This is a genomic window from Nonomuraea aurantiaca, assembly GCF_020215705.1.
In the GTDB taxonomy this organism is placed as follows: Bacteria; Actinomycetota; Actinomycetes; order Streptosporangiales; family Streptosporangiaceae; genus Nonomuraea; species Nonomuraea aurantiaca.
Genome location: NZ_JAIWNB010000001.1, coordinates 55,840 through 110,564, shown reverse-complemented (window position 1 = coordinate 110,564; position 54,725 = coordinate 55,840). Strand labels below are relative to the sequence as shown.

The 54,725-nt window shown below is 69.7% G+C and carries 58 protein-coding genes and 1 tRNA gene (2 of these 59 only partly in view); 15 read left to right on the top strand and 44 right to left on the bottom strand.

The annotated features are described in order from the left end of the window. From LDL49_RS00580 to LDL49_RS00565, 4 genes are all read left to right on the top strand, one after another. A protein-coding gene (locus LDL49_RS00580; protein ID WP_225288855.1) for an ATP-dependent DNA ligase crosses the window boundary here: on the top strand, nt 1-472 show its end. The gene continues 1,055 nt to the left of window position 1, outside the view; the window shows 472 of its 1,527 coding nt (coding positions 1,056-1,527); the start codon falls outside the window, past its left edge; the stop codon is at nt 470-472. 303 nt (nt 473-775) lie between these two features. Beyond that, complete coding sequence (locus tag LDL49_RS58125) at nt 776-1,477, top strand: septal ring lytic transglycosylase RlpA family protein (protein WP_225288854.1); 702 nt, start codon at nt 776-778, stop codon at nt 1,475-1,477. 157 nt (nt 1,478-1,634) lie between these two features. Continuing rightward, nucleotides 1,635-2,930, top strand: a complete 1,296-nt coding sequence (locus LDL49_RS00570; protein WP_225288853.1) for an MFS transporter — start codon at nt 1,635-1,637, stop codon at nt 2,928-2,930. Between the two features lie 335 nt (nt 2,931-3,265). Continuing rightward, a complete protein-coding gene (locus LDL49_RS00565) occupies nt 3,266-3,703 on the top strand; it encodes a cupin domain-containing protein (RefSeq protein ID WP_225288852.1) in 438 nt (145 codons plus the stop codon). Nucleotides 3,704-3,842: 139 nt separating this feature from the next. Here the strand turns inward: LDL49_RS00565 and LDL49_RS00560 are convergent, their stop codons facing one another. The 6 genes from LDL49_RS00560 to LDL49_RS00535 all read right to left on the bottom strand — a co-directional run bounded on the left by LDL49_RS00560 (nt 3,843) and on the right by LDL49_RS00535 (nt 8,604). Then, entirely contained in the window at nt 3,843-4,328 is a 486-nt protein-coding gene (locus LDL49_RS00560) for an Ohr family peroxiredoxin (protein ID WP_225288851.1), read from the bottom strand. A gap of 49 nt (nt 4,329-4,377) precedes the next feature. Next, nucleotides 4,378-5,067, bottom strand: a complete 690-nt coding sequence (locus tag LDL49_RS00555; RefSeq protein WP_225288850.1) for a sigma-70 family RNA polymerase sigma factor family protein — start codon at nt 5,065-5,067, stop codon at nt 4,378-4,380. Between the two features lie 124 nt (nt 5,068-5,191). After that, on the bottom strand, nt 5,192-5,617 hold the full coding sequence (locus LDL49_RS00550; RefSeq protein ID WP_225288849.1) for a sigma factor: 426 nt from the start codon (nt 5,615-5,617) through the stop codon (nt 5,192-5,194). A 30-nt stretch (nt 5,618-5,647) separates the two neighbouring features. Beyond that, entirely contained in the window at nt 5,648-5,878 is a 231-nt protein-coding gene (locus LDL49_RS00545; RefSeq protein ID WP_225288848.1) for a hypothetical protein, read from the bottom strand. 103 nt (nt 5,879-5,981) lie between these two features. Further along, on the bottom strand, nt 5,982-6,737 hold the full coding sequence (locus LDL49_RS00540; RefSeq protein WP_225288847.1) for an SDR family oxidoreductase: 756 nt from the start codon (nt 6,735-6,737) through the stop codon (nt 5,982-5,984). A gap of 136 nt (nt 6,738-6,873) precedes the next feature. Then, entirely contained in the window at nt 6,874-8,604 is a 1,731-nt protein-coding gene (locus tag LDL49_RS00535) for an L-aspartate oxidase (protein ID WP_225288846.1), read from the bottom strand. A 237-nt stretch (nt 8,605-8,841) separates the two neighbouring features. Between LDL49_RS00535 and LDL49_RS00530 the strand changes: the two genes are divergently transcribed. Then, entirely contained in the window at nt 8,842-9,708 is an 867-nt protein-coding gene (locus LDL49_RS00530; RefSeq protein WP_225288845.1) for a sigma-70 family RNA polymerase sigma factor, read from the top strand. Here LDL49_RS00530 and LDL49_RS00525 read toward each other — a convergent pair. The 7 genes from LDL49_RS00525 to LDL49_RS00495 form a co-directional block, all read right to left on the bottom strand. Continuing rightward, nucleotides 9,613-10,827, bottom strand: coding sequence for a low temperature requirement protein A (locus LDL49_RS00525; RefSeq protein WP_225288844.1), 1,215 nt, complete (start codon nt 10,825-10,827; stop codon nt 9,613-9,615). The two genes, LDL49_RS00530 and LDL49_RS00525, sit on opposite strands and share 96 nt — an antisense overlap. A 117-nt stretch (nt 10,828-10,944) precedes the next feature. After that, entirely contained in the window at nt 10,945-11,610 is a 666-nt protein-coding gene (locus tag LDL49_RS00520; protein ID WP_225288843.1) for a nitroreductase, read from the bottom strand. A gap of 157 nt (nt 11,611-11,767) precedes the next feature. After that, complete coding sequence (locus LDL49_RS00515) at nt 11,768-12,334, bottom strand: NADPH-dependent FMN reductase (RefSeq protein WP_225288842.1); 567 nt, start codon at nt 12,332-12,334, stop codon at nt 11,768-11,770. Between the two features lie 195 nt (nt 12,335-12,529). Then, nucleotides 12,530-13,195 carry a nitroreductase gene (locus tag LDL49_RS00510; RefSeq protein WP_225288841.1) on the bottom strand — a complete coding sequence of 222 codons (666 nt, stop codon included), beginning with the start codon at nt 13,193-13,195 and terminating at the stop codon, nt 12,530-12,532. Between the two features lie 274 nt (nt 13,196-13,469). Beyond that, nucleotides 13,470-13,955 (bottom strand): MarR family winged helix-turn-helix transcriptional regulator, encoded by a 486-nt coding sequence (locus LDL49_RS00505; protein ID WP_225288840.1) that lies wholly within the window; start codon nt 13,953-13,955, stop codon nt 13,470-13,472. 106 nt (nt 13,956-14,061) lie between these two features. Continuing rightward, nucleotides 14,062-14,394, bottom strand: coding sequence for a putative quinol monooxygenase (locus LDL49_RS00500; RefSeq protein WP_225288839.1), 333 nt, complete (start codon nt 14,392-14,394; stop codon nt 14,062-14,064). Nucleotides 14,395-14,518: 124 nt separating this feature from the next. Beyond that, the gene (locus tag LDL49_RS00495; protein ID WP_225288838.1) at nt 14,519-15,022 is read right to left on the bottom strand and encodes a MarR family winged helix-turn-helix transcriptional regulator; all 504 of its coding nucleotides are present in this window, start codon (nt 15,020-15,022) and stop codon (nt 14,519-14,521) included. A 78-nt stretch (nt 15,023-15,100) separates the two neighbouring features. Here LDL49_RS00495 and wrbA point away from each other — a divergent pair, with 78 nt between their 5' ends. Continuing rightward, nucleotides 15,101-15,772 carry an NAD(P)H:quinone oxidoreductase gene (gene wrbA, locus LDL49_RS00490; protein ID WP_225288837.1) on the top strand — a complete coding sequence of 224 codons (672 nt, stop codon included), beginning with the start codon at nt 15,101-15,103 and terminating at the stop codon, nt 15,770-15,772. Nucleotides 15,773-15,798: 26 nt separating this feature from the next. Continuing rightward, the gene (locus LDL49_RS00485) at nt 15,799-17,226 is read left to right on the top strand and encodes an MFS transporter (RefSeq protein WP_225288836.1); all 1,428 of its coding nucleotides are present in this window, start codon (nt 15,799-15,801) and stop codon (nt 17,224-17,226) included. Nucleotides 17,227-17,270: 44 nt separating this feature from the next. Here the strand turns inward: LDL49_RS00485 and LDL49_RS00480 are convergent, their stop codons facing one another. Next, nucleotides 17,271-17,864, bottom strand: coding sequence for a DUF1707 and DUF4870 domain-containing protein (locus tag LDL49_RS00480; protein ID WP_225288835.1), 594 nt, complete (start codon nt 17,862-17,864; stop codon nt 17,271-17,273). Nucleotides 17,865-17,997: 133 nt separating this feature from the next. Between LDL49_RS00480 and LDL49_RS00475 the strand changes: the two genes are divergently transcribed. After that, nucleotides 17,998-18,339, top strand: coding sequence for a hypothetical protein (locus tag LDL49_RS00475; protein ID WP_214642774.1), 342 nt, complete (start codon nt 17,998-18,000; stop codon nt 18,337-18,339). A 3-nt stretch (nt 18,340-18,342) separates the two neighbouring features. Here LDL49_RS00475 and LDL49_RS00470 read toward each other — a convergent pair whose 3' ends face one another. From LDL49_RS00470 to LDL49_RS00415, 12 genes are all read right to left on the bottom strand, one after another. Further along, on the bottom strand, nt 18,343-19,464 hold the full coding sequence (locus LDL49_RS00470) for a Gfo/Idh/MocA family protein (RefSeq protein ID WP_225288834.1): 1,122 nt from the start codon (nt 19,462-19,464) through the stop codon (nt 18,343-18,345). Between the two features lie 8 nt (nt 19,465-19,472). Further along, nucleotides 19,473-20,252: a ThuA domain-containing protein gene (locus tag LDL49_RS00465; protein ID WP_225288833.1), complete on the bottom strand. Its 780-nt coding sequence runs from the start codon at nt 20,250-20,252 to the stop codon at nt 19,473-19,475. A 28-nt stretch (nt 20,253-20,280) separates the two neighbouring features. Next, entirely contained in the window at nt 20,281-21,126 is an 846-nt protein-coding gene (locus LDL49_RS00460; RefSeq protein WP_225288832.1) for a carbohydrate ABC transporter permease, read from the bottom strand. A gap of 7 nt (nt 21,127-21,133) precedes the next feature. Then, complete coding sequence (locus LDL49_RS00455; protein WP_225288831.1) at nt 21,134-22,099, bottom strand: carbohydrate ABC transporter permease; 966 nt, start codon at nt 22,097-22,099, stop codon at nt 21,134-21,136. Between the two features lie 19 nt (nt 22,100-22,118). Further along, nucleotides 22,119-23,375 carry a sugar ABC transporter substrate-binding protein gene (locus tag LDL49_RS00450; RefSeq protein WP_225288830.1) on the bottom strand — a complete coding sequence of 419 codons (1,257 nt, stop codon included), beginning with the start codon at nt 23,373-23,375 and terminating at the stop codon, nt 22,119-22,121. A gap of 132 nt (nt 23,376-23,507) precedes the next feature. After that, nucleotides 23,508-24,653 (bottom strand): LacI family DNA-binding transcriptional regulator, encoded by a 1,146-nt coding sequence (locus LDL49_RS00445; RefSeq protein ID WP_225288829.1) that lies wholly within the window; start codon nt 24,651-24,653, stop codon nt 23,508-23,510. A 278-nt stretch (nt 24,654-24,931) separates the two neighbouring features. Next, nucleotides 24,932-26,002, bottom strand: coding sequence for a DUF4192 domain-containing protein (locus tag LDL49_RS00440; protein ID WP_225288828.1), 1,071 nt, complete (start codon nt 26,000-26,002; stop codon nt 24,932-24,934). 116 nt (nt 26,003-26,118) lie between these two features. Beyond that, nucleotides 26,119-26,874, bottom strand: a complete 756-nt coding sequence (locus tag LDL49_RS00435; protein ID WP_225288827.1) for an EI24 domain-containing protein — start codon at nt 26,872-26,874, stop codon at nt 26,119-26,121. A 10-nt stretch (nt 26,875-26,884) separates the two neighbouring features. Then, nucleotides 26,885-27,466: a Maf family protein gene (locus tag LDL49_RS00430; protein WP_225288826.1), complete on the bottom strand. Its 582-nt coding sequence runs from the start codon at nt 27,464-27,466 to the stop codon at nt 26,885-26,887. 16 nt (nt 27,467-27,482) lie between these two features. Further along, the gene (locus tag LDL49_RS00425; RefSeq protein WP_225288825.1) at nt 27,483-28,025 is read right to left on the bottom strand and encodes a DUF937 domain-containing protein; all 543 of its coding nucleotides are present in this window, start codon (nt 28,023-28,025) and stop codon (nt 27,483-27,485) included. A gap of 29 nt (nt 28,026-28,054) precedes the next feature. Next, nucleotides 28,055-30,016 carry an ATP-dependent zinc metalloprotease FtsH gene (ftsH, locus tag LDL49_RS00420; RefSeq protein ID WP_308016044.1) on the bottom strand — a complete coding sequence of 654 codons (1,962 nt, stop codon included), beginning with the start codon at nt 30,014-30,016 and terminating at the stop codon, nt 28,055-28,057. A gap of 34 nt (nt 30,017-30,050) precedes the next feature. Then, entirely contained in the window at nt 30,051-30,848 is a 798-nt protein-coding gene (locus tag LDL49_RS00415; protein ID WP_225288824.1) for a hypothetical protein, read from the bottom strand. Nucleotides 30,849-31,019: 171 nt separating this feature from the next. Here LDL49_RS00415 and LDL49_RS00410 point away from each other — a divergent pair, with 171 nt between their 5' ends. Continuing rightward, nucleotides 31,020-31,988, top strand: coding sequence for a DUF3616 domain-containing protein (locus tag LDL49_RS00410; protein ID WP_225288823.1), 969 nt, complete (start codon nt 31,020-31,022; stop codon nt 31,986-31,988). On the opposite strand, the gene LDL49_RS00405 is transcribed toward LDL49_RS00410, so the two are convergent. Beyond that, nucleotides 31,985-32,665: a peptidyl-tRNA hydrolase gene (locus tag LDL49_RS00405; protein ID WP_225288822.1), complete on the bottom strand. Its 681-nt coding sequence runs from the start codon at nt 32,663-32,665 to the stop codon at nt 31,985-31,987. The two genes, LDL49_RS00410 and LDL49_RS00405, sit on opposite strands and share 4 nt — an antisense overlap. Next, nucleotides 32,662-33,924 (bottom strand): MFS transporter, encoded by a 1,263-nt coding sequence (locus tag LDL49_RS00400; RefSeq protein WP_225288821.1) that lies wholly within the window; start codon nt 33,922-33,924, stop codon nt 32,662-32,664. Before LDL49_RS00400 ends, LDL49_RS00405 begins: the two co-directional genes overlap by 4 nt. A gap of 71 nt (nt 33,925-33,995) precedes the next feature. Here LDL49_RS00400 and LDL49_RS00395 point away from each other — a divergent pair, with 71 nt between their 5' ends. Then, entirely contained in the window at nt 33,996-34,943 is a 948-nt protein-coding gene (locus tag LDL49_RS00395; protein WP_225288820.1) for a GlxA family transcriptional regulator, read from the top strand. Nucleotides 34,944-35,166: 223 nt separating this feature from the next. On the opposite strand, the gene LDL49_RS00390 is transcribed toward LDL49_RS00395, so the two are convergent. From LDL49_RS00390 to LDL49_RS00380, 3 genes are read right to left on the bottom strand one after another with little or no spacing between them, the layout of a single operon-like run. Beyond that, the gene (locus tag LDL49_RS00390; protein ID WP_225288819.1) at nt 35,167-35,931 is read right to left on the bottom strand and encodes a class II aldolase/adducin family protein; all 765 of its coding nucleotides are present in this window, start codon (nt 35,929-35,931) and stop codon (nt 35,167-35,169) included. Between the two features lie 27 nt (nt 35,932-35,958). Continuing rightward, a complete protein-coding gene (locus LDL49_RS00385; RefSeq protein WP_225288818.1) occupies nt 35,959-37,443 on the bottom strand; it encodes an FAD-dependent monooxygenase in 1,485 nt (494 codons plus the stop codon). Beyond that, nucleotides 37,440-38,087, bottom strand: a complete 648-nt coding sequence (locus LDL49_RS00380) for an acyl-CoA-like ligand-binding transcription factor (RefSeq protein WP_225288817.1) — start codon at nt 38,085-38,087, stop codon at nt 37,440-37,442. The genes LDL49_RS00385 and LDL49_RS00380 overlap by 4 nt, the downstream gene beginning before the upstream one ends. A 589-nt stretch (nt 38,088-38,676) precedes the next feature. Between LDL49_RS00380 and LDL49_RS00375 the strand changes: the two genes are divergently transcribed. Then, entirely contained in the window at nt 38,677-39,309 is a 633-nt protein-coding gene (locus LDL49_RS00375; protein ID WP_225288816.1) for a hypothetical protein, read from the top strand. Nucleotides 39,310-39,370: 61 nt separating this feature from the next. Here the strand turns inward: LDL49_RS00375 and LDL49_RS00370 are convergent, their stop codons facing one another. Beyond that, nucleotides 39,371-39,817, bottom strand: coding sequence for a group II truncated hemoglobin (locus tag LDL49_RS00370; RefSeq protein WP_225288815.1), 447 nt, complete (start codon nt 39,815-39,817; stop codon nt 39,371-39,373). Nucleotides 39,818-40,692: 875 nt separating this feature from the next. Here LDL49_RS00370 and LDL49_RS00365 point away from each other — a divergent pair. Next, nucleotides 40,693-42,645 (top strand): RCC1 domain-containing protein, encoded by a 1,953-nt coding sequence (locus LDL49_RS00365; RefSeq protein ID WP_225288814.1) that lies wholly within the window; start codon nt 40,693-40,695, stop codon nt 42,643-42,645. A 471-nt stretch (nt 42,646-43,116) separates the two neighbouring features. Here the strand turns inward: LDL49_RS00365 and LDL49_RS00360 are convergent. The 6 genes from LDL49_RS00360 to LDL49_RS00335 all read right to left on the bottom strand — a co-directional run bounded on the left by LDL49_RS00360 (nt 43,117) and on the right by LDL49_RS00335 (nt 48,319). Beyond that, a tRNA-Ala gene (locus tag LDL49_RS00360) sits at nt 43,117-43,189 on the bottom strand. Nucleotides 43,190-43,297: 108 nt separating this feature from the next. Next, the gene (locus LDL49_RS00355) at nt 43,298-44,815 is read right to left on the bottom strand and encodes a vWA domain-containing protein (RefSeq protein ID WP_263654444.1); all 1,518 of its coding nucleotides are present in this window, start codon (nt 44,813-44,815) and stop codon (nt 43,298-43,300) included. A gap of 94 nt (nt 44,816-44,909) precedes the next feature. Then, nucleotides 44,910-45,413 carry an isoprenylcysteine carboxyl methyltransferase family protein gene (locus tag LDL49_RS00350; protein WP_225288813.1) on the bottom strand — a complete coding sequence of 168 codons (504 nt, stop codon included), beginning with the start codon at nt 45,411-45,413 and terminating at the stop codon, nt 44,910-44,912. Nucleotides 45,414-45,417: 4 nt separating this feature from the next. Beyond that, nucleotides 45,418-46,437: a type III polyketide synthase gene (locus LDL49_RS00345; protein ID WP_225288812.1), complete on the bottom strand. Its 1,020-nt coding sequence runs from the start codon at nt 46,435-46,437 to the stop codon at nt 45,418-45,420. A gap of 114 nt (nt 46,438-46,551) precedes the next feature. Continuing rightward, the gene (locus tag LDL49_RS00340) at nt 46,552-47,637 is read right to left on the bottom strand and encodes a methyltransferase (RefSeq protein WP_225288811.1); all 1,086 of its coding nucleotides are present in this window, start codon (nt 47,635-47,637) and stop codon (nt 46,552-46,554) included. Next, on the bottom strand, nt 47,621-48,319 hold the full coding sequence (locus tag LDL49_RS00335) for a TetR/AcrR family transcriptional regulator (protein WP_225288810.1): 699 nt from the start codon (nt 48,317-48,319) through the stop codon (nt 47,621-47,623). Before LDL49_RS00335 ends, LDL49_RS00340 begins: the two co-directional genes overlap by 17 nt. A gap of 50 nt (nt 48,320-48,369) precedes the next feature. On the opposite strand from LDL49_RS00335, the gene LDL49_RS00330 reads away from it, so the two are divergent. Then, nucleotides 48,370-48,780, top strand: a complete 411-nt coding sequence (locus LDL49_RS00330; protein WP_225288809.1) for a hemerythrin domain-containing protein — start codon at nt 48,370-48,372, stop codon at nt 48,778-48,780. Here the strand turns inward: LDL49_RS00330 and LDL49_RS00325 are convergent. Next, nucleotides 48,777-48,980 carry a hypothetical protein gene (locus LDL49_RS00325; protein ID WP_225288808.1) on the bottom strand — a complete coding sequence of 68 codons (204 nt, stop codon included), beginning with the start codon at nt 48,978-48,980 and terminating at the stop codon, nt 48,777-48,779. The two genes, LDL49_RS00330 and LDL49_RS00325, sit on opposite strands and share 4 nt — an antisense overlap. A gap of 107 nt (nt 48,981-49,087) precedes the next feature. On the opposite strand from LDL49_RS00325, the gene LDL49_RS00320 reads away from it, so the two are divergent. Continuing rightward, entirely contained in the window at nt 49,088-50,062 is a 975-nt protein-coding gene (locus LDL49_RS00320; protein ID WP_225288807.1) for an AF_0692 family protein, read from the top strand. On the opposite strand, the gene LDL49_RS00315 is transcribed toward LDL49_RS00320, so the two are convergent. Together LDL49_RS00315 and LDL49_RS00310 are read right to left on the bottom strand one after the other, a co-directional pair. Continuing rightward, the gene (locus LDL49_RS00315; protein WP_225288806.1) at nt 50,050-50,442 is read right to left on the bottom strand and encodes a DUF3224 domain-containing protein; all 393 of its coding nucleotides are present in this window, start codon (nt 50,440-50,442) and stop codon (nt 50,050-50,052) included. The two genes, LDL49_RS00320 and LDL49_RS00315, sit on opposite strands and share 13 nt — an antisense overlap. 36 nt (nt 50,443-50,478) lie before the next feature. Then, nucleotides 50,479-51,642 carry an FAD-binding protein gene (locus LDL49_RS00310; RefSeq protein ID WP_225288805.1) on the bottom strand — a complete coding sequence of 388 codons (1,164 nt, stop codon included), beginning with the start codon at nt 51,640-51,642 and terminating at the stop codon, nt 50,479-50,481. A 151-nt stretch (nt 51,643-51,793) separates the two neighbouring features. Here LDL49_RS00310 and LDL49_RS00305 point away from each other — a divergent pair, with 151 nt between their 5' ends. Next, nucleotides 51,794-52,147, top strand: coding sequence for a PLDc N-terminal domain-containing protein (locus tag LDL49_RS00305; RefSeq protein ID WP_225288804.1), 354 nt, complete (start codon nt 51,794-51,796; stop codon nt 52,145-52,147). Here LDL49_RS00305 and araA read toward each other — a convergent pair. The 3 genes in view from araA to araB are tightly spaced (each overlapping or abutting the next) and all read right to left on the bottom strand, a layout consistent with a single transcriptional unit that may run on beyond the window. Beyond that, nucleotides 52,144-53,598, bottom strand: coding sequence for an L-arabinose isomerase (araA, locus tag LDL49_RS00300; protein ID WP_225288803.1), 1,455 nt, complete (start codon nt 53,596-53,598; stop codon nt 52,144-52,146). The two genes, LDL49_RS00305 and araA, sit on opposite strands and share 4 nt — an antisense overlap. Then, complete coding sequence (locus LDL49_RS00295; RefSeq protein ID WP_225288802.1) at nt 53,595-54,257, bottom strand: L-ribulose-5-phosphate 4-epimerase; 663 nt, start codon at nt 54,255-54,257, stop codon at nt 53,595-53,597. The genes araA and LDL49_RS00295 overlap by 4 nt, the downstream gene beginning before the upstream one ends. Further along, on the bottom strand, nt 54,254-54,725 hold the final stretch of the coding sequence (araB, locus tag LDL49_RS00290) for a ribulokinase (protein ID WP_225288801.1). It continues 1,154 nt past the right edge of the window; the window shows 472 of its 1,626 coding nt (coding positions 1,155-1,626); the start codon falls outside the window, past its right edge; it ends in the stop codon at nt 54,254-54,256. Before araB ends, LDL49_RS00295 begins: the two co-directional genes overlap by 4 nt.

Genomic DNA, 54,725 nt, shown 5'->3' with positions numbered 1-54,725 from the left:
GGCAGGCCACGAGGGCCTGGTCGTCAAGTCGCTGACCTCCCCCTACGCGGCCGGCCGCCGGGGCGCCGGGTGGATCAAGGTCAAGCCGCGGCACACGCTCGACCTGGTCGTCCTCGCGGCCGAATGGGGTCACGGCCGCCGCGAAGGCAAGCTGTCCAACCTCCACCTCGGCGCCCGCGACCCGGAGAGCGGCGGGTTCGTGATGCTGGGCAAGACGTTCAAGGGACTGACCGACGAGCTGCTCGCCTGGCAGACCGAACGCTTCCTGGAGCTGGCCGAGGGGTCCACCGACGAGTGGACTGTCAGCCTGCGGCCCGAGCTGGTCGTGGAGATCGCCTTCGACGGGGTGCAGCGGTCGCCGCGCTATCCCGGGGGGATGGCGCTGCGGTTCGCGCGGGTGCTGAGATACCGGCCCGACAAGCGGGCCGCGGACGCCGACACGGTGGAGACTGTCCGCTCGCTCATGCTCTGACCCTTTGGTACCGCTCTTGCTCCTGTTGGGATGCCCTCATCTATCCCCAAGGTGACAGAGTCGGCGTTTTCGTGCTGCCCCAAGATCCCCGGCGTACGCTCAGCGTTCTGGTCGACTCGTGACCAAAGTGAGATATATCACTGAATGTCCCATTAAGTTGTCTTTACTCGCTGTTTGTCGCATATGTTCGTCCACGTTCGCGGGGCACCCGCCCCGAGCGAGGGATCGGCCGACGCGCGCCCCCATATCCGCCCCGACCTGGCCTTTCCCTGTCCTGTCCCCTAGCTAGGACTGTGGTTTACCTTGGGCCAGCACTCCTACAACCCGAGCCGTCCGAACTCGGAGAGCCAGAAGAAGGCTCCGGCCAAGCGCCGTTGGGTCACCGTCGCAGCCGGGGCGGCCGTCGTAGCCGCCGCCTCGACCACCGCCTGGGCGGCCGTCGCCAATGACGACACCCCCAAGCCCACCGCGGCGCTGGACGTGTCCCCGTCCCCCACGTACACGAGGGCCGACACCCCTCCGCCGGCGACCAAGGCGCCCCAGCCGAACAAGCCCAGCGCCAAGCCGGCCGCCCCCAAGCCCTCATCCAGCCCCAAGGCCACCTCCCTCCCGAAGGCCGAAGCCGCCCAGCCGGCGGCCAAGCCGGTCGACAAGCCGAAGACCGAGCCGGTCCGCAAGGCGAAGACCGAGGCCCGCAAGCTGAAGACCCGCGTCCTCAGTTCGGGCACCTGCGGCGCGTCCTACTACGACGAAGGGCAGATGACCGCCAGCGGCGAACGCTTCGACCCCTCGGCCATGACCGCCGCCCACAAGACGCTCCCGCTCGGCAGCAGGGTCCGTGTCACCAACCCGGCGAACGGCGACTCGGTCACCGTCCGCATCAACGACCGCGGTCCGTACGTGGGCGGCCGCTGCCTCGACCTCTCGGCAGCCGCCTTCTCCGCCATCGGCGACACGGGGTCCGGGGTCATGAGGGTCAAGTACGAGGTCCTCGCCCGCTCCTGACGCCGCGACCCGCGGTGCGTTAACCTCCACCCATGCCACACCTCTGTGACTGATCAGCAGCCGCCCGGCCCATGACCGGCCGGGCACCCCGCGAAGCGATCCCCCTTCGCCCGTCCGGTCCCTCCGGCCGGACGGCTCGGCTGCTTGGAGTCACCAGGTGTCATCCGTTCCTCCCCGCCTGCCCGGAAACTCGCTGCTCGCGCTGCTGCGCGACCATCCCGACTTCCGCCGGCTCTTCCTCGCCTCGGCCCTCAGCCTGACCGGCGACTGGTTCACCTTCGTCGCCCTGAACGCCTTCGTCTACCACCGCACCGGCTCAGCCGGGCTGACGGCCCTGCTGTTCGCCGTCGAGTCGCTGCCCGGCATCCTGCTGATGCCGCTCATCGGCTCGCTGACCGACCGTCTGGACCGCCGCCGCCTGCGCATCGCCTGCGACCTGGCCGCCATCGTCCCCCTCGCGGGCCTGCTCGCCGCCTTCCACCTGGGGTCGGTCCCCATGGCGCTGGTCTCGCTGGCCGTGCAGTCGGTGTCGGCCGCGGTGTCGAGCCCGATCCCCGAGGTCGTACTCCCCAACCTCGTCGCCCCCGACCGGTTGCCCACCGCGCAGGCCGCGCTCGGCAGCCTCTACTCCTCCGGTCTGCTGCTCGGCGCCGGACTCGGCGGCCTGGCCACGGCCGCCTGGGGCAGCACGGCCACGCTGCTGATCGACGCCGCCTCCTTCGCCGCGTCCGCCGTCCTCATCGCCCGCGTCCGCCGCCCGTTCTCCACGGGCGCGCAGACCCGCCGGGTGCGCGTACGTACCGACACCGCCGAACTGTGGCGCTTCATCCGCGCCACCCCCACCGTGACGGCCCTGCTCCTGCTGACGGCGGGCCTGCGCCTGTGCTACGGCATGGTCGGCCTCCTGCCCGTCTACGCGCTCGAACGGTTCGGCACCACCGACGCCGGAGTCGGTGTCCTCTACATGGCGCAGGGGGTGGGGTCCGTGCTCGGGCCGTTCCTGGGCCGGCGGCTGATCGGGACGTCAGCGCGGCGGCGACCGATCGGGACGCCGAGGTGGCGGCCGCTGATCGGGACGCCGGCGCGGCGGCGGCTCATCGTGCCGGGTGGCGCTCTGGCGGTGTTCGGGCTCGGCTACCTCGCCCTGGCCCAGGCCGGTGTGCTGTGGTCGGGCGTGCTCGCCGCCATGGCCGGCCACCTCGGGGTGGGCGCGTGCGCCATCCTGGCCGTCAACGGGCTGCAACTGGCCAGCCCCGACCACATCCGCGGCCGTGTGATGGTCACCGCCTTCGGGCTGTCGTCGGGGCTGCAGGGGGTGTCGTCGCTGGCGGTGGCCCCGCTGACCGTCGCGCTGGGCATGGCCGGGGCCACGCGCGCGCTCGGCGTACTCGCCTTCGGCTTCGCCCTGGTCTGGCTCTTGTACGCGCTCCGGCTGCCTGAACCCGAGGAGTGAGACTCACTGGGTCGGGCGGATGGTGGGCGTAGAGACATGCCTCCGCAAAGCCTCGGTCCTGTGCCCTCGACCCTGGGCTGACCTGCGCGTATGTGGGTAAACCGGTGATGGCCGCAAGGCCATGCTCCGCAGCGGACGCGCCAGAGGCGCCGTCGCGAGGCACAAGTCGCCCGGCCTGTCACAAATGCGGGCCGCACTTTGTCTCTACTACCAGGCAAGTTGTCCGATCCCAGAACTGGCGAACCCGGAATCACCGAAAGGTCGGTCCACCGGCCCAGAAGCGTGGCCGACGCGAGATCGCCCGTTCCGGGCAGACATACGGAGGTGTAGTACCCGTGGCCAACGACTCAATGGACAGGACCGCCGAGCAGGGGAGCTCTGCGGGGCCCGGACCCAAGATGCTGGCTGACATCAAGCCGCCCTTCATTCCCGACGGTGCTTCGGGGATGACCGTCTTCGTCGACTGGCCTCCCGGCCACCCCGGCGCCGCTCCGCACCGCCACTCGGGGCCGGCTTTCGGCTACGTGATCGAGGGCGCGGTCCTGTTCGAGCTGGAGGGCGAGCCGGAGCGCGTGGTCAAGGCCGGTGAGACGTTCTGGGAGCCGGGCGGCGACGTGATCCACTACCAGGACGGCAACGCCTTGCCGGACGCGCCGACCAAGTTCGTCGTGTTCATGCTGTGTGAGCCGGGTCAGCCGATGCTCACGTACGTCGACCAGGAGGAGCTGGCGCAGCGGGCCCACCTGCGCGCCCCGCGTCCCACCGCAGGCTGATCCGCCTGTTCGATACGGCGGAGCGCGGACCCCATCCGCGGGTCCGGCTTTACCTGGCGGCCGGAGAGCCGGACATCGGCTCTCCGGCCGATCGTTGTCGGACGTCCTGTGGATCGATGATCAGGTGCGCACGAGGGGCTCAGGGGGCGAGGTCGATGGTGCCCGGGATGCCCTGGCGGGTCATCTTGGCGTACGGGGACAGCGCGGTCGCCTGGGCGAGCAGCGGGGTGGCCGTGTCACGTTCGACTCCGGGCCAGGTCACGACGAGGTCGGCGCGTAGCTCGTAGCCGCCGTCGGCGGGGTCGCGACCGAAGGCGACGGTCACCTCCACGGTGATCGGTCCGGGGTCGAGGAGGTGCCGGCGGGCCAGCAGGCTGAGGGCGCCGTGGAAGCAGGCGGCGTACCCGGCGGCGAAGAGCTGCTCAGGGTTCGGGCAGGTGGCGTCGCCGCCCAGCTCCTCGGGCATCCGCAGCTCCAGGTCGAGGGCGCCGTCGGCGGAGCGCGCCCGGCCGGTGGCCCGGCCGTGGGCGGAGCCGCCGCCGCTCACGGCGACGCGGGTGACATAGAGCGGTTTGAACGCGGAGCCGCGGTAGTCGTGTTCCGTGGACAATGTCGGGTCGTTCACCGGTACGCCTTTCAGCGGCACGCGGGGCGCCTGCGGTAAGAGGGGCTGGTCATGGGCGGTGCCAGCGCTGCAACTTGTCGGGGTTCAGCACGATCCACACCGCGGTGACCTCGGCTCCGGCGACGCTCACACCGGCCACCGCCACGGCTCGGCCCGCCCGGCGCAGCACCAGGCCCGTCCGGCCGTTCACGGGCTCGACGGCCACCTCGGTGCCGGGCTGGCCGGTCAGCAGAGCCGTGACGAACCGGGCTACCGCGGCCGCGCCGTAGGTGGGGCGTACGGCGGCGCGCAGTTTGCCGCCACCGTCGCTCACGACCATCGCGTCGGCGGCCAGGACCGCCTGCAGCGCCGCCGCGTCCCCCACATCGCAGGCCGCGGCGAACCGGCGCGCGACACGGTCGTGTCTGGCGAGCATCGCGCGGTCCGACCTGGCCTGCTGGGGCACCCGACCGGTGGCCGGCTCGGGCCGGCGTGCGGGACCGGCGGCAGGCTCGGGCCGGCGGGCCGAGCCGGTGGCGAGCAACTCCAGGCAGATGCCGCCGGCGACCCGCGTCAGCCAGGCGCGCGGCACCGCGATGGCGGCGCGTTCTTCGTCGTCGAGGGCGTACCAGCGGCGATAGGTCTCTTGGACGATCTGGTCGGCCGTCATCTCCGAGCCGAACATCCACAAGGCGATCTCGAGGAGGTGCTGCCGTTCGTCCAGCATCTCCGCCAGCGTCCCGGCGCTCACTTCGCTCATGTCCTGCCGCCCTGTTCTCTCGGTGTCGGCAGTTAAGACCGGACAGCCGGTCTTGTTGTGACATCTCGGGGAGATCCTGAGAGGCGAACGTACTGGGCGCCCTGATACGGCGGCGGATGGTCTGTCAGTTGGGGTGGTGTACCCGGGCGCGTGACCGTTCGAAGGCGTCGAACGCGGCGAGCCGTTCGAGCAGCAGCAGGAAGGCGAGTTCGAGCGCTTCGCCCCGTTCGGCGCCCAGTGTGGGGTCGAGGCTGGTGTCGACGGGTTCGGGGAGCCAGGGCCCTATATAGGCTTCGCGTCGCGAACGGGCGGACCGGGCGACGTTGATGGCCAGGCGGGTGGTGATCAACGCCAGGAAGGCCGAGGGGTTCTCGATGGTCGAGCGGTCGGTGTTCTGCCAGCGCAACCAGACTTCCTGAAGGATGTCCTCGGCTTCCATCGCGCTGCCGAGCATCCGATAGGCGATGCCGAACAGGCGCGGGCGCAGCTCGCAGAAGGCGGAAGCAGCCTGTTCGAGCGCGCTCTCCTGTTCCAGGGATTCCGCACGCATGTTCACCCCCGCTTTCGCCGGGTCAGCGGCTCACGCACCGTGATCGTCGCGCCGGGAGTCGTCCTCCAGCGTCTCGACCGCGTCGAGCAGACCCCGCAGGCCGATCTCCTCGCGCTCGGCGTCCGTCGGATCGAAGAGCCATTCGGTGACCGGCAGTTCGGCGGCCTCCTCCGGACGGCTCGTCTCGACCAGGGCCACTTCTTCCTCGACCTCGACCTGGAGTTCGTACAGGAAGCTGTCGTCACCGCTCGGAGTGTTCATCGTTCCTCCATACGTGGCTTGGGTGTGCGGTGCTTGGGGGTGCGGTACTTGGGGGGCGGTACTTGGGGGGGCGGTCAATGCGACCTGAGGTGAAGACGTGGGGCTACTGGGCGGCAGCGGTCTGCTCGAGCCAGTCGCGGTAGCGGATCTTGCCGAGGATCGCGCCCTCCCCCGGCACCAGCGTCCGCTCGCCCGGCACGCTGCCGTAGTAGCGCGCCTGCGGGTCGGCGACCACCGTGCGCGGGTCGCCCCAGGCGGCCAGGGCGTCGCGGAAGAACTCATCCATCCGGGACTGCTCGGGGCCGGCGACCTCGATCCGGCCGTTCAGCGGCTGCCCCATCGCGACCCGGCCGACCGCCTGCGCGACCTCTTCGCCCGCGATGGGCTGGAACAGCACGGGCGCGATCCGTACCTTGTCGCCGTCCGTGGCCTCGTCCGCGATGCTCCGGGCGAACTGGAAGAACTGCGTCGCGTGTACGAGCGAGAACGGGATCCCCGACTTCTCGATCAGCTGCTCCTGAGCGATCTTCGCCGCGAAGTAGCCGTTCTCCGGCATCCGCTCCGTCCCCACGACCGACAGCGCGACGTGATGCCCGACCCCGGCCGCCGCCTCCGCGGCGAGCAGGTTGCTGGTGGAGGTCTCGAAGAACTCCATCACCGCGGCGGGCTCGAACGACGGCGAGTTCGACACGTCGACCACCACCTGCGCGCCCGCCAGCACCTCCGCCAGCCCTTCCCCGGTGAGGGTGTTGACGCCGGTGCTCGGCGCCGCCGCCACCGCCTCGTGGCCGTGCTCACCCAGCTTCGCCACCACCTTCGACCCGATCAGGCCGGTACCGCCCACCACGACGACCTTCATGGCACAACCCTTTCCGTCCGCCGGGGCACCCCTGTGCCAACCGGTCCGCCAGCTAAGACAGGGCAGCCTCCGGCCTTGTGACAGCTGCCGCGAATTTTCTTCTCCGAAGCCGTCCGTGCGCCGGTGATCCGGGTTGCTACTCCACGAGTTTTCCGGCGGTGGAGACGTCGCGCATGAGCGCCGCGATCTCGCCGGGAATCGGGGGAATGGCCTCCCGCTCCACCGATCCGGGACCGGACCACACCAGGTTGACCTGCAGCGAGGGGTCGAGGTCGGGGTAGTCGGAGCGGTTGTGGCAGCCGCGGGTCTCGCGGCGCTCAAGCGCGGTCTCGACCGTCGCGCGGGCGGCGAGCGCGGCGGACTTCAGGTCGAAGGCGTGGGCCAGGTCCTGGAAGCCGGCGATGTCCGGATGTACGCCGATGTCGGCGATGCGCGCCTCTGCCGCGGCGAGTTCGGCGAGGCCTTTCCGCAGGCCGCCCTCGTCGCGTACCACGCCGGCATGCTCCGTCATGATGTCGCGGAGGGCTCGCTGCAGTGAACGGACGTTCTCGGGGCCGTCCGCGGCGAGGAGTTCGTCCACCTCCGCCCGTGCCGCGTCGAGCGCCTCGGCCGAGCGGCGCTGGGCGTCGAGGCCCGCGGAGTACTCGGCCGCCGCCTGCCCGACGATGCGGCCGAAGACGAGGAGCTCGATGAGGGAGTTGCCGCCGAGGCGGTTGGCGCCGTGCAGGCCACTGGCCGCCTCCCCGATCGCGTACAGACCGTCGACACCCGTACCGTGGTCTTCGGGCCGCACCCAGACCCCGCCCATCGAGTAGTGCGCGGTCGGCGCGATCTCGATCGGCTCCTTGGTGATGTCGAGCATCTGCAGCTCCAGGAGCGTCTGGTAGACGCGCGGCAAGCGCGTCATGATCGTCTCGCGTGGCAGCTGCGACACGTCCAGCCAAACGCCGCCGTTCGGGGTCCCGCGGCCTTCTTTGATCTCTGTGTACGCGGCCAGTGCGACGCGGTCGCGCGTGGACAACTCCATCCGCTCCGGGTCGTACCTGGACATGAACCGCTCGCCGAGCTGGTTGCGCAGGATTCCGCCCTCGCCCCGTGCCGCTTCGGAGACGAGGGTGCCGGCCGCGTTCTCGGGGGCGATGAGGCCGGACGGGTGGAACTGCACCAGCTCGGGGTCGCGGATGCGGCAGCCGGCCAGGACGGCGAGCCGGAAGGAGTCGCCGGTGTTCTCGTCTCTCCGGGAGGAGGTGCGCCGCCAGATCCGGGTGTGGCCGCCGGCGGCCAGGATCACCGCGTCGGCATGGATGACGTAGCGGCTGCCATCCGCCAGGTCGAACCCGTACGCGCCGAAGACCGCGTTGTCGCGGACGAGAAGGCGGGTGATGTACACGGTGTCGAGCATGGGGACATCGAGCTGCGCCGCGCGGTTGATCAGGGTGCGCTGGATCTCCAGGCCGGTGTAGTCGCCGGCGTAGGCGGTGCGCCGGTAGGTGTGGGCGCCGAAGAAACGCTGCGAGATTCGCCCGTCCTGCTCGCGGGCGAACGGCATGCCGTAGCGCTGGAGGTCTTCGATGCCGCGTGCGGCCCCCTCGGTGACGATTCTCACCGTCGTCGGGTTGGCCAGGAGATAGCTCTCTTTGAGGGTGTCGGCCGCGTGCTGCTGCCAGGTGTCCTCGGGGTCCATCGTGGCGAGCGCCGCGTTGATGCCGCCCGCCGCGAGCGAGGTGTGCGCGTCCGCCTTCGGCCGCTTGCCCACCGCGAGGACGCCGACCCCGCGCTCGGCGAGTTCGATGGCGGCTCGCAGACCGGCCCCTCCCGTCCCGATGACCAGGACGGACGTGGCGATCCGGTGCTCTGGCGCGTGCATGGTGCTCCTTTGGCCGCATGGGTGAAAGCCATTACGGGAGCAAGACCGGGTAGCGGCGTGATTTGTGACATCCATCCCGGCGCGCGACCTTCCGCGGACCTTTGGGGCCGCCGTCGGCCGGGGCCGTACCTCACCACTTGCCTGGCCCTACTGCCCAACGAGATAGGCGACAGGTAATATGCCAGAAATATCCCAAAGCTCGCACAAGTCGACAAAAGGGATGCCGGAGCGGGGGCGATGGCAGTGGCTGATCCTGGAGCAGGCGGTCCGGAAGAGCTCGAACAGGCGGCGGCGGTGTTCGCCGGTGTGCGGCCGCGCCTGTTCGGGATCGCGTACCGGATGCTGGGCGCCACCGAAGCCGAGGACCTGGTGCAGGACGTCTGGCTGCGCTGGCAGGCGTACGACCGCGCCACGGTGGACAGCCCGGCCGGGTTCCTGGCGACGGTGACCACGCGGCTGGCGATCAACGCCGCCCAGTCCGTACGCATGCGCCGCGAGACCTGCATCGGCCCGTGGCTGCCCGAACCCGCCGACACCGGCGCGGACCCGTACATAGGCGCCGAGCGCGGCGAGGCCCTGGAGTTCGCGGTGCTGCTGCTCCTGGAGCGGCTCTCGCCCACGGAACGGGCGGCGTACGTGCTGCGGAAGGCGTTCGACTACCCCTACGGGCAGATCGCCGACATCGTCCGGCTCAGCGAGGCGGCCGTACGCCAGCTGGTCAGCAGGGCCCGCAAACACCTGCTCGTCGAACGCCGCATCCCCGTGGCCAGGGCCGAACAACGCAGGCTGCTGACCGCCTTCGTCACCGCCGCCCGCTCCGGCGACCTGACCGCGCTGGAAGAGCTCTTCACCGCAGACGTGACCGGCTCCGGCTCCTGCGGCGGCGGGCGGGTATCCCGCATCCCCGTGGAGGGCGCGTCGCGAGTGGCGAAGCACGTCAAGGCGTTCGGCGGCCGGTTCTGGGCCGGCGCCGACGGGGCCTGGACGAGGACGAACGGGGAGTCCGCTTCACGACTCGCCAGAGCTGACAGGCTGCGGGGCCTGGCGGCGAGCTCCGGCGCGGGCCCCGACAGCCGCGGTCATGATCGTGACGGCGACCAATAGCACGCAGCCGGCCGCGATCGCCGCGACCACAGCGGCCACGCCGATCCGCGGTGTCGCGAGTGGCAGCGACAAGATGAGGGTGACGCAACCCAGGACCGCCGCGGGATGGATGACGGGCTCGGTGGTGACAAGCGCGTGGACCGCCCACAGCGCGACGAGATACAGACCGGCGGGGATGGCGACCGCGTAGCCGAGTGCCGACGGTGATGCCGCGACGCCGTGCCCGCTCTGCTCCACCGCCACTTCGAGCCCGGCGCCGAGGGCCGCCAGGGCCGCGAAGATGCCGTAATGGCCGTACCCCCACAGGTACGACCGATGACGGCGGTCGCTGAGCCCCTCCCCGGCTTCCACGAGGAAGTAGAGCCACCAGAGAGCGAACAGCAGGACGAGGCCGCACCCGGCGATGACGACCAAGGGCGCCCTGATCTCGCCCGTTTCGAGCGCCCCTTCGACGCCCCGGCTCGCGGCCAGGACGCTCTCACCGAGCAGGATGATCGTGAACAGGCCGTAGCGCTCGGCGATGTGGTGCGGGTGCCAGTTGGTGGCCCTGGTCCGTTCCGCCCACAGCGGGACCGCGAGTTCCAGGACATCCAGGATGATGAAGGACGGCAGACCGGAGAACCAGGGAAAGGCTCCCGTCTCCGCGATCAGGAAGCGCAGCACCCAGCCCAGTGTCACGAGGCTGATGCAGGCGGCGTAGCGCAGCGCGGTGCGGCGGCGCGCCCGGTCTTCGAGACCGGCCCGCAGCCATTGGGCGACGAGCCCGATCCTCATGATGACGTAGCCCAGGGTGACGATCCTGTAGTCGGCGTGACCGGTGGCGGCGGGCACGCCGGCGGCGAGGGTCAGCACGCCGGCCATCTGCACCATGGTCAGCAGCCGGTAGGCGACATCGTCGGTGTCATAGGACGAGGCGAACCACGTGAAGTTCATCCACGCCCACCAGATGGCGAAGAACACCTGGAGGAACGGGACCAGCCCGGCGAGACCGTGACCGCCGGCGATGCTGTGCGCGAGCTGGGCGGTGACGCTGGCGACCGCGACCACGAAGGTGAGGTCGAACAGCAGCTCGAGCGGGCTCGAAGTGCGGTGCGGCTCGTCGATGGGACGAGCGCTCATCCGGACTCGGACTCGGATGATGGTGCCGAGTGGTGGCAAGGTCTTCGCTCCTGTAGCTGCGCAGCGTCCGGTACGTCGGAAAAGACAGGGCAGCAGTGCGATCTGTGACAACAGGTACTAGCCGTCGACGAACGTGACCGTCTCGTCGAGCGGCGCCCGGCCCGTACGGATGTAATCCACCGTGACGTCCTCGAACCCGATCGACATGCCACAGAAGAGAATGAGCCCCTCCGGGGGAGACACCACCTCGGCGACGGTCTTGCGAAACACCGACCACGCCATCTGCGGGCAGCTGTTCAGGCCCTCGGCGCGCAGCAGCAGCATGACAGTCTGCAGAAACATGCCGAGATCAGCCCACTGAGGCCGGCCCATGTCACGGTCGATGTAGCAGAACAGGGCAGCAGGCGCTCCGAATGCCTGCCAGTTATCGGCTGCGGCCCGCTGCCGCGCCTCCCAATCGCCCCGCGGAATACCGAGCGCGCCGTACCGTTCCTCCCCGAAGGCCGAGCGGCGCTCATAGTAGGGAGACTTCAGCGCCGGCGGATACATCTCATACTCGCGCTCATCCCAGGAATCACCGGCCGCCACCCGCTCACCCGCGCGCTTCTTCAACTCAGCCAGCGGCCCACCCGTCACCACATAGGCCCGCCACGGCTGCAGATTCGACCCGGACGGCGCCCAAGCCGCAGCCGACAACACCCGCTCCAGCACCTCCCGAGCAACAGGCCGATCGATGAACCCCCGCACCGCCCGCCGACTCGTGACCGCCTCATAGACGTCCAAGGGTCCGCCGCCTCTCTCGCCGCTCGACATGCCTACTCAATTGACAGTTGAGGACCGGAGAATGTGACGAGGTGCTGTCAAAACTTCGGCGGGCCGGGCTGCTCGACGGCAAGCGCCGGATGAACCTCGCTCCGCCGACCGCGGCCTGGTGGACGGGCTACAGGTCCGGGATGTCGTGGTGGTGGCGTCGGATGTGCGCCGCGAAGGCCCGCATGTATCCGGTCAGGAATTCGGCGGTGGACGGCACCTGGATGTCGCCCTTGTCGTCGATCAATCCCTTGCTGAACTGGATGTAGGCCTCGGGCTGCCCCAGCACCGGGGAGTTGGTGAAGGACAGGATGGTCTTGAGGTGCTGCTGTGCGACCGCGGTGGAGATCGGGCCGGGCGAGGCTCCGATGATCGCGGACGGCTTGCCGTTCAACACGTTGGATCCATAGGGCCGGGTCGCCCAGTCGATGGCGTTCTTCAGCGCGCCCGGGATGGACCGGTTGTACTCGGGAGTGACGAACAGCAGGGCGTCGGAGGCTTTGATCGCGTCCTTGAAGTCCAGGGCCACGGCGGGGTAGCTCGGGTCGTAATCGTGGCTGTACAGGGGCAACTCGCCGATGGGGATCTCCGTGAGGCGGAGTTCCGGCGGCGCGAGACGGCTCAAGGCCAGAGCGAGCTTCCTGTTGATCGACTTCAGGGACAGGCTCCCGACGATGTAGCCCACGGTGTAGGTCATGGCGTTTCCTCTCGATGTATGAACGTGCCGCCGTCGGTATCGACGGTCTGGCCAGTGATGGAGTCGGCCCCAGAAGAGGCGATGAAGAAGACCGGGCCGAGGAGGTCTTCGGGTCTGGCGGCCACGCCGCAGGGGCTGCCCGGCGCGCGAACAGCACTGCCTTGGCCGCGACGTAGCGCGTCCTTCTTCGGTGGACTAGCCGTCGACGAACGTGACCGTCTCGTCGAGCGGCGCCCGGCCCGTACGGATGTAATCCACCGTGACGTCCTCGAACCCGATCGACATGCCACAGAACAGGACGAGCCCCTCCGGGGGAGACACCACCTCGGCGACCGTCTTGCGAAACACCGACCACGCCATCTGCGGGCAACTGTTCAGGCCCTCGGCGCGCAGCAGCAGCATGACAGTCTGCAAGAACATGCCGAGATCAGCCCACTGAGGCCGGCCCATGTCACGGTCGATGTAGCAGAACAGGGCAGCAGGCGCTCCGAAACACTGCCAGTTATCGGCTGCGGCCCGCTGCCGCGCCTCCCAATCCTCCCGTGCGATACCGAGCGCGCCGTACCGCTCCTCCCCGAAGGCCGAGCGGCGCTCATAGTAGGGAGACTTCAGCGCCGGCGGATACATCTCATACTCGCGCTCATCCCAAGGATCACCGGCCGCCACCCGCTCACCGGCACGCTTCTTCAGCTCAGCCAGCGGCTCGCCCGTCACCACATAGGCCCGCCAGGGCTGAAGGTTCGACCCGGAGGGTGCCCAAGCCGCAGCCGACAACACCCGCTCCAGCGCCTCCCGAGGAACGGGCCGATCGCTGAACCCCCGCACCGCCCGCCGACTCGTGACCGCCTCGTAGACGTCCAAGATCCCAACCTCCCATCCAGTTCTGTAGCTTTCACGACGGTTTCATCTACGAAAGTATCATTCGATACCATTCGATGGCAAACGTGTCCCCACATCGGGCGGAAAGATGCCTCGTACAGGAACCGATCGCCAACGTCGTCTGCTACGCCCAGCTACAGGAGCGATCTCCACACTGGCGTCTCCTGCGGGAAAGCACGCGCCGTCGAAGCGACGAGCCGTTCACGGCTCCCTGCCGTCCGCAGGTCGAAGGTGCGGACCGGTTGCGCGAGCGCGCTTACGCCTCGCCGTCCGCGGGATAGGCGAACCGGGTCAACAGATCCCTCAGCTGCTCGGACCCGTCAGACCCCAGGTCGGCGACCAGCCGCTCAGCCAGCGGCTCCGCCGCCACATGGGCCGCATCGAAAAGCTCCACGCCCTGAGGGGTGATCTCGACCGCCCGCACCCGCCGGTCCCCCGGAACGTTCTTGCGTACGGCCAGCCCCTTACGCTCCAGGTCGTCCACGACCCGCATGATTCCCGCCTTGTCCGACCCCGTCGCCGCCGCCAAGTCCCGCTGCACTGTGGGCCCGCGGTCGACCAGCACGATCAGCACGGCAAAGTGCCGCAACTCGATGCCGAACGGCCGGAGTGCCTCTGACATGACCGTGGCCGCGCGCCAGTGCGCCTGACGCAACAGCAGGCCGAGAGCGAAGGGCGAGGCATCCCCGGGGCGGTCGGTCGCACGCGAGGCGGTGGTCCTACGAGGAGCATCGGCGCTCATGAGGTGATATTACCGGCCATCTTCTCATTCGAGACCGTAGCAAATGAAATTAATTCGGCTCGGCGCCAGGGCAGCGACGCAGGCCGATGTCAGCCGCTGCGGGCGCTCAGTCCCGTCCGGGTACGGCCATCTCGCCGAGCAGGGACCAGTCGTCCTGAGGAACGGTCGCGTTCACGATGCGCGGCGTCTCGGCCAGGTACGGCGGCAGGGTGCGCTGCGCCTGCTTGAAATGTTCCGACTGGACGTGCGCCGCCCCGGCCTCGTCATCGCGGAACGCCTCGACCAGCACATACTCGGTCGGATCCGCCACGCTGCGCGACCAGTCGAACCACAGGCAGCCAGGCTCGTCGCGGGTCGCCTGGGTGAAGTCGCCGACGATCTCGGTGAACCGGTCGGCGTGCTCGGGCAGCACGCGGAACTTCGCGGTGATGAAGATCATGGAGGCCATTTCCTTCGGTGAGCTGCGTACAGGTCGAGATTAGCGTCAGCCACTCGCCGAATCGATGTACCACTCAGCACACCGGCCTCCATCGCCCGACAGCGCGTCCTGCGGACCTCGATTCTCAGTCGCCGGCCAAGGGGCCCTGATCGACATGCCCGGCCAGATCGTGCCTGCGGCCGTGCAGGTGGCGGGGGCGCCGGGTGTCGACGTTCGCGGTCAGCGTGGTGAGAAGGCCGGGTAGTTCTGCCACCGTGTCGGCCGGCAGGCCAGTCACGGTCTCCTCCGCCAGCGCGCACCACAACTCCTTGACCTGGTCGGCGAGCGCCTTGCCGCTGTCGGTGAGTTCGACGACGGTGGCGCGCTTGTCGGAGGGGGCGGGCCTGCGGCGGATGTGACCGCCGGCTTCGAGCTTGCGGGTCATGAGCGTGACACTGGGCGGCTCGCACCCGAGCGCCTCGCTGAGCTGGGCCTGGATCGTCGGGCCGGTCCGGGCGAGTTCGAGCAGGAGTGCCTCCTGTCCGGGGTGCAGGCCGAGCGGGGCCAGCAGCGCCGCGGCCCTGGCCCGATGGCGCAGGCTCAGCAGGCGGATGGCCTGGTTGAGGGCGTCAGCTTGGTCGAAGTCCACGGACACTCCTTGACATTTTAGTTATTCGCATAATAGTTATCTGCATAACTAATCCTACATCACATCGAGGAGCCGGACATGACCGTGAAGGTCGCCGTCATCTACTACAGCGCCACGGGCACGGTGCACGCACTCGCGCAGGCCGTCGCCCAGGGCGCCGCCGAGGCCGAGGCCGAGGTGCGACTGCGGCGGGTCGCCGAACTGGCACCCGACAACGCGATCGACCAGAACCCGCAGTGGCGGCGCCACGCCGACGCCGCCACGTCGATCGCCGAGGCCGCGGTCGAGGACCTCGCGTGGGCCGATGCGTTCGCGTTCGGAACGCCGACCCGGTTCGGCACACCGGCCGCGCCGCTCAAGCAGTTCATCGACCAAGCCGGCGGGCTGTGGCGGGACGGGAAACTGGCCGACAAACCGGTCACGGCATTCACCTCGGCGTTCAACCGGCACGGCGGCAGTGAAGCCACGATCTTGTCGCTGGGCAACGTCTTCTACCACTGGGGAGCGCTGATCGTCCCGCCCGGATTCACCGATCCGGCCGTGTACGCCGCGGGCGGCAACCCTTACGGCACGTCGTACGTGACCGGCCCGACCGGAGACGGCCCGGACAGCGCGGCACTGGAAGCGGCCAGGTACCAGGGACGGCGGCTGGCTCAGATCACCATCCGGCTGCTGGAAGGCGGCCGCATCACCGCGAGCGAGGGAAACGCCCGCGAAACCGTGGCCGCCACAGCCTCCCAGAACGCGTGAGCGGCGGGTTGGCAAGGGAGAAAGTCATGACAAGCACCAGCACCGCGCCCCAGCAGGCCAGACCGCATGCCGGCCCCGCCTGGTTACTCCTGTCGCTGGCCTGTGCCTGCCAGTTCATCGTCATCCTGGACGCGTCCATCGTCAACGTCGCCCTGCCCTCGATCCGCGCGGACCTCGGCTTCACACCCACCGGCCTGGCCTGGGTGGTGAACGGCTACCTGCTCACCTTCGCGGGCTTCATGCTGCTGGGCGGGCGCGCCACCGACCTGTTCGGCCCGCGCCGGATGCTGGCCGCCGGGCTGGTGGCGTTCTCCGCCTCCAGCCTGGTCGGCGGCCTGGCGAGCGCCGCGGAGGTCCTGGTGGCGGCCCGCGTCACGCAGGGCATCGGCGCCGCCATGCTGGCCCCCGCGACGCTGGCCGTGCTCAACACCTCCTTCACCGAACCGAAGGCGCGTGCCAAGGCGTTCGGCGCATGGTCCGCCGCGGGCGGGGTGGGCGGGATGGCCGGCGCGCTCGCCGGCGGTGCCATCACCACCGGCCTGTCGTGGCGGTGGGTCTTCCTCATCAACGTGCCGATCGGCGCGGTGCTGATCGTCGTGGCCATGATGTCGCTGGCCGGCACGCGAACCGGCCGGCGGGAACCGCTCGACCTCCCCGGTGCGGTCACGGGGACGGCAGGGCTGGCCGCGCTGATCTACGGGGTCATGCGGAGCGCCGATCACGGCTGGACGTCCGCGCTGGTCATCGGGCCAGTAGCGGCGGGCCTGCTGCTGCTCGTCGTCTTCACCTTGGTGGAGGGGCGTTTCGCCAGCCGGCCGATGATGCCCCTGCGGCTGTTCGGGATCCGGGGAGTGGCCGTCGGCAACGCCATGCTGCTGCTGTTCGGCGGGATTCCCATCGCGATGTGGTACTTCACGTCGCTCTTCCTGCAGAACGTCCTCGGCTACAGTGCGCTGCAAGCCGGGCTCGGGCAGACACCCGCGGCGGTGACGTTCATGGTGATCGCGCGATGGGCCGCCGCCCTGCTACCGCGAACCGGTGTGCGCCCCCTGACGCTGGCCGGCAGCGCATGTTTCCTGGCCGGATTCGGCTGGCTCTCCCAGGCCCACGCCGACAGCGGCTACGTCACCAGCGTGCTCGGGCCTACGCTGCTCATCGCGGCCGGCATCGGGCTGACCTTCCCGACCCTCATGGCCGCGGCGACCGCCGACGTTCCCGAGGGCGACGCGGGGATCACCGGCGGCCTGGCCAACACCGCCGTCCAGGTCGGCGGATCGATCGGCCTGGCGGTGCTCGCGACGGCCGCGAGCACCAGAGCCGCGACGGAGGCCGGCGTGAGTCCCCCGGCCGACGCCCTCGCCGCCGGCTACGACCTGGTCTTCCTCATGGCGGCCGGGATCGGCCTGGCCATCGCGGTGGTCAGCGTGCTGCTGCCGCGGCACCGGCGCGCCTGACCACCGGCGACCCGGAACACCCGCCCCAGGAGCCCGGCCACGCGTTACTTCACCAGGCGAACCGTCATGGGATACCTGAACGGGTTCTCCGAGAGCGCCGAAATGCCACCGGCAATGGACAGCACGACCGCTGCCACCCAAATAACCGGAATAAGCACCACCCCGATCACGGTGAACGGCAGCAGGAATGTCGCCCCCACCACCGTGAGCTGGAAGTTCAGGGCCTCCAACGCGTGCCGCCGAATGTACGGCGAGGTCTTGCCACCCGTCAGCAGCAGGATCAGCGGGCCGATGATCGGGAAGCCCACCAGCGTCAGCAGGTGAGCCGCCGAAGCCCCGAGCCGTTCGTTGCTCTCCGGTGCCGCCTCGGGCCGGATCGGCGCGGCCATCGGGCTGATCCTGGGGACGGCGCCCGTGCCGTACAGCTCCGCCATGATGGGCATCAGATCACCGTGCGTACGCGCGGTCATCGCGCGCTCCAGCCGGTCGTCGAACTCGAGCTTGTCGAAGCGCCCCTCGGCGTAGGCCGCCTGGACGTGCTCGACCACATGCTCGCGGTCCTGGTTGGTGACGCGCAGATGAGCCGGCGGCACCTGTCCCGGGCCCCGGGGTGTGGGTAGCCCAGCCATAACAGTCATGCCTCTCCTTAGGATCGGGCGGTCACCATCCATACTGACCCCCCGCACGTCATCATGGCCATCGGGAGAATCCCCGATGTGTCCCCTAGATCACCCCGACGCGCGTGACCGTTTGGCGGTATAAAAAGGACTCATGAGATGGCGAGACCGCTACGGCATTCGGCGGCTGCGCGGTTCCAAAATCGCGAAGTTCGACCGGGAGGCCACTGACGCCGATATCGAGGCCCTCATCGCGTTCGCCAAATCGCGGCGAGGCGTCGAGTTCTTCGTCGAGCCCGAAACCTTCGCGACGGACACCACGGCCGTCGCCGTGGCCGACGACGGCGAGTGGACCCGCCGCCGGGTCGGCTCCCCCGCCGTGATCCACAAGGTCGCCCGAGACCTCGCCCTGCCGGTGTACGACGTTCAGATCATGGGCTACCCACCCCGGATGCGCGCGTACAACGAACGGCGGCGTCGCGAGGAGAACTTGTAGCCGTCATCGCGTCTCCACCCGCGCGGCGCCGGCCAGCACGTCCCGCACCGAGGACCATCCGGCGAGAGCGTCCCGTACGTCCGTCCGGGTCTCCTCCCCCAGCGCCTGCGCGTGGGCCCGGTCGAGCACGTCGTCCAGGCGCTCGATCCGGCCGCTCGTCGCGGACCGCACCGCCGCCTCCACCATCGCCAGGCTCATCACGTTCTCGTGCACCTCGCCGGACGGCGGCTCCCCGGTCCGGAGCGCCCGCACGAACACCTGCAAGGCGCCGGTGATCCCGGAGTACGGCGGGCCGGCCGGTTCATCGGCGTCCACCTCGGCCTCGAGGACCGGCTCGTGGTCGCCGTCCCAGAGCGCGGTGCCCTTCTCGCCGCTGACCCGCCAGGCCCCGTTCCACGAGGTGATGTCGCCGGGACTGCACCAGCTGCCGTTGTAGACGTACCGGGTCCCGCCTTCCATCTCGAACACCACGGTCGCGTTGGCGTCCCCCGCGAACCAGCTCCACGGCGGGTTGTACGACTGGCAGTACGCCGTCACCGGCTCGGCCCGGAGCAGGAAACGCGCCGAGTCGAAAGCGTGGATCGCCATGTCGATGAGCAGCGGGTAGGCCATCAGATCGCGAAACCCGCCGAAGCGTTCGGACCGGAAGAACGCCGTGCTCACCGTGCCGATCGCGCCGAGCCGCGCGGTCATCCCCCGCAGCGCGGCGAGCTGCGGGTTCCAGCGGCGGGACTGGCTGACCATTAACAGTTCGCCGGTGACCTCGGCCGCGGCGGCCATGGACAGCGCCCGGCTCACGTTCTCCGCGACCGGTTTCTCCCCGAGCACCGGCAGACCGGCGAACAACGCCGCGGTGGTCACCGGGTGGTGCGCCTCGGGGATGGTCACGTTGATCAGCGCCTGGGCGCCGGTCTGCCGGGCGAGGGCGACGGCGTCGGCGCCGACCGGCAGGTCCGGCAGGCCGGCCGAGTCGGCGGCGTCGCGGGCCAGCGCCACGTTCAGGTCGGCGATGCCGGTGAGCAGCACCTCGGGCGAGTCGGCGACGGTGGCCAGCCAGGCGCGGCCCATGCCGCCGGCGCCGACGATGACCACGCGGAGCGGATCCGCCGGGCTGGAGGGAATCATCCGGAAGCTCACTGGAGCGGTCCCGTGTAGCCCTGGCCCTCGAAGAACTCCCCGGTCGCGTACCGCAGGAGCACGGGATGGCGCCGATCCGGCCGGTCGGTGCGGGCCCAGGCGACGCCGTTCGCGATGACCCGGCGCACGTCCTTGTGGTGGTACGTCGGGTACGCCTGGTCCCCCGGCCGGAAGTAGAAGATCTTGCCGTGGCCGCGGCGGAACGTGCAGCCGCTGCGGAAGACCTCCCCGCCGCTGAATGAGCTGACGAACACCAGCTCGTCCGGTGCCGGGATGTCGAAGAACTCCCCGTACATCTCGTCCTCGTCGATGATCAGCGGGTGCGGCACGCCCTGGGCGATGGGGTGCGTGGGGTCGACCGTCCAGATGAGCTCACGGTCGTGCTCGTCGCGCCAGCGCAGGGTGCAACTCGTACCCATCAGCTTGGTGAAGATCTTCGACCAGTGCCCGGAGTGCAGTACGACGAGTCCCATCCCGGACAGCACATGCCGGTGGACGCGCTCGACGACCTCGTCGGTGACCTCGTCGTGCGCCGCGTGACCCCACCAGGTGAGCACGTCGGTGTCGGCCAGCACCTCCTCGGTCAGCCCGTGCTCCGGGTCGTCGAGGGTCGCCGTTCGAACGACGCAGCCGTCGGCGAGGTTCTCCTCGATGCCCTCCGCGATCGTCGTGTGCATGCCCTTCGGATAGATCTTCGCCACGTGCTCCTCGATCTGCTCGTGGCGGTTCTCGCCCCACACCGTCACACGCAGCGGGCCGGAGCTTCCGTTTGTCATGTCGAACCTTTTCTGCTGGGGGTTGCTGTCACTTGACGGCGCCTGCCGTCGTGCCCGCGGCGACGTAGCGCTGGGCGACGACGAGCAGGACGATGGCCGGGATGGAGGCGAGCACGGCGGTGGCCATGACCGAGCTCCAGTCGTTGACGTACGTCCCGATGTAGGTGTAGAGCCCGAGCGTCACCGGGCGCACGTCCTCGGTCGTGGTGAGGGTGAGGGCGAACAGGAAGTCCGCCCAGGAGAAGAGGAAGGTGAACAGGGCCGCGGTGATGAGCGCGTTGCGGCTCATCGGCAGCACGATGGAGACGAACGTCCGGACGTGACCGGCCCCGTCGACCCGACTGGCCTCCAGGACCGCCCGCGGGATGTTGATCATGAAGGCGCGGACGATCAGGATCGCGAACGGGATGCCCGCGGTCGAGTCGGCGAGGATCAGGCCCGGGATCGAGTTGAGCAGTCCCAGGTCGTTGTAGGCGGTGTAGAGCGCGTTCGCGATGACGATCCCCGGGATCATCTGCGAGATCAGGATCCCGAAGAGGAACGCGCCCGCGAAGCGGATCTTGAACTGCGCCAGGGCGAACGCCGCCGGCATCGCGATCAGCAGGCTGAACACGACCGAGCCGAGGGCGACGACCAGGCTCGTGACCAGGTTGCGGCCCTGCTGGCCGAGCGCGGTGGCGTAGCCGTCGAAGCTGAGGTCGAACGGCAGCCACGGGGTGCCGACCGCCGAGCCGCTCGGCTGCAGCGAGACGTTGACCATCCAATAGATCGGGAACAGCAGCACGGCGAGGATGACGATCCCGGCGGCGGTGCTGCCCCAGCCGCCGCGGGTGTGCCGGCGTCGCCGGGCCGCGCCAAGTGTGGTGGGGGTCATGACGGCCTCACTCGTCCACGGCACGCCGGTTGGCGCGCAGGTAGAAGATGGCGAACACCAGGGAGATCGCGATCAGGATGTTGCCGAGCGCGGCACCCTGACCGAAGTCGAACTGCTGGAACGACAGGTGGTACGACTGCGTCGCGATGGTCTGGCTGGCGTTGGCCGGTCCGCCGCCGGTCAGCGCCAGGATCACGTCCAGCACCTTGATCGTGTAGACCACGCCGAGCACCAGCACGACGCTCACCACCGGGCGCAGCAACGGCCAGGTCACATACCGGAACCGCTGCCAGCCGCCCGCCCCGTCCAGCGCGGCCGCCTCGTACAGATCCTCCGGGATGTCCTGGAGCCCGCCGTAGAGGATGGTCAGGTTGAACGGGATGCCGACCCAGATGTTCACCAGGATCACCGCCACCAGGGCCAGCGAGGTGCTGGTCAGCCAGCCGGGGTGGTCGCTCGCCACTCCGATGGCGGCCAGGAACCGGTTGAGCGCGCCGTTGTCCTTGTCGAGGATCCACCGCCAGACCGCGCCGGAGGCGATCAGCGGGATCAGCCACGGCAGCAGGATCAACGACCGGAGCACACCGCTGAGCGGGAAGCGGCGCCGGAAGAACATCGCCAGGGCCAGACCGATGACGAACTGCCCGGCGATCGAGCCGGCGGTGAACAGGACGGTGTTCAGCATGGCCTTGCCGAACACCGGGGAGGACACCACCTCGGAGTAGTTGGCCAACCCGACCCACGGCGCCTCGCCGGTGTAGAAGGTGCTCGTCGAGTACTCCTGGAAGGCCATCACGAAGTTCTTGACGATCGGGTAACCGAAGAACGCCACCATGTAGATCACGGCGGGGGCCAGGAACAGCACCTGCGCGGCGCGGGTCTGGAAGCGGAGCGAGTGCCAGAAGCGGGGTCCGGCAACGGTCCTGTCATCCGCCACGGTCACCGGCGGTGGTGGATCTGTCTGACGTTCCATAGTGGACTGTTGTGGGTGCTCAACCATTCTGGGCCGTTTCCAGGGCCTTGGCCGGCGCGGCCTGGCCGGTCAGCGCGGACTGGAACGCGGTGTAGATCTTCGTGGCCGCCTTCGGCCAGTCCGCGCCGAGTTCACCGGTGCGGGCCCGCGCGGTCGGGATCTGGTCCACGAAACCGGCCATGTTCGGGTTGCTCGAGCTGAACTTCTCCAGCAGCGCCTTCTTGGTGGGGATGGTCTGGGTGTCCTTGGCGAGGCTGAGCTGGTTGTCGTCCGAGTTGAGACAGGCGACGACCTTGGCGGCCTTGGCCTGCTTGTCCTTGTTCCCGGTCTGCGGCACGGCCCACGTCTCACCGCCGAGCGGCGCGACGATCGGCTTGCCCGCGACCGGTGCCGGGATCTGCGCCACCCCGTACTTGACGCTCTTGTCCTCGTCCAACGCGGGGAACTGCCACGGCCCGTTGACCGCCATCGCGGCCTTGCCCGCCCGGAACTGGTCGTTGACGTCCGCCTGGGTCCAGTTGAGAGCGGACTTCGACACCGAGCCGTCGTTCATCAGGTCGACCCACAGCTGCACGGCCTGCGCGGTCTCCGGCGTCGCGATGTTCTTCTCGTCGCCGCCGTTGGACCACATGAACGGCAGGAACTGCCAGGTGCCCTCGTAGTTCGCCGGTGCCGAGAACGCCAGCCCGTACGTGCCGCCGGAGGTCAGCTTCTTGGCCACCGTCCTCAGCTCCGCCCAGGTCTTCGGCGGCGTCACGCCCGCCTTGGCGAGCAGGTCCTTGTTGTAGAACAGCCCGATGGTGTTGGTGATCGGCTGCAGGCCGTAGAGCTTGCCCTTGTAGGTCGAGGCGCTGACCACGCCTTCCACGTACCCGTCGGCCTTGAGCCCGAGGTCGTTCAGCGGAGTGAGGGCGCCGCTCTGGGCGATCTGCTGCAGATCGGGGTTGTCCAGCATCAGGACGTCCGGGAGGGTCCGCGAGGACGCCTGCTGGAGCACCTTCTGGATCAGGGTCGCTCCGGGCACGGCCTCGCGCTGGATGGTGACACCGGCCTGCTTGCCGCAGGCGTCGATGGCCTTCTGCCAGACCGCCTTGCCCGGGTCGTTGTTGTAGTAGTCGAGCACCCGCAGGGTCGAGGAGTCGCCGCCGCTGTTGGAGCCGCCGTTCGAGCCGCCGCCGCAGGCGGTGAGTGCGAGGGGCAGGGTGAGCATCGAGGCGAGCGCGGCCTGGGCTCGGCGGGAACGGGGGGAGCGGGGGGAGCGGGGGGAGCGGATCATGTCGTGTCCTTTCGGATACGGAGGGTTCCGGGGTGAAGCAAGCCGTCGATACGTATCGACTGCTGTTGTACGGCTGTGCGTCGATACGCATCGACGATGCGTATCAGGGCCTCTGGCCGAGGCCACCAGTGATCAGTTGGAGGGAGTAGGCATCACGGTCGTACGACGGGTGAGTCGTGGCGCGACCAGGTCGATTGGGGGACGTTCCACCCCGGAACTCGGATCGAGTAACCAGAACAGCGTCTCCATCGCGCGCCGCGAGACGTCGCGCGGTTCCACAGAGATATTCGTGTACGGCGGATCGGACTGTCCGGCTTCACGGTCGGGGCTGAGGCCGATGAAGGAGATGTCACGACCCGGCACGACATCCTGCTTCCGCAGCGCATTCAGCAGCGGCACGATCGCGTCGCTGTGCGGCACCACCACTCCGAGACGCCCGCCGGTCCGCCGGGTGAGGAGCTGATCGGCCGCGGCGGCCTCCTGTCCATGTTCGACCGGTTCGATCACTGTCAGCGGAAGGCCGCGCACCTGCGCCTGCCGCCGCGCCGATCGCAGAAAGCGGCCGACGTAGTTCAGGCCACGCTCCATCACCGAGGCCGGGTAACCCACCACGACGATCTCGTCGTGCCCGGTGTCGGCCAGCTCGTCGACGGCCATCCGGGCCGCCGCCTCGAAGTCGAGGTCGACGCAGTGCAGCCCGGCCGGGTCGGCCGGCACACCGATGAGCACCACCGGAACGGACAGCGCGGCGGCCACCGGGACCCGGTCGTCGTGCTCCTCGATGTCCATCATGATGATCGCGTCGCACAGGGCCCGTCCGGCGAGGCGCCGCAGCCCCGCGGAGCCCTCGTCCGCGGTCACGAGGAGAACCTCGTGATCATGGGCGCGGGCCGAGTTGGCGATGGTCTCGATGAACGGCAGCAACCCGAAGGCATCGCCCCCGGCCCCGAAGCGCACCACCAGACCGACCACTCGGGTGCGGCGTCCCGCGAGAGCCCGGGCACCGGAGTGCGGCTCGTAGGTGAGCTGTTCCATCGCGTCCAGGACCCGCTGCCGCGTGCGCTCGGAAATGGGTCGCTTGCCGGTCATCACATAGGACACGGTGCTCTGCGAGACACCGGCGATACGCGCGACGTCCTTGCTGGTGAACGCCGCCATGACACCTCCCTGGGGAAATCGTCGATGCGTATCAATGGCAAGTGCCGACAGGCTACGACGCCGATCGTCCGAGCCGCAAGACATCTCCCTGCAACATTTCGCAATCCGCCGCGTCGTCATGGTGAGCGGAGAATCGCGGCGGCCGGAGGACTGTGGACCGACGCGCACCCAGACGTCTACACCCCGCGGCGCCTGTCATCGGGCGCCTTGTACGCGCGCCGCTCGGAGACGGGCCGACCGGCCTCACGCCGGAGCGACCGGCCGGCACCCCCGCAAGTGATCATCGCTGGAGAGCGGACGGGCGACGCGTCCGAGCACGACTCCCTCGCCAAGACCCGTCTGCGCAGGTTCGGCGTCGACGACCTGGAGCGCACGGTCGTGGGTTGAGGGGGGTTGGGTCAGGCGGCCGTTTCGTGGTCTTCGTCGAGGACGTTGATCAGGGGGATCAGCCAGCCCGCGTGGACGGGGCCCATCGCGGTGTCCAGTTCGGACGGGGCCGGGAGGCGGTCGAGCAGGGTGGCCGGGGACAGGAGTTGCTGGAGGGCGTGCATGAGCAGGTTGGCCATCGAGTAGGTCGGGTCGGTGGTCAGGGCGCGTTCGAGGGCGATGGTGGCCAGGACGCTGTCGCCCGTGCGCCAGGAGGCCATGGCCAGCAGGGACGCGGCCGGTGGGGTGAAGCGTGGCTCCAGGCGGCGGGTGAGGTCCTTCCAGAGGGCGGCGTGGGAGTCGCCGGCCAGGGTCCAGGCTTCGTCGCGGATTCTGATCACCGCCAGGTCGAGGCCCAGTCTGGCCGCTTCGGCGTCGTCCAGGCGGCCACCGGCGGCGTGGGTGGCCAGGGCGGCGCGGACTCTGACCAAGCCTCGGGTGACGAACTGCTGGGCGAACGCGTTCGCGTCCGTCGCCTCCATCAGCCGGGTGCGGAACTCGGCGACGGCGTCCGCCGTGGCGCGCCGCATCGACACCCGGACGGGGCCGGTGAGGGGGGCGACGGTGCGTTCCAGGCTCTGGCGGTCGGGCAGGGCCACCAGGCCGTGGACGGTGGCCTCGGCGGCGATCTGGCTGGTCGAGGGGTCGTACGGAGTGCCTTCGGGAGGGCAGCACTGGGGCACGTCGCATACGTACGACCAGTAGCGGCCGCCCTCGGCTCGCAGGGCCTCGTCCACGCCGACGCCTGCCCGGGCGGCCAGTCGGCGGGCCTCGTCCACGGCGGGGGTGACCCGGTCTCCGGGGCCGTAGCCGATCAGGATGATGTGGGTGATGGCCTCCCGGTCGAACAGCGCCGACAAAGGCTCCAGCGTGCCCGGGGGAAACGGCAGCGGCCAGCGGGTCGCCAGCTTGGCCCGGCCCCGCGTGAGGCCGAGCACGATGAGGCTGTCGACCGGGTGGAACCCCACGAGGTAGGGCACCGCGGCGAGGACGTCGGTGGGGCTGGCCAGAGTCAGGCAGGGCTCGGAGGCGTTGGTCGTCATGAGGCATGAGGGTGCCTGGACGGAGGGGGTCGCCGATGCGCCGAACCGAGTTCTGGGGATAAGGGGAGCCAGATGAGGGCGGGGTGTCGTGGACGAGGAAGCCAGGGAGCGGACGGTCAGGCGGGCGGGAGGTCAGGGGCGGGAGCTGGGGCCAAGCGGTTGCGGACGAACAGGGCCGCCCCCGCCACCCCCGCCGGCATCGCTACGACCGCCACAAAAGGCACCAAGAACAGCAAGAACACCACCACCCCGAACCCCAACGCCCCCGCCTTGTTCCCCCGCAGCAGTGCGAACCGCTCCTTACGCCCCATCCCCCGCCGTTCCAGCGCCAGCGTCGTCAGCTCCACCGTCAGGAAGAACCCGGAGACCATGGCCCCCAGCACCGGCACCACCGTCTGCCCGACCACCGGCACGAAGCCCAGGAAGAACAGCGGCACGGTGAACAGCAGCACATAGCCCAACGTCACCAGGCTGTCCCTGATGGACCGGGGCAAGGTGCGCCACCACGGCTGCTCCTCCGCCCCCGGCAGCGGATCCACCGTGGCGGACAGCTTCTCGTAGAACGGCTCCCCGACCGCCAGCGTGAGCGCCGTGAAAGTCAGCACCGCCAGCGCCAGCCCGCCGAGGACCAGCGCGATCCCGATCAGCGTACGGAAGAGGTCCCGCCACCCCCACGTGTCGGCGAATGGCGTAAGAAATTCCGCCATGTCGGACGCGTTCGTGCCAAGGAAGATCAACGCCACCACGTACACGACGAAGGCCAGCAGCGCCGGGATCAACCCGAACAGCCACCACCGGCCATGCTTGGCGACCCAGCCCACACCCTGAAAGAAGAAGCCGACGCCCGCCAAGAAGTCGCGTACTGATCGCATGCCCGGCACGCTAGCGCCAGAAGGCCGTCACCGCGTAGCCCAGTTCGCCGAAAAGGTTGCGGAGCAGCGGCAGCGAGATGCCGAGCACGTTGCCGTGGTCGCCCTCGATGCCCTCGACGAACCAGCCGCCCCGCCCCTCGATGCTGAACGCCCCGGCCAGGCCCAGCGGCTCGCCGGTGGCGGCGTAGGCGGCTATCTCCTCGTCGGACGGCCGGCCGAAGTGGATCACGGTGGTGGACACCTCGGCCACCTGCCGGTCGGCGGGTACGTCGATGACGCAGTGGCCGGTCACCAGGCGTCCGGTCCGGCCGCGCATGATCCGCCACCGCTCGAGCACCTCCTCGGCCGTGGCCGGTTTGCCGTACGGCCTGCCGTCGAGCTCCAGGATCGAGTCGCAGCCGATGACCAGGCCCTCGTCGAGCCCGCTCGCGACCGCCGACGCCTTGGCCTTGGCCAGCTCAAGAGCGAGCGCGGCGGGCGAGTAGGCGGTGTATGCCTCCTCGTCGACACCGCTGACGATCACCTTGGGGTCGAGTCCGGCGCTGCGGAGCAGGGCCAGCCGGGCAGGGGACGCTGAGGCCAGGATGATCACCGCACCAGCTTACCGGTCACCTGTCGAAGTTCGGCTGCCCGGGTACGTCCATGGAGTCGCCCTCGAAGATCGCGCCGAGCAGCTCGGCCAGCTCGGGGGGAAGGGCGGCGCTCTCCTGGTTCAGGGCGTCGGCGACGGCCCCGGCCTCCATCCTTCCGTGAGTCGCCCGCCCGGCCAGCAACGACATGATCATGGGCGCGATCAGCGGCAGCAACCTCATGATGGTGCGGGCGTCGATCCCCACCAGCCGTGACAACCCCTCGGCCGCCTGCTCGGCGCCCTGCCCGCCGAATACGTGCCCCAGGATGCTCTGCCCGTCACGCGAGAGCGACGCCACGTCGCCGTTGAACGGGTCGGCGTCCACGTGGTCGTCGAGAGCGGCGCGCAGCGCCTCCGCACCTTCAGGGTGCGCGGCGTTGCGCGCCAGGCCGCCGATGATGGTGGCGGACACCGTCGTGAGCACGATGCGGGCCGTCGCGGTGTCCGTGCCGAGCAGCCCGGCGACCTCCTCCAGCCCGGCATCGCCGAGCTCTGCGAGAAGCTCGTCGTTGAGTGTCACATCGGAGACCTGCCCGGCAGGGCCTCAATTTACGTTACGGGCTTGCCCAAGTCCCCGGAAAGCCCGGCGGCGGCGTAGGCGCTCGCCTCGTCCAGCGTCTCGTGCTCCAGCAGGGCGGCGACGATGGCGTCGAGCTTGTCGCGGTTCTCGCTCAGGACGCGCAGCGCGCGCTCGTAGCATTCGTCCACGATCCGCCGCGCCTCCTCGTCGACGGTGGCGAGCATGGCGGGCGAGGCCTGCGGCGGCTGGCCGTCGCTGGGCAGGATGGTCAGCGGCCCGACCTTCTCCGACATGCCCCAGCGCCCGACCATGCCGCGGGCGATCATGGTGACCTGCTCCAGGTCGTTCTCGGCGCCGGTGGTGATCACGCCGAACACCACCTGCTCGGCCGCCATCCCGCCGAGCGCCCCGGTGATGCGCCCCCGGAGATACTGCTCGTCGTACGCGTAACGATCGGTGTCGGGCGTGGACAGCGTGACGCCGAGCGCCCGCCCGCGCGGGATGATCGAGATCTTCCTGACCGGGTCGGCGCCCGGCTGCAGCATGCCGAGCAGCGCGTGGCCGGCCTCGTGGAAGGCGGTCCTGGTGCGCTCCTCCTCCGGCATCACGATGCTGCGCGCCGCGCCGAGCTGCAGCTTCTCCAGCGCGTCGGCGAAGTCGGCGATGCCGACCTTCTCCTTGCCGCGCTTGGCGGCCAGGAGCGCGCCCTCGTTGACGAGGTTCGCCAGGTCGGCGCCGGTCATGCCGGGCGTGGTCTTGGCGATCTGGTCGAGGCTGACCTCGCCGTCGAGCGGCACGCTTCTGCTGTGTACGGCCAGGATCGCGGTACGGCCGGCCGCGTCGGGCAGCCCCACCTGGACCGTACGGTCGAACCGGCCCGGCCGCAGCAGCGCCGGGTCGAGGATCTCCGGCCGGTTCGTGGCCCCGATGACGATGACGCCCTCGACGCCGGAGAAGCCGTCCATCTCGGTGAGGATCTGGTTGAGCGTCTGCTCGCGCTCGTCGTGCCCGCCGATGCCGCCGGCGCCGCCCCTGGCCCGGCCGATGGCGTCGATCTCGTCGATGAACACGATCGAAGGGGCGACCTTGCGCGCCTCCTCGAACAGGTCGCGTACCCGTGACGCGCCCACACCGACGATCATCTCGATGAACTCCGACGCGCTGGCCGAGAAGAACGGCACGTTCGCCTCACCGGCCACGGCGCGGGCCAGCAGCGTCTTGCCGGTGCCGGGAGGCCCGGCGAGCAGCACGCCCTTGGGCAGCTTGGCACCGAGCCTGCGGTATTTGTCGGGGTCCTTCAGGTAGTCGACGACCTCGACGAGCTCGTTCTCGACCTCGTCGATGCCCGCCACGTCCGCGAACGTGGCCCGTACCTGACCCGCTTCGACCGGCTTGGCCGCCTTGGACCGGCCGAGGCCGCTCAGCCCGCCGCCGCCCATCATGCTGGCGCCGCGGCGCATGACCCAGATCCAGAGCCCGGCCAGCAGCAGAACGGGGAGCAGGGAGAGCAGCAGGTTCACGAAGAAGCCGCGCCCGCCGTTGATCGGGTCGGCCTTGATGTCGACCCCGCTGCTCTCCAGCTGCTGGTAGAGCTGGTCGTTGTTGGCGAAGGCGGGGATCTCCGTCTTGAACTTCGTGTACGACTTGTTGCCGCTGTCGGGATCCTTGGCCGCGGCCCGCAGGTCGCCCTCGACCGACAGGCCCGTGGCGTAGATGTCCTTGACGTTCTTCGAGGTCACCTGCTTGGTGAACTCGGTGTAGGACACCGTCTCGACGGAATCCGTGTCGAAGAAGGACGAGACCAGGAAGAACGCCGCGTAGACGACGAGCAGCGTGACGACGAAGCGCCACCAGTTGATCTTCGGACGACCACCGCCGGACGAGCCGGGCAGCCCTTCCGCGCGCCAGGGCGGCTTGGGCTTGTCTCTGTCAGGCGCCTGTGGCTGACCCGAGCGTTTGTCAGGCGCCTTCGGCTGACCTGGGCGTTCCACGGCGTCACTCCCCCATATCGCCGTCCATGATCTTCTAGCCTAGAACACGCACCCCGGAAACCACGCGCGTGATGTCACGCCACCTGTTCCGCTGCGACTCCGGCACTGTCACGAACGCCAGCCCCGGCTTGGCCATTCCCCCGTCGAGCACGACCACGGCGGCCCGGGAGACGTGCTTGCCGTACCTGACCTGGTAGGTGAGCAGCCAGCCGCCCTTGATCGGCTGGGAGACCTGCCAGCGGATCCGGCCGCCCTTGGGATGGTGGTTGAGCGTCCAGCGGGCGGCGAGCAGCGCGGTGTCGCGCGCCGACTTCTGCTCCTCGATCGGGAGCGGGCAGGTGACGAGCATGCCCCGCTGGTTGGAGCCGCGCCTCAGCGGGAGCACCTGCTTGCTGGTGAACGGCGCCGCGTGGTGCGCCTTCCACGGCCTGCCGAGCCTGGGCACGACCAGGCCGGTCCGCGGGTCCTTGACCACTCCCCTGCCGGGCTTGGTCATCTTCAGCCGGGCGGCCTTCTTCGGCAGCTTGGGGACGCGGGGGTCGGCGTACAGGGCCTCCATGGCGGTGTATCCGGGCGCCAGCGACGAGCCGGGAGTCGGCGTGGCCTGGGGAGCGGCCGCCGCGGCGGAGTCGACCGGCGAGGGAGACACCGACGGCTCGGACGAGGCGGAGGCAGACGCGGAGGGCGGCGTGGACGAGGTCGGCACGGCCGATGGCGCGGCAACCGGCCGTGCGGCGACCTCGTCCGGCCGCGACGGGAGCAGCATGACCAGCGTGACAGTGACGACCGCCACCGCGGTCACGACTGCGAGCCCCCGGTATACATCCCGCATCCGCAGATCGCCGATGCGGGATCGCCTGGGTGAGGAAACAGGGGTTCCCGGTCTGGCAGCAGTTCTCACACGGGAACCTTCGGTCCCATCATCCCCATCGAGCACGATCGGGAGCGTACGACAAATCCCGCCATTCTGCTTATGAAGCGGCCGAAGTGTCATCATGGCTTCGTGGAACAGGTGGAGCTCCGATTCGACCCGGCCTCGCGAGCCTCGCGAACGCACACGAATCTCTCCGCGTTACGGCACGACGGCAGCGGCTTGTGGGTGGCCGGGGACGAGACCGCCACCATCGAGCACCTCGCCTGGACCGGCGTGAACTACGCGGGTCAGCGCACCTTCCGGCTGGCCGACTACGTACGGCTGCCCGCGGGCCCCGAGGACGAGGCGGACATCGAGGGCCTGGCCAGGGCAGACGGCCACCTGTGGGCCATCGGCTCGCACAGTCTCAAGCGCCGCCGCGTCAAGTCGGCCAAGGACCCGGCCAAGGCCGTCAAACGGCTGGCGACCGTGGTCCGCGAGGAGAACCGCTTCATCCTGGTACGCCTGCCGCTCGACCCCGCCACCAACGCCCCGCTGCCGGGCGCGATCCTCTCGGGCCGGGACAACATCGCCGCCCATCTGGCGGACGACCCGCACCTCGCACCGTTCCTCGCGCTGCCCGGCAAGGACAACGGCCTCGACATCGAGGGCATCGCGGTGCTGGACGAGCGGGTCTACCTGGGACTGCGCGGCCCGGTGCTGCGCGGCTGGGCGGTGGTCCTGGAGATCAGGCCCGTCGAGACCCACCCGGGCCGGCTGCGGCTGCGCGAGCCGTACCGCAAGCACTTCCTGGACCTGGGCGGGCTGGGCGTGCGGGACCTGTGCCCGTACGGCCGCGACGTGCTGCTGCTGGCCGGGCCGAGCATGAGCCTCGACGGGCCGGTGCGCGTGCTGCGCTGGCGGGCCCACCGAACGGGCGAGGTGGTGGCGGCGGACGAGCTGGAGACCGTCGCCGAGCTGCCGTACGGCATCGGCTGCGACCATCCCGAAGGGCTGGCCGTGCTGGCGGACGGCCGGCTGATGATCGTCTACGACAGCCCGTCGCCCGCCCGCATCACCCCGGCGGGCGGCGTCCTGGCCGACGTGATCGAGATCTAGCGTCCGTCACGACCGTCGGCGCCCGTGGCGACCCGCCCATACAGCCACGGCGCGTCGGCGACGAACGTGCACGAACCCGGCTCGATCTCGGTGAACCCGGCGTCCCGCACCACGGGCAGCCCCGCGGCCACCTTCGCCTGGAAGTCGGCCGCCGCCGCGGTGCGCACCGTCACGGCCAGCCCCGCCGCCCGCCACGCGGCGCGCTCGGCCTCGTCGCTGGCCCACCAGGCGAGCTGGGCGGCGTGCCCGGCCTGGGCCATGGCCTTGCCCGCCGACATGGCGAGCTCCGGGTTGGCCCACAGGATCGGCGGCTCGGCGGGCGCGAGGTCGCCGGTGTCGGTCAGCTCCGTGCCCGACACCTGCAACCGGGCGAGGTCTCTGGGCCAGTCGTCGAGCGGCACGGGCGGGTGCACGCGCACCTCGGCCGTACGGTGCTCGACGGTACGGCCGGGCAGCGCCAGCGCCCGGCGCCACTCGGCGCCCCTGGCCCGGCGCACGACCTTGCGGATCCTGCCGGTGGACTGCCAGGCGTGCAGCTCCGCACCCCACTCGCCGGGGTCGTCGAGCAGGCTCAGCACGGCCGTCGCGGCCGCCTCCAAAGCGTCGGTACGCTCGGGCGGCGTCGCTCTCTCGATCCTGACCACCAGCGGCAGGACCATCAACTCTGCGTCACTCATCGCCCTTTAGCATGCCCGATGGCCAGGGACATGCCGGCGGCCAGGAGGCAGAGCGCGCCCGAGACGTACCAGGCCAGGTCGTAGGCGCCCAGGTGGTCGCGGGTGAGCCCGGCGCCCACGGCGGCGAACGCGGCGCCGATCTGGTGCGAGCCGAACACCCAGCCGAACACGACCGCGCCGTCCGCCCCGTAGATCCGGCGGCACAGCGCCACGGTCGGCGGCACGGTCGCCACCCAGTCGAGCCCGTAGAACACGATGAAGATCAGCATGCTGGGCTCGGTCGTGGCCGCGAACAGCCCCGGCAGCACCATCAGCGACAGCCCGCGCAGCCCGTAGTAGACGCCGAGCAGGACCTTCGGATTCACCTTGTCGCTGAGCCAGCCGGAGGCGATCGTGCCCGCGATGTCGAAGATCCCGATGACCGCGAGCAGCCCCGCCGCAACCGGCTCGGCCATGCCGTGGTCGTGCGCGGCGGGGATGAAGTGGGTGCCGACCAGGCCGTTCGTACTGGCGCCGCAGATGGCGAAGCCGCCCGCCAGGAACCAGAACGCCCGGGTCCGCGCCGCCGACCTGAGCACCGTGAGCGCCCGCACGGCCGCGTTCTGCCGGACCGGCGGGGTACGGACCGTGCCGGGCTCCGCCCCCAGCGCCGTGGTGCCCACGTCCTCCGGATGGTCGCGCATCAGCCACCACACGAACGGCACCACCGCCAGCGCGGCCCCCGCCACGGTCAGCGAGGCCACCCGCCACCCCGGCCCCTCGGCCAGCTGGGCGAGCACCGGCAGGAAGATCAACTGCCCGGTGGCCCCGGCCGCGGTGAGCACGCCGGTGACGAGCCCACGATGCCGGACGAACCACCGGTCGGTCACCGTCGCCACGAACACCAGCGCCATCGACCCCGTACCGAGCCCGACGAACACGCCCCAGAACAGCAGCAGCTGCCAGCTCGCCGTCATCAGCACCGTGAGCCCGCTGCCGATGGCCACCAGCAGCAGCGCGAGGGACACCACCCGCCGCATCCCGAACCGGTCCATCAGGGCGGCCGCGAACGGCGCGGTCAGACCGTAGAGCACCAGGTTGACCGACACCGCGAGCGAGATCGTGCCCTTGGTCCAGCCGAACTCCTCCTGCAGCGGAGTGATCAGCACGCCGGGAGTGGCACGGAACCCGGCCGCGCCGAGAATCGCCACGAACGCGACGGCCGCGACGAACCAGGCCCGATGCAGCCGCCTGGTCCGGGTGGTGGTGCTTATGGTCATCCGCTAATCCTGATTTATCCGCACCTGGAGCCGCGAGTGGCCGGATAGCCAATATGTGAAAGAATCCGGCCATGGCCCATCGCATCGCGGTCCTCGTCCTCGATCACTTCGCCCCTCTCGACCTGGGCGTTCCCGGTCAGGTCTTCTGGACGGCGGAGTCACCGGCCGGCGAGAAGCTCTACGAGGTCGTCACCTGCTCCCCCGGCCGGCAGCCCGTGCGCTGCTCGGCCGGATACAGCGTCCTGCCCGACCACGACCTGGACGTCCTGGACACGGCCGACACGGTCCTGGTCCCCGGCATCCACGCGGGCCGGACCATGAAGGACGGCACGATCCAGCCCTACCTGCGCGACGCCCTGCAGGGCCACAAGCGGATCATGTCGATCTGTACGGGCGCGTTCGTCCTGGCCGCCGCCGGCCTGCTGGACGGCCGGCCCGCCACCACGCACTGGCGCGAGGCCCCCCACTTCGCCGAGCTGTTCCCCAGGGTCGACCTGGATCCCTCGGTCCTGTTCATCGACGACGGCGACGTGCTCACCTCGGCGGGCGTGGCGGCCGGACTGGACCTCTGCCTCCACGTGATCAGACGCGACTACGGCACCGAGGTGGCCAACCGGGCGGCCCGCCGCTGCGTCATGCCTCCCTGGCGGGACGGCGGCCAGGCCCAGTACATCGACCGCCCCTTCCCCGACCCGACGGGCACCAGCACCGCCCCGACCCGCACATGGATGCTCGCGCACCTGGACGAGCCACTCGACCTGGACGCCCTGGCCGGCCACGCGAAGATGAGCGTCCGCACCTTCACCAGACGCTTCCGCGAGGAGACCGGCCTGAGCCCGTCGCGCTGGCTGACCAAGCAACGGGTCGACCACGCCAGGCACCTGTTGGAGACGACGGACGCGGGAGTGGAGGAGGTGGCCCGCAGGGCCGGCTTCACCACCACGGTCTCCCTCCGCCAGCACCTCCACGCGGCAGTCGGCGTCGCCCCACTGACCTACCGCCACACCTTCCGCCGCTAGGCCGGTGCCCGTTCTGCGACCCTCCTTGGGACCCCGGCCACCACGGACCGTCACAGGATCCGGGACGGCTGCCCGCAACGGAAGCCACGGTCAACTGAGCGCACGTAGCGGCGCCCGGCCCTGTGCGGGTTCAGCGGGCGTTTTCCTGGAGGCCCTCAGCCATGTGCGGCGGGTGGCGGTGGGTGCGGCTTGCCGTAACGGATGGAAGGGTTTTATCGGACACTCAGTCGAAGAGATCCGGCTGCTCTCGGGTGATCTGGTCGTGGAGGGGCTGGTAGTTGATCCAGCCGACCAGGTCGTTGCCGATCTGCTTGTGCGTAAGGGCCGCGTTGTCCGGCTCGATGGGCACCACCTGCCCGGCCGCCTGCGCGACGAGCTGCACCTGCGCCGAGCGTTCCATCGTGATGAACCACCACGCCGCCGCGTCCACGGTGTCGCCCACGGTCAGCAGCCCGTGGTTGCGCAGCACGACGGCTTTGTTGCCGCCCAGCGCGGCGGCGATGCGCTTGCCCTCCTCCAGGTCCGTCACCACGCCCGTGTAGTCGTCGAAGAGCGAGACGTCCCCATAGAAGGCGCAGGCGTCCTGCGTGATCGGCTCGATGACCCGGCCGAGCGCCGACAGCGCGCGCCCGAAGACCGAGTGGCTGTGCGCGGCCGCCACCACCCCGGGCCGGGCCTGGTGCACCTGCGAGTGGATGGCGAAGGCCGCCTCGTTGACGGGGTAGCGGCCCTCGACCACCTTGCCCTCGTGGTTGACGAGGATCAGGTCGCTCACGCGGACGTGCTTGAACGACATGCCGAACGGGTTGACCCAGAAATGGTCGGTCAGCTCGGGGTCGCGGGCGGTGATGTGTCCCGCGACGCCCTCCTCGAAGCCCAGCTTGCCGAAGATCCGCAGCGCGGCGGCCAGCCGCTCCTTGCGATGCCGCCGTTCCTCCTCGACCGTCTCGAACGTCGGCGGCAGGCGAAAGATCAGGTTCTCCGGCATGAGCCCTCCTCAGAGTCCGGGATCAGGTTAACCGAACCAGGTTCTGACAGCCTCGTCCAGCGAGTCGTCCGGGGTGCCCGCCCAGGCCACATACCCGTCCGGGCGGATCAGCAGCGCGTCGGCGGGCGGCGCCGCGCACGTGGCCGTGACCACGTCGATCCGGCCGCCCCACACGTCCTTCTGAACACTTCCCGCGAGGTCGAGCAGGAGCGGCCGGGCCTCCCGCATGAGTGTGGGGAGAGGCACCGGCTCCAGTTCCAGCTCAGGTACGAAGTGGCCGGTCAGGGGGTGGGCGGGGGCGTCCATGGGACAGGTGACATCCGCGCCCGACATGAGGGCAGATATCCGGCCACGTGCGCTCTTGTCCTGGAGCAGCTCGCCGAACACCTCGCGCAGCGCCGTCACCTCCGGCCCCGGCGACATGAGCGCCAGCTGGGCCTTGCTGTGCATGGTGACCCGCTCGGCGGCCGGCCGGCGCTCCCGGTCGTAGCTGTCGAGCAGGCCGGGCGGCGCCGTGCCGCGTACCGTGGCCGCCAGCTTCCAGCCGAGGTTGGCCGCCTCCTGGAGGCCCAGGTTCAGCCCCGGCGCCCCGACCGCGGAGTGCACGTGGGCGGCGTCCCCGGCCAGCAGGACCCTGCCCGCTCGGAAGCGGTCGGCCATCCGGGTGTTGCGCCCGCTGAGGCGGCGCAGCAGGTGCGGCCCCGGACCGGGCGGGGCGGCCAGCGAGATGTCGACGCCCAGCACTCTGGACAGGCTCTCGCGCAGCTCGCCGAGCGTCATCTCGACGTCCTCGCCGGGATCGTCGCCGTCCCACTCGATGCAGCTGATCATCAGGACCTCTGGGCTTACGGGCAGCAGGGCGTACGCGCCGCGCTCGGTGCGGTACCAGCCGTAGAGGGCGATCGTGCCCACGCCGGGCAGCTCCAGCTCGGCCCGGTCCATCCGGATCGTCGCCTCAGGTAGGACGACGTGGCCGCCCCGTGAGATGACGGACAACGCGTTCACGCCGGGGAAGCCGATGCCGGCCTGCTTCCTGACCGTGCTGTGGGCGCCGTCGCAGCCGACCAGGTAACGGGTGCGCAGCTGTTCGCCGCCGTCCAGTTCGAGTGTGACGCCCGCCTCGTCCTGGGTGAACGAGGTCAGCTCCCGCCCCCGCCAAATCTCCACGCCCAGCTCGCGGGCCCGATCCTCGAGCAGTTCCTCCAGGCGGGCCTGCTTGATGCCCATGCCGTACATCGTGTTGCCCTCGATCTCGGCCAGGTCGAGCGGCAGCGCGCCGAACAGGAACATCGGGATCGGCCGCGGCGGCTCGGCGACGCCCAGGAAGCGCCGGTAGAGGCCGCGCTGGTCGAGCAGCCTGACGACCTGCCCGATGATGCCGTTGGCCTTGGGCGCCTGGCTCCGCTCCGGCAGCCGCTCCAGCACGATCGGCCGCACTCCGGCCAGGGCCAGCTCACTGGCCAGCATCAGCCCGTTGGGGCCACCACCGGCGATGACGACGTCCGCGGTCATTGGGGCGCTCCTTCTGCCGTTGGATTGGGTAGGCCGGTGGCGAGTGGGTCGGGCAGGCCGGTGGCGAGCTGGCGCATCGCCTCTTCGATCAGCGGGAGGAGCGGCACGGCGGGCTCGACGAGCAGCCAGTGGCGGACGGCGGTCTGCGTGGCCGTGATCACCGCCGTGGCGACCAGCTGTGGATAGAGGTCGCGTTCGTGGTCGGTGCCGGTGCGCTCGGCGACGGCCGCGGCCAGCTCGGCGTCGGCGGAGAAGAGCACCCGCAGCGACTCCCCCTCCATCGCGGGCGCACTGGTCAGCAGCCGCAGGGCGGCCCGCACCTCAGGGGCGGGCGGCTGCGTGGTCCGCTCCGCGAGCTGCCACGGCGCCAGCATGGCCCGCGTCACCGCCTCCCAGAGCGGCTCGCCCGGCGGCCTGTCGCGCAGCACCTGCGCCGAATGCCTGGTCCGGTCGACGTGGCGGGCGGCGAGCGCCTCCCACTTGCTGGAGAAGTAGTTGCTGAACGTCCGCGGCGACACCCCCGCCGCCTCGGCGATGTCCTCGACCCGCACGTTGTCCAGGCCGCGCTCCATGGCGAGCTGGAGCGCGGCGGCCATCAGGGCGTCGCGGGTCGCCTGCTTCTTTCGTTCGCGTAGCCCGGTCATGGTCCCCAGACTACAGATTCTTGCGGACTAGGCAAGTTTTCCCATACCGCAACTTTCCGCCGGCACCCTCCGGCGCAGCAGGAGAGCCCCCACCGCCGCTAGCCCCTGAGCCAAAAGCGCTATCTTCCGCCACAAAGGATTCGGGAAAGGGCCTTCCCGAACACCAACGTGAATAAATCTCACCGCCACCGTCCAAGTCCCATCCGGCACTTCCGGCGTTCCCAAGGACATAACCACCCACCCACCTCGCCTTTCGGCAAACGCGAAGAGAATACGCAATACATTTGCGATCTTCAGCTAGGATCAGTGGCGGTTCATTAAACCACCCCGAGTTACGCTTTATAAGCACATGGGCGAACTATGCACACATTGCCTTGATGTCCATTTTGTTCGCATGTGCAGGCGATCACAGGAGAAAGAGACAGGCGCGCTAACCAACTCGGCCGCTTCGGAGTTGGCGCCTGAGGGCCCGACCAGCCAGTCAGTACCACTACGAAGATCGAGAGGCAGCCTAGTGGCCATCACCCCCCGATGCCTTGGGACACCAAGGAAAGAGAACCTCGGGCCGACAAAGCTCCACCGCGAGCAGTTGACGCAGCTCGCCAAGATATTCGAGCAGACCGGCGCCTATTCCAGCATCTGGACCGACAGCAACTACGTCGTGTACGAGTCCGACTCGTCAGCGGACATCGACGACCTCGGCTCGAGGATGACCCCGACGCTGAAGATGGTGCGGATGGTCCGGCGCGACCCCGTCAACAAAGACAAGATCATGGAGTTGACGCTCTCCTCGGGGACGGCTCTGCTGCTCCGCTACCGGGTGGACGAGACGGCGAACGACGCGGCCCGGATCAGGGAGATCTGCAACGAGAAGAAGCGGACCTGGGCGCAGTTCGCCCTCATCCCCGGCCTGGCCGTCGGCACCCTCGCGGCGATCGTCGGCGCGGCGGTCGCCAGCCGCTTCCTCGGCTCGTTCTCGGGGCCGGTGTGGTGGAGCCTGCTGCCGGTCACGATGGTCCCGCTGGTGCTCGGCCTGGGGTTCAAGTACCTGTGGAAACGGCTCGGCGCCGGCCTCACGCAGGCGGTCATCGTCAACGTTCCGGAGGGCTCGCAGGGCGGGTTGCTGGCACGGAAGCGGGATGACCTGATCGTCGCGGTGACCATGTTCGCGCTCAGTACGACCACCAACGTGCTGTTCACCCTGCTGTTGCAGCACAAGTAGGATTCCCGGCATTACCCGCCCGAGTCCCGGGGCTTGGGCGGGAATGACGTGCTGGTGGAAACTAGCCCGGCTCGGACCATCCCCACTGCGGCACCTCTCGGAGCGGGTGGAGTTGGTCGTCGGTTTCGGCATGGGAGTTCTGCATCGCCACCTTCGACCCGAACTCCACATGGGACCGCAACGCCTCCCGGAAAGGCGCGTCCTCCGGCAGTCCGGCCTGATCGGCGGCCGCCATGTACAGCTCGACGAACCGCTGACGCTGCCCCTCGCTGATCCCCAGCCCCCGGTGCGCGTCGATCAGCCTGGAAAACCCGCCCATTTCCCTGGAGAACGTGTCCGGCCCGCCGAAGGTCTCGGCCGTGAACGCCGTCAGATGTGCCACGTGCTGCGGAAGTCCTTGGCCGAACAATGGCTGAAGCAACGGGTCGGACAGGACGCTTCCATAGAAGATGTCGATGAACCTGTGGAGCCCTTCTTGGCCACCTGCGTGCTCAAAGAGAGTTTCCATGATTACATCATTACAGGAACTCTCGGTCAAGCGCTAGATGGCTCCCGAGGCCGAGGTGCGATCCTCGGCAAGCCATCGGCGAGCCGGAGTCCAGACAGGCGATGGAAGCTCCGGTTGAATTGACGTGCTCCTCCACATAAATAGAGGTGGAGGATTCCTGTGCCGCTTATGCAGCAGCACGCAGCGCGGGTGCGGGCGAGACTGTGGGAAATTCTTGCACGCGAACCGCGACTGCGTCTCGCACGATCCCGCCGTGGCGGCTTCTGGGCGACGCCCCGCCCCGGCTTCCGCACGGTCCCAGACGCCGAGGCCATCATGGTGGTGATGTCCAGGTCTTCGACCACGATCGCGCTGCCCGCTGGACAGCCACAGGCCGTGCCGAAGGTGCTCCCCGGTGGACAGGGCCAGGGGCACCTTGATGCCCCTGGTCCATGCCCGCCTTCGGCCCGGTGTGCGGCACGGGGGCGGAGACCAGCAGCTCGGTGCGGAAGGCGATGGTCCACCCGTGGGCGTGTTTCACCAGGCGAGCCCCGGTGATCCCCCCGGACGGTCCGCCCTTGGTGAGGCCGGGCAGGTCTTTGGTCCAGCGGGCCTGGGGGACGTCCACGGCGGAACAGGGAGTGACCTGCGACCTCGATGATCCAGTATCTACGCCCCCGGGCAAACGCCCATGACCGTCCGTTGACAGCGACATAACTACTCAGCGCAAGAATTTAATCACACAAAGTGTTAGCGTGCTGCCCATGCTCCGTCCATACATGAGTGCCCTGGTCCGCAGCCGCGCACTTGATGGGGAAGCGCAGATGCACAGGTCGCTGAGTGGCTGCCAGGGGAATTCTTCACCGTCAGGGCCGCGCCGGCGAATGCGAGCCGCGATGGACGGCTACTGGCGGAGCATCCGACGGGCGACCTCCCTCGGCATGGTGGTGGTGGCGTTCATGGTGCTCGAATGGGCCGCCCTCACCGCCCTGACGCCCGTGCCGGCAGCTCTCGCGGTATCGTCGCACGCCACCACGATCGCGGCCGGGTACAGCCACGCCTGCACGATCCGCAGCGGCAAAGCGTACTGCTGGGGCAGCAACACCAACGGCGAACTCGGCAACAACACCACGTCCGTCAACCCCGTGACCACTCCGGTCGCCGTGGACACGAGCGGAGTGCTGGCGGGCAAGACACTCACCAAGATCGTCGCGGGCCAGTCCTTCACCTGCGCACTGGACAGCACCGGCAAGGCTTACTGCTGGGGCTGGAATCCGTACGGGCAGCTCGGGGACGCCTCTTTCACCCAGCGGACAGTGCCCGTCGCCGTGAGCGTCGCCGGCGTACTCGCCGGCAAAACCCTCACCGAGATCGGCGCCGGCAACTCTTTCGCGTGCGTTCTGGACAACACCGGAAAGGCATATTGCTGGGGGTATGACGGCGAGGGAGAACTCGGGGACAACTCGACCACCAACAAGAACACACCGGTCGCCGTGGTCGCTACCGGCGTACTCAGCGGCAAAACCCTCACCCAGATCGGCACCGGCTACGAGCACACCTGCGTGCTGGACAACACCGGCAAGGCCTACTGCTGGGGATACAACAGCTTCGGGCAACTCGGCAACAACTCCACCACCCAGAGCCTGGTACCAGTGACCGTCACCACGCTCGGTACCGCGATCAACGGCAAGACCCTTACCGAGATAAGAGCCGGAAACTGGTTCACGTGCACCCTGGACAGCGCCGGCCTCGCGTATTGCTGGGGAAACGGCGCCAACGGACGGATCGGCAACAACTCCACCCTAGGAAGCTTGACGGCCGTGGCGGTGACCACTACCGGCGTGCTCTCCGGCAAGACCATCAACCAACTCACCTCAGGCGGCGCCCACGCATGCGCCCTGGACAGCGCCGGTCTCGCGTATTGCTGGGGATACAACAGCACCGGACAACTCGGCAACAACTCCACCACCCAGAGCCTGGTACCGGCGACCGTCACCGCCTCCGGCGTGCTGTCCGGCAAGACCATCACCCAGATCAGCGGCGGGCAGGACTACACGTGCGCCTTGGACTCCACCAACACCGTGTACTGCTGGGGTGCGAACGCCACAGGCCAACTCGGTGATCAAACCACCACTCAGCGCCTCGTCGCCGTGCTGGTCACCTCGCAGCCGCCCACGGCAGTCGTCGCCACACCCGGCGACACCACCGCCGCGATCTCCTGGACCGCGCCGGAATTCCTGAACTCCAGCACCGGCTACACCGCCACTGCCAGCCCGGGCGGCGCGTTCTGCACGACCGCCGGCGCCCTCAACTGCACGATCACCGGCCTGACCAATGGCACCACGTACACCATCACCGTTGTCACCTTGATGACCGTCGGCACGTCGGGCCCCAGCGTCGGCGCCACAGTCGTGCCCGTGGGCATTCTGACGATCACCGTACCGACCTCGGCCAATCTCGGCAGCGCTGTCTCGGGAGACACGATCAGCGTCTCCATGGGCACGGTGACCGTGGCCGACTCCCGGGCAGGGGTTCCCCTCTGGACGGCGACCGTGACCGCCACCAACTTCACCACCGGGGGCGGATCGTCAGCGGAGACCATCACGAACGCCAACGTCTCGTACTGGTCCGGCCCCAGCACCGCCCAATCCGGCGGCGGCACCCGCACCCCAGGGCAGCCCCTCTCGACCCAGAAGGTCGCCCTGTCGGCGCCGTTGACCGCGTTCAGCGGCCGCAAGACATCACTTTTCGCCCAATCCACGGGCTGGCAGCCCACGCTCGTCATCACCATCCCGGACTCCGCCGTCGCGGGCACCTACACGGGCACCATCACCCACTCGGTCGCCTGAGCGCCGTGCCCCTCCATTGAGCCGGCGCTTCCATGGCCGGCCGCGAACACAGAAGATCGACGGCGACCGACGGCAGTTCAGGGCCATAGCGGCTGTTCGTCGCGCTCCCCCGGGCTGCCCGGCACACGAAGCCCGCGCTCGTCTTCAGCTTCCTGGCGCTGGCCGGGATGGTGTTCGCGATGCTGCAGTCGCTCGTCGCCCCGGCTCTGCCGACCATTGCCGGGGACCTGAGGGCCTCGACCGCGGACATCAGCTGGCGTTTGACAGTAACGAGCGTGATCGATGTCCGGCCGACAAGGTCTTCAGATGGCCCGATCGGTCAACGGGAAACGCGTGGGCGAAGCCCACGCCCAATCAAGCGCCCGGAGCGAAGCGGAGGCCCTACAGGGGTCGCGGCCTGCCGCGACTGGAAGCAACGCCTGAGACCCTTGAGCGCGAAGCGCCCCGATGAAGACCTTTGTGCGGGAAGAGTGGAGCTATGGGGATTCGAACCCCAGACCTCCTCCATGCCATGGAGGCGCGCTACCAACTGCGCCATAGCCCCTTGAACCGTCCCCAAGTGTATCCGACTCCCAGCCCCGGCCAGCCGCCGCGCGACCCCGCCCCAAGCAACTGGGCCGCCTCTCAAAGAAGCGGCCCAGCCGGAGAACGGCTACCCCACTGAGCGGGCCTTGTCGATGAGTCCCGCCAGCTCGGTCACCATCGGGTCCTCCGCCGCCCCCGCCAGCCGCTTGGCCTGCTCCCCCAGCGTCGGCAGGTTCAGCCCGAACGCCTCCCGGTCCCGCATGTACACCGCGAAAGCCGCCGCCACCACGTCCACCTGCAGCCGCACCGGCGCCTTCTCCCATACCGAATCGGTCAATGCCCCCACGTCCACCGACTTGCTCGTCTCGGCGGGGTTCCTGGTGTCGGGGTCCTGCCAGCGTACGGTCGCCTGGGCCAGTTGCCCGGTCGCGCCTGGCTTGAGCCGTACCGCGTAGAGAGCCGTGACCGAGTGGCCGGGGCCGATCTCGCCACCGTCCCGGTTGTCGTCGCGGAACTCCTCGGTGGACAGCGCGCGATTCTCGTACCCGATGAGCTGGTAGCCCGCCACCGCAGAGGGGTTGAAGACCACCTGCGCCTTGGCGTCGCGCGCCCGCAGCTCGATCGTGGCTGGGAGCTGCGAGGCGAAGACCTTGTCCGCGTCCTCCTGCGTGCTCACGTAGACGGCGGCGCCGTCGCCGTTGTCCGCCAGCTGTTCCATCAGCTGGTCGCCGTAGTCCCGGCCGACGCCGACGGTCAGCAGGGTGACCTGCCGGCCCGCGTACTCCTTGACCCGGTCCAGGATGGAACGCCACTCGGTGCTGCCCTGGTTGGCCAGGCCGTCGGAGAGCAGGATGACCCGGTTGGTGGCCGCCGGCCGGAACGCCTTGGCCGCCTGCTCATAGCCGGTGACCAGTCCGGCCTCCAGGTTGGTGCTGCCGGCCACGGTCAGCTGGTCCACCGCCGCGTGCAGCTCGGTACGGGCGGCCAGCGGCGTCATCGAGGCCAGCACCGTGGCCTCGTCGCTGAAGGAGACGATCGACACCTGGTCGCCCGGCGCGAGCTGGTCGATCAGCGTGTGCAGGGACTGCTTCACCAGGTCGAGGCGGCCGGGCTCGGCCATCGACCCCGACACGTCGATCACGAAGGTGAGGTTGGCGGGGCGCCGCGCCGCCGCGTCGGAGGCGCGCGTCTGCAGGCCGACGCGCAAAACGGCCTGGTTGTGCGACGGCATCATGGCGCCGTCGACGTGCACGGTGAACCCGTCGTCCCGCGGCTGCGCGTAGTCCTGCCGGAACGCGTTGACGAACTCCTCCGGCCGGATCTGCCCCGGTTCGGGCCAGCGTCCTTCCTGGAGGGTACGGCGGGCATAGGTGTACGAAGCGGTGTCCACGTCCAAAGCGAACGTCGAGATCTGCGCAGCCGACGTGTCCTTCTGTTCCTCGGGAGCGGCAGATGCGCTCGCCCGAGCCTCGGGCTTGGCATCTGCGGGGAGTTCGGGCCCAGACGAAGCCGACGGTGCGGCTCTGGACGAAGCGGGCGCCCGAAGGCCGGAGTCTCCCTTTGTCCCCCCGGGACCGCCGCCGCAAGCGGCCAGTGCCAGGAGTCCAGCAATTCCGACACTGATCGCCAAAGGACGAAATTTCATCGCAACCACCTCCGGCCGTATGACGGCTCCCGGAAATGGCCTGGCCGGGCCGGTGACGCAAGCGAGCGCAAACCGCGATCAACACGTGATCCGGTCAGCCGACCAGCGCCGCCTCCTCCACCCGGATCCGGATCGTGAGCAACAGCGCGTTCACCAGCGTGAACGCCAGCGCGGTGAGCCAGGCGGTGTGGACCAGCGGCAGCGCCACCCCCTCCGCGACCACGGCGACGTAGTTCGGATGACGCAGCCACCTGTACGGCCCCGTGCCGACCAGCGGCATTCCGGGCACCACGACGACGCGGGTGTTCCACTGCCTGCCCAGGGTGGCGATGCACGACCAGCGCAGCCCCTGGGCCAGCAGGACGATCGCGAGCATCGGCCAGCCGAGCGCCGGGATGAAGGGCCGGCCGAGCAGCCACACCTCAGCCGGGCAGGCCAGCAGGAGTCCGGTATGGGCCAGGACGATCCAGGGATAGTGCCGCCGACCGTACTCGATGCCGCCCTTCGACCTGGCCCAGGCCAGGTTGCGGCGGGCCACGCCCAGCTCGGCCAGCCGCTCGACGACGACCAGCCCGATCAGCAGCATGTACGGAGTCAAGGACTCACCAGTGCAGCAGGAGCAACTCGGCCGAGAAGCCGGGCCCGAGGGCGAGGAGCACGGCCGGTTGGCCCGGACGGCCGCGTGTCTCCTGCAGAACATGCAGGACCGAGACCGACGACATGTTCCCGTGCTCGCGCAGTGACCGCCACGTGACCTCCAGAGCCGCCGGATCCAGCCCCAGCCGCTCCACGATCTTGTCGATCACCTTCGGGCCGCCCGGGTGGCAGATCCAGGTGCCGACCTGTTCGGGGGTGAGTCCGTTGTCGGCGAGGAAGCCCCTGATGTCGCCCGCGAGCACCTTCTCCACGAAGTCGGTGAGTTCGGCGTCCAGCACGAGGCGGAAACCCCGCTCGCTCACCTGCCAGCCCATGAGGTGCTCCGTACCCGAGTACAGCCTGCTGCGCGTGGCCACCACCTCCGGCCCGTGGCCGCGTCCCACCGCGACCACGGCCGCCGCGCCGTCGCCGAACAGGCCGCTGGCGACCAGGTTCGCGATCGAGGTGTCGTCGCGCTGAGTGGTCAGCGAGCACATTTCCACGCAGACCAGCGCCGCCACCTGTTCGGGCCAGCCGCGCAGATAGTCGTTCAGCCGCGACAGGCCCGAGGCCCCCGCGGCGCAGCCCAGCCCGAACACCGGCACCCGTTTGACGTCCGGCCGCAGCCCCACGCGCTGGATCAGCCGCGCGTCCAAGGACGGAGTGGCGAGTCCGGTGGTCGAGCAGAACACCAGATGATCCACCCGCCGCGGTGATACGCCCGCCTTGTCCAGCGCACCACGGAGTGCCCGTTCGCTCAGGTCGAGCGCGATCTCAAGGTAGATGTCGTTGGCGCGGCCGAACGAGTCGAGCTTGGCGTAGTCGTCCAGCGGGAGCGCCAGGTTCCGGCTCTGGACGCCGGTGGCTGCGTGGAAACGTTCGAGCTGGTCGAGGTCGGCGTCGGTCAGCCGGGAGAATGCCTCGGTGATCTCCGCCTGCGCGTAGCGGTAATCGGGCAAAACAGTCTGTACCCCCGAAATGTGCATATATCTCTTCTGCCGCGAAGAGGGGCCGGCTAACATGCGGCCGCGCTCATGCCCGTACGCGCCGGGGCTGCTGAGCGTCGCCGTTCGAGCCGGGGCAGATCGGCCAGAAGGACTTCAGTGGGCGAGCCGCCACAGAGACGTCACCTCGGCGGCCCGCGCCGCCCTCAGCGGGTCGGTGCCGTCGGACGCGCGCCGGTGACGCGGCCGGGTGTCGAGCCGGTCCACGACCCGCAGCCCCGCACCGTCGAACATGGCCATCAGGTCGGCACGGGACCGCAGGCCAAGGTGCTCGGCCAGGTCCGACAGCACCAGCCACCCTTCGCCGCCCGGCTCCAAATGCTCGGCCAGACCGTCGAGGAACCCCTGGAGCATGCCCCCACCGGAGTCGTACACCGCCCGGTCGAGCGGCGACGACGGCTCCGCGGGCAGCCAGGGCGGGTTGCACACGACGAGCGGCGCGCGCCCCGGCGGGAACAGGTCGGCCGCCACCACCTCGACCCGATCGGCCAGGCCCAGCCGGGCCATGTTGTCGCGGGCGCAGATCACCGCGCGCCGGTCGAGATCGGTGGCCACGACCCGCTCGACGCCCCGCCGGGCCAGCACCGCGGCCAGAACTCCGGTGCCCGTGCCGAGGTCGAAGGCCAGCCGCTTGCCGGGCAGGGGCGCCTGGGCCACCAGATCAATGTATTCGCCGCGGATCGGGGAGAAGACTCCATAGTGCGGATGGATCCGGGCACCCAGCGCCGGGACCTCGACGCCCTTCTTACGCCATTCGTGCGCGCCGATCAGCCCGAGCAGCTCGCGCAACGACCCCACGTACGGACCCTCCGCCGGCCCGTAGACCTCCTCGCACGCCTCCCGCACGTCGGGAGCGCGGGCGAGCGGGATGACGTGGCCTTCGTCGTACGGGATCAGCAGCAGGCCGAGCGTGCGCGCCCGCCGGCCCTGGGCCTGGCGGTAGCGGTCGAACGTGGCGCCGGGCTCGGCCGGCTCGCATCGGCGGCCCATCGCCTGGAGCATTTGCCGGGCGTTCTGGAAGTCGCCGCGCCACAGCAGGGCGGTGCCCTCACGAGCCAGGCGGTAGGCGGTGTCGGCCTTCATCCGGTCGTCGGCGATCACCACCCGAGCCGGTGGCGGCGCCTCCAGTGCGGATCGCCACGCCGCCGAACACTCTTCGCCCGCCTCAGTCCATCTGATCATCAGACCCAGACCGTTTCACGAACGATCGCCCCGTGGCCAATCCATTTAGCAGCAGCCCGGCCACGAGAGCGCGCAGCCCCTCGCCGTAGGTGTCGCGCGCGGTGAGCTCCTCCCACCGCCCGCCCACCTCCGCGAGGCGCGGCAACGCCTCGGCGTCGAGCGTGGCGAACACCTGCCGCCGGTACGTCGGCCTGCCCTCCCCCCGCCTGCGCAGCGCCGCCGCCCGCGCGGTGATCTCCCCCGCCGTGTAGTGCCAGATGATCCGGTACGCGGCCACGGCCCGCTCCAGCGGCAGCCCGGCGCGTACGGCCGCATCGATGATCGTCTCCGGGTACCACAGCGCGTTGACCGAGAGCAGGTCGTCCGCCCTGAGGACGTCCACGATCCACGGGACGCCCGCCAGCGCCTCGTGCATGGCGAGGGCCGCCGCGGCCATCCGCTCGCCCGGCTCGTCCGGGAGCTCGGGCCGGGGCATCGCCGCCGCGTAGTCGTCGAGCAGCAGCAGAAGGAGCTCCTCCTTGTCGTGCACGTGGTGGTAGAGGGCCATCGGCGTGGCGCCGACCTCGCGGGCCAGCCTGCGCATCGTCAGGCTCTCCGTCCCCTCGGCCTCGATGAGCCGGTGGGCGGCGGACACGATGTCCGCCCTGGAGATCTTGGGCGGCCGTCCAGTACGTGCGGGCATCCTGTCATGCTACTTTCTATACGCGTATAAAAACTTAGGGAGGGCATGACATGAGCGACGAACGACTCATCGCCATGGGTGACGAGCTGGTGAAACTGCACGACGGCTTCCGGCGGGAGCTCGCGGCGCTGCGGCGGGCACCCGGCTCGCGGCCCGAGCTGCGGGAGCACTGCCTGACGTTCTGCGACGCGCTGCACGCCCATCACACCGGCGAGGACGGCGTCCTGTTCCCGCACCTGGCGGGCGCGCATCCCGCGCTGACAGAGGTACTGGCCCGGCTGCGGGCCGAGCACCAGGTGGTGGCGCGGCTGCTCGCGCGGATCCGCGAACTCCCCGGTGAGGGCGACGTCGGCGCCGAGCTCGATCAGCTGTCCCGCGAACTGGAGGCGCACCTCAACTACGAGGAGGAGCAGTTGGTACCGCTGCTCAACGCGATGACCGACTTCCCCGAGGGGCTCTAACCGGCCGGCGGCGCGGGCCTCAGGGCGTCGAGCATGAGCGTGAAGTGGCGCCGCCACCGGCTCGCGTCGGCCTGCGCCACGCGCGAGTTGGCCATGATGAAGAACGCCTCCGCCGTCCTGAACGGCGACCTGACCGCCTCCAGCCGCACGGCGATCTCCGCCTTCAGCGCCTCCACCACGGCCGGCCCGGCGACGAACACCTGGGAGAGCCCCTTTGACCCAAAGGGCCGTCATAGGACGATTGTCATAGCAAGGTCAGGATGGATGGCACCTCCCCTCACGTCTGGTTCTCGGAAGGATCGGTGGCATGCGACGAATCCTGCCTGCCTTAGGGCTCGCCCTCCTGTCCCCGCTCGTGGCCGAGTTCCTGCTCGGCGACTTCCCGCTCACCTCGCTGCCCTTCCTGGTGCTGCTCGCTCCCACGTACGGCGGCGCCGCGCTGCTGATCCGCGAGGTGGCGCGCAGGGCGGGGATCGGCTGGCCGGGCATCGTGCTCATGTCCCTCGCCTACGGGGTGTTCGAGGAAGGGATCATGACGATGTCGCTGTTCAACCCCAATTACGCCGGTCTGCGGCTGCTCGATCCCGGGTTCGTGCCGGCCTTGGGGATCGGGGTGCCGTGGACGCTGTTCGTGCTGGCGCTGCACACCGTGTGGAGCATGAGCGTGCCCATCGCGCTGACCGAGGAGCTGACCGGTGCGCGCCGCACCACGCCGTGGCTCGGCAAGGTCGGGCTGGCGGTCACCGCCGTGCTGGCCGTGCTGGGCGCGGCCCTGACGACGGTGATCAGCTACATGAACGGGCACTTCCTGGCGTCCGTGCCGCAGCTGGTGTCCATCGTGGTGATCGTGGTGGCACTCGTCGTGCTGGCCTTCCGCCTGCCCCGCGGGACCAACGGCGGCCGGGCGGCCGAGGCGCCCGCGCCCTGGCTGGTCCTCGCGGTGACGCTGGTGGCGGGCGTGCTGTTCGAGGCGCCGAAGCTCCTGCTCGGCGACCAGGTCGCGCTGGGGACCGCGCTGCTGGCCGGGGTCGAGGTGGGGATGACCGCCCTGGCCCTGTTCTGGTCGGCCCGGCGCGGATGGGACGGCAGGCACCGGATGGCACTGGCCGGCGGCGCACTGCTGACCTACGTGTGGCACGCCTTCTTCTCCGGCCCGCTCGTGCCGGCGACTCCCCTGATCAACCTGCTCAGCCACATCGTGTTCGGCCTCGGCGCGCTGGTCCTGCTCGCGTTCGCCGCCCGCCGCGTCGCCACAAACGCGCCCGATCCTCAGAGCCGGTAGTCGAAGACGTACGAATGCGAGCCGTCAGGGGCGATGAGGATGTCCATCTCCCCCCTGAGGCCGCTCAGCCCGCCGGTGCCGGAGTCCGGGACGACCGAGACGCGCAGTGACTGCTCGCCCCGGTCGCCCGCCGCGAAGTGCTGCAGGACGAAGCTGCCCGACCGCCCCTCCAACGTGCCCACGACCCGCTCCATCGCCACGTACGCACGGGAGTCCGCGACCGGGGTCAACGCCATGATCATGCTGACCACGCTGGTGCCGGTCAGGTCGCCGTGGAAGGTCTTGCCCAGGGTGACGTGGGCGAGCGACACGCCGTCGCCCTCCTCGTACGGAGGCTGGGGGGTCCAGTCGGCGGTGTCGAAGCTTCCCTTGGCTGTCATGCGTCCCATGGTGCGGGTCATACCTGTCAGATGCGGTCAGGTATCCAGCAGCGTCCGTACGAAGTCGTTGCGGAACTTGCCCGCCGGGTCATAGCGCCCCACCAGGTCCCGGAAGCGCTCCGGGCACGACGGCCAGCGGGTGAACAGCTTGCCCCAGTGCGGCCGGGGATCGAACGGCGCCAGCCGCTCCTCGACCAGCTCGATCACCGGCAGCACCGCCGCGGTGTCCTTGACCCAGGTGAAGTGCACGCCCACGGTGTCGCGGCCGAGGTACGGACTGAGCCACAGGTCGTCGGCGGCGATCGTGCGTACCTCGGAGATCTGCAGCACCGGCCTGAGGCGGTCGCCGATGCCCCGTAGCTCGCGCAGCGCCTCGGCCGCGTGCCCCCTGGGCAGCAGGAATTCCGACTGCAGCTCGTCGCCCGCGCTGCTCGGCGGCGAGTCGGCCCGGAAGTGCGGCAGCCGCTCGTGCCACGGCCCCGGCACGCCGAGCTGCGCGGTGCAGCTGCCGGCCGGCATGCCCGGCACCGGGTGGCGGGGCCCGTCGGCCGCGCGGGTGCCGTGCCAGTCGCCGGGGGGCAGCTCGCTGCGGCGCTTGAGCCACACGTTGGTCGCCAGCCAGTCGGTGAACAGGCTGACGCTGTAGCCGGCCGACATGACGGCCTCGAAGTCGAAGTCGTCGGGCAGGCCCTCCCGGACGTACTGGCGCAGCTCGAAGGCGGGCACGAGGTCGAGCGTGACCGAGGTGACGACGCCGAGCGCGCCGAGCGCCACGACCGCGCCGGGGAAGTCGGCATCGCCCCGCGCGAGGGTGATCAGGGAGCCGTCGGCGGTGACGAGGTCCAGCGCCGCCACGGCCGCCGACAGGCTCCGGTTGCCGCCGCCGGAGCCGTGCGTGCCGGTCGCGACCGAACCCGCCACCGAGATGTGCGGCAGCGAGGCCAGGTTGCCGAGCGCGAACCCGCTCGCGTGCAGCACGGGCGCGAGCTCCGCGTACGTCACCCGCCCGCCGACCCGCACGCGCGCCGCGGCGCTGTCGATCTCGATCTCGTACGGCAGGCGGTCCAGGACGACCAGGTCACCCGTGGAGTCGGCGACGTCGTTGAAGGAGTGGCCACTGCCTAACGCCCGGATGGAGGCGGTGCCGGCGACAAGGCTCTGGAGCTCGTCGAGGGAGGAGGGATGATGCACGTTTTTCATCTGAAAGGCGATGTTTCCCGCCCAATTCTTCAACGTCACTGCCCTACAGTTCCATAGCTCTTGTCAGCGCCGCGAGGGGGCGCTAGTTTCGGGTGCCGCCGACGAAAGCGCCGACGACAAAGGCGCTCCGGGCGCCGCCGAGGAGAATTTTGTGCTCTACCTGTCCGAGGCCCTCGGTCTGGCCACGCTCGTGCTCTGGCTGTACTGCCTGTTCGACGCGATCACCACGCCCGAAGAGGCGTGCCGCAACCTGCCGAAGATCCTCTGGGTGCTCGTCGTGCTGCTGTTCCCGCTGGTCGGCTCCATCGTCTGGCTGGTGGCCGGGCGGCCGCAGGCGCTCCCGGCGGCGCGGCCGACCGGCTACCCCGAGTACGACCGGCCGCAGCGGCCGGCCGCGACCAACCCCGACGACGACGAGGAGTTCCTGCGCCGCCTCCGCGAGCGGGCCGAGGAACAGCGCAGGAACGCCCCGAAGCCACCTGACGAAACCCCCAAGGGCGACTAGAAGCCCTGCGCCAGCCGGTAGTACGCCTGGTTCCAGCGCAGTTCCTTGGCGAAGCTCCGGGCCGTCGTGTCCGCGTCGATGACCAGCAGCTCGACGCCGAGCATGTCGGCCAGGTCGGTCAGCTCCTCGGTGCCCACCGCCGTCGAGAGCACGGTGTGGTGCGGCGCGCCCGCGGTCAGCCAGGCCTCGGCGGAGGTACGCAGGTTCGGCCGGGGCCGCCAGACCGCGCGCGCCACCGGCAGGTTGGGCAGCGGGTGCGGCGGCGCGACGATGTCGATCTCGTTGGCCACCAGGCGGAACCGGTCCCCCATGTCGGCCAGCCCGATGACGACGCCGGGACCCGGCTCGGCGTCGAACACCAGCCGCACCGGGTCCTCCCGGCCGCCGATGCCCAGCGGGTGGATCTCGCACGACGGGGTGCCCGTGGCGATCGACGGGCAGACCTCCAGCATGTGCGCGCCGAGGATGAGCTCCTCGCCCGGCGTCATGTTGTAGGTGTAGTCCTCCATGAACGAGGTGCCGCCCGGCGCCATGGCCTTGAGGGTGCGCAGGAGCACCGAGGTCTTCCAGTCGCCCTCGCCGCCGAAGCCGTACCCGTCGGCCATCAGCCGCTGCACGGCCAGGCCGGGGAGCTGGCGCAGCCCGCCGAGGTCCTCGAAGTTCGTGGTGAACGCGCGGAACCCACCCGCCTCCAGGAAGCCGCGCAGGCCCAGCTCGATCCTGGCGGCGTAGCGCAGCGACTCGTTCCGCTCGCCCAGCAGCTCCGGCGCCACCCGGTAGAGCTCCGCGTACTCCTTGACCAGCGCCGTCACGTCCGCGTCGGAGGCGGCGTCCACGGCCTCGACCAGCTCGTTGACGCCGTAGGTGTTGACCGAGACACCGAAGCGGAGCTGCGCCTCGACCTTGTCGCCCTCGGTGACGGCCACGTCGCGCATGTTGTCGCCGAACCTGGCGAGCTTGAGCGTACGCACCTCTGCCAGGCCCGCCGCCGCGCGCGACCAGGCGAGCACCCGGTCGGCCACGAACGGGTCGCTGACGTGCCCGGCCACGGTCTTGCGTGGCACGCCCAGCCGGGTCTGGATGTGGCCGAACTCGCGGTCGCCGTGCGCGGCCTGGTTGAGGTTCATGAAGTCCATGTCGATGGAGCTCCACGGCAGCTCCACGTTGGCCTGCGTGTGCAGGTGCAGCAGCGGCTTGCGCAGCGTGTCCAGCCCGGCGATCCACATCTTGGCCGGGGAGAAGGTGTGCATCCACGCGATCACGCCGGCGCACGAGTCGTCGGCGTTGGCCTCCAGCATCACCCGCCTGATCGCGGCCGCGTCGGTGAGCACGGGCTTCCACTCGACGGGCACCGGGAGCGCCGCGGCGATCCGCTGCGACTGCTCGGCGACCTGGCGCAGCGTGTCCTCGCCGTACAGTCCCTGGCTGCCGGTCAGAAACCAGATGTTCAACGCGGGCTCCTCTGTTGTCCGTAGACGTTCTGATAGCGGTCGTACAGGCGGTCGATGTCGTCCTGAGCGATGGCCAGCGGCTCGCCGAGCTGCCGGGCCACGTGCACGGTACGGGCGACGTCCTCGCACATCACCGCGGCCTTGACCGCCGCCTTGGGGGTCGGGCCGATGGTGAAGACGCCGTGGTTCTGCATCAGCACGGCCCGCGAGCGGTGCCCCTTGAGCGTCTTCACGATGCCCTGGCCGATGGAGTCGTCGCCGATCAGCGCGAACGGCCCGACCGGGATCTCGCCGCCGAACTCGTCGGCCATGGCGGTCAGCACGCACGGGATGGCCTCGCCGCGCGCCGCCCAGGCGGAGGCGTAGGTGGAGTGGGTGTGCACCACCCCGTTCACCTCCGGCATGGCGCGATAGACGTAGGCGTGCGCGGCGGTGTCGCTGGACGGCGCGTGCTCGCCGGCCACCAGGTTGCCGTCGAGGTCGCAGACGACCATGTTCTCCGGCGTCAGCTCGTCGTAGGTGACCCCGGACGGCTTGATGACGAACAGGTCCTCACCGGGGACCCGGCCGGAGACGTTCCCGGCGGTCCAGGCGACGAGGTTGTTGCGCACCAGCTCGGCGTGCAGGTCGCAGACCGTCTTCCGCATGGCCTCGGTCATGAGCGGGCCTCGTTCCTGATCGCGCGTAGCGTGTGCAGCATTCGTCCATCCCCGAAGTAGTCGTGCAGCGTGCGGTATTCGGCGTAGAGCCGGTCGTAGGCGTCGGCCCGGTCCGCGTCGGGCACGTAGGCGTTCTCCTGCCGCGCGCCCATCACGGCCGCGGCCTGCTGGATGTCGTCGTACGCGCCCGCCGCGACGGCCGCGTGGATCGCCGAGCCGAGGGCGGGGCCCTGCTCGGAGTCGATGATCGAGAGCGGCCGGCGCAGCACGTCGGCGTAGACCTGCATGAGGAAGCGGTTCTTCAGCAGGCCGCCGGCCACCACGAACTCCGTCACCGGCACGCCCGACGCCTCGAATGTCTCGACGATCACCCGGGCGCCGAACGCGGTGGCCTCGATGAGCGCGCGGTAGACGTCCTCGGGCTTGGTGGCCAGGGTCTGGCCGACGACCACGCCGGACAGGTCGTGG

What these genes read in the sequence shown, in the direction of transcription:
- LDL49_RS00555 (WP_225288850.1), bottom strand. Translation starts at nt 5,067, where the DNA reads ATGAGCGAAGTGAGCGCCGGGACGCTGGCGGAGATGCTGGACGAACGG.
- LDL49_RS00550 (WP_225288849.1), bottom strand. Translation starts at nt 5,617, where the DNA reads ATGCGTGCGGAATCCCTGGAACAGGAGAGCGCGCTCGAACAGGCTGCT.
- LDL49_RS00545 (WP_225288848.1), bottom strand. Translation starts at nt 5,878, where the DNA reads ATGAACACTCCGAGCGGTGACGACAGCTTCCTGTACGAACTCCAGGTC.
- LDL49_RS00540 (WP_225288847.1), bottom strand. Translation starts at nt 6,737, where the DNA reads ATGAAGGTCGTCGTGGTGGGCGGTACCGGCCTGATCGGGTCGAAGGTG.
- LDL49_RS00535 (WP_225288846.1), bottom strand. Translation starts at nt 8,604, where the DNA reads ATGCACGCGCCAGAGCACCGGATCGCCACGTCCGTCCTGGTCATCGGG.
- LDL49_RS00530 (WP_225288845.1), top strand. Translation starts at nt 8,842, where the DNA reads ATGGCAGTGGCTGATCCTGGAGCAGGCGGTCCGGAAGAGCTCGAACAG.
- LDL49_RS00525 (WP_225288844.1), bottom strand. Translation starts at nt 10,827, where the DNA reads ATGAGCGCTCGTCCCATCGACGAGCCGCACCGCACTTCGAGCCCGCTC.
- LDL49_RS00515 (WP_225288842.1), bottom strand. Translation starts at nt 12,334, where the DNA reads ATGACCTACACCGTGGGCTACATCGTCGGGAGCCTGTCCCTGAAGTCG.
- LDL49_RS00505 (WP_225288840.1), bottom strand. Translation starts at nt 13,955, where the DNA reads ATGAGCGCCGATGCTCCTCGTAGGACCACCGCCTCGCGTGCGACCGAC.
- LDL49_RS00500 (WP_225288839.1), bottom strand. Translation starts at nt 14,394, where the DNA reads ATGATCTTCATCACCGCGAAGTTCCGCGTGCTGCCCGAGCACGCCGAC.
- wrbA (WP_225288837.1), top strand. Translation starts at nt 15,101, where the DNA reads ATGACCGTGAAGGTCGCCGTCATCTACTACAGCGCCACGGGCACGGTG.
- LDL49_RS00485 (WP_225288836.1), top strand. Translation starts at nt 15,799, where the DNA reads ATGACAAGCACCAGCACCGCGCCCCAGCAGGCCAGACCGCATGCCGGC.
- LDL49_RS00480 (WP_225288835.1), bottom strand. Translation starts at nt 17,864, where the DNA reads ATGACTGTTATGGCTGGGCTACCCACACCCCGGGGCCCGGGACAGGTG.
- LDL49_RS00475 (WP_214642774.1), top strand. Translation starts at nt 17,998, where the DNA reads ATGAGATGGCGAGACCGCTACGGCATTCGGCGGCTGCGCGGTTCCAAA.
- LDL49_RS00470 (WP_225288834.1), bottom strand. Translation starts at nt 19,464, where the DNA reads ATGATTCCCTCCAGCCCGGCGGATCCGCTCCGCGTGGTCATCGTCGGC.
- LDL49_RS00465 (WP_225288833.1), bottom strand. Translation starts at nt 20,252, where the DNA reads ATGACAAACGGAAGCTCCGGCCCGCTGCGTGTGACGGTGTGGGGCGAG.
- LDL49_RS00460 (WP_225288832.1), bottom strand. Translation starts at nt 21,126, where the DNA reads ATGACCCCCACCACACTTGGCGCGGCCCGGCGACGCCGGCACACCCGC.
- LDL49_RS00455 (WP_225288831.1), bottom strand. Translation starts at nt 22,099, where the DNA reads ATGGAACGTCAGACAGATCCACCACCGCCGGTGACCGTGGCGGATGAC.
- LDL49_RS00450 (WP_225288830.1), bottom strand. Translation starts at nt 23,375, where the DNA reads ATGATCCGCTCCCCCCGCTCCCCCCGCTCCCCCCGTTCCCGCCGAGCC.
- LDL49_RS00445 (WP_225288829.1), bottom strand. Translation starts at nt 24,653, where the DNA reads ATGACGACGCGGCGGATTGCGAAATGTTGCAGGGAGATGTCTTGCGGC.
- LDL49_RS00440 (WP_225288828.1), bottom strand. Translation starts at nt 26,002, where the DNA reads ATGACGACCAACGCCTCCGAGCCCTGCCTGACTCTGGCCAGCCCCACC.
- LDL49_RS00435 (WP_225288827.1), bottom strand. Translation starts at nt 26,874, where the DNA reads ATGCGATCAGTACGCGACTTCTTGGCGGGCGTCGGCTTCTTCTTTCAG.
- LDL49_RS00415 (WP_225288824.1), bottom strand. Translation starts at nt 30,848, where the DNA reads ATGCGGGATGTATACCGGGGGCTCGCAGTCGTGACCGCGGTGGCGGTC.
- LDL49_RS00405 (WP_225288822.1), bottom strand. Translation starts at nt 32,665, where the DNA reads ATGAGTGACGCAGAGTTGATGGTCCTGCCGCTGGTGGTCAGGATCGAG.
- LDL49_RS00400 (WP_225288821.1), bottom strand. Translation starts at nt 33,924, where the DNA reads ATGACCATAAGCACCACCACCCGGACCAGGCGGCTGCATCGGGCCTGG.
- LDL49_RS00395 (WP_225288820.1), top strand. Translation starts at nt 33,996, where the DNA reads ATGGCCCATCGCATCGCGGTCCTCGTCCTCGATCACTTCGCCCCTCTC.
- LDL49_RS00390 (WP_225288819.1), bottom strand. Translation starts at nt 35,931, where the DNA reads ATGCCGGAGAACCTGATCTTTCGCCTGCCGCCGACGTTCGAGACGGTC.
- LDL49_RS00385 (WP_225288818.1), bottom strand. Translation starts at nt 37,443, where the DNA reads ATGACCGCGGACGTCGTCATCGCCGGTGGTGGCCCCAACGGGCTGATG.
- LDL49_RS00380 (WP_225288817.1), bottom strand. Translation starts at nt 38,087, where the DNA reads ATGACCGGGCTACGCGAACGAAAGAAGCAGGCGACCCGCGACGCCCTG.
- LDL49_RS00370 (WP_225288815.1), bottom strand. Translation starts at nt 39,817, where the DNA reads ATGGAAACTCTCTTTGAGCACGCAGGTGGCCAAGAAGGGCTCCACAGG.
- LDL49_RS00365 (WP_225288814.1), top strand. Translation starts at nt 40,693, where the DNA reads ATGGACGGCTACTGGCGGAGCATCCGACGGGCGACCTCCCTCGGCATG.
- LDL49_RS00355 (WP_263654444.1), bottom strand. Translation starts at nt 44,815, where the DNA reads ATGAAATTTCGTCCTTTGGCGATCAGTGTCGGAATTGCTGGACTCCTG.
- LDL49_RS00345 (WP_225288812.1), bottom strand. Translation starts at nt 46,437, where the DNA reads ATGCACATTTCGGGGGTACAGACTGTTTTGCCCGATTACCGCTACGCG.
- LDL49_RS00340 (WP_225288811.1), bottom strand. Translation starts at nt 47,637, where the DNA reads ATGATCAGATGGACTGAGGCGGGCGAAGAGTGTTCGGCGGCGTGGCGA.
- LDL49_RS00335 (WP_225288810.1), bottom strand. Translation starts at nt 48,319, where the DNA reads ATGCCCGCACGTACTGGACGGCCGCCCAAGATCTCCAGGGCGGACATC.
- LDL49_RS00330 (WP_225288809.1), top strand. Translation starts at nt 48,370, where the DNA reads ATGAGCGACGAACGACTCATCGCCATGGGTGACGAGCTGGTGAAACTG.
- LDL49_RS00320 (WP_225288807.1), top strand. Translation starts at nt 49,088, where the DNA reads ATGCGACGAATCCTGCCTGCCTTAGGGCTCGCCCTCCTGTCCCCGCTC.
- LDL49_RS00315 (WP_225288806.1), bottom strand. Translation starts at nt 50,442, where the DNA reads ATGACAGCCAAGGGAAGCTTCGACACCGCCGACTGGACCCCCCAGCCT.
- LDL49_RS00310 (WP_225288805.1), bottom strand. Translation starts at nt 51,642, where the DNA reads ATGAAAAACGTGCATCATCCCTCCTCCCTCGACGAGCTCCAGAGCCTT.
- LDL49_RS00295 (WP_225288802.1), bottom strand. Translation starts at nt 54,257, where the DNA reads ATGACCGAGGCCATGCGGAAGACGGTCTGCGACCTGCACGCCGAGCTG.